Origin of the sequence: Pseudomonas sp. NPDC089396 (assembly GCF_044749545.1) — a bacterium.
In the GTDB taxonomy this organism is placed as follows: Bacteria; Pseudomonadota; Gammaproteobacteria; order Pseudomonadales; family Pseudomonadaceae; genus Aquipseudomonas.
The window spans coordinates 115,343-172,429 of the sequence record NZ_JBIVIC010000011.1 but is presented as its reverse complement, the minus strand read 5'-3'; the positions used below and the strand labels follow the sequence as shown (position 1 = coordinate 172,429).

Annotated in this window: 48 protein-coding genes and 4 tRNA genes (2 of these 52 only partly in view); 25 read left to right on the top strand and 27 right to left on the bottom strand. The window is 63.6% G+C overall.

The features are described from left to right. From ACIPZB_RS20430 to ACIPZB_RS20420, 3 genes are all read right to left on the bottom strand, one after another. Positions 1-35: the start of an OmpP1/FadL family transporter gene (locus ACIPZB_RS20430; protein ID WP_400642347.1), read on the bottom strand. Its footprint begins 1,246 nt before the window's first position; only the first 35 of its 1,281 coding nucleotides appear in the window; the start codon lies at positions 33-35; its stop codon lies off the left edge, out of view. A gap of 146 nt (positions 36-181) precedes the next feature. Continuing rightward, complete coding sequence (locus ACIPZB_RS20425) at positions 182-664, bottom strand: hypothetical protein (RefSeq protein WP_400642346.1); 483 nt, start codon at positions 662-664, stop codon at positions 182-184. Positions 665-912: 248 nt separating this feature from the next. Beyond that, positions 913-1,137 (bottom strand): hypothetical protein, encoded by a 225-nt coding sequence (locus ACIPZB_RS20420; protein WP_103449531.1) that lies wholly within the window; start codon positions 1,135-1,137, stop codon positions 913-915. A gap of 954 nt (positions 1,138-2,091) precedes the next feature. Between ACIPZB_RS20420 and ACIPZB_RS20415 the strand changes: the two genes are divergently transcribed. Then, entirely contained in the window at positions 2,092-2,511 is a 420-nt protein-coding gene (locus ACIPZB_RS20415; RefSeq protein WP_400642345.1) for a tetratricopeptide repeat protein, read from the top strand. 277 nt (positions 2,512-2,788) lie between these two features. After that, positions 2,789-4,162 (top strand): DNA recombination protein RmuC, encoded by a 1,374-nt coding sequence (gene rmuC / locus ACIPZB_RS20410; RefSeq protein WP_400642352.1) that lies wholly within the window; start codon positions 2,789-2,791, stop codon positions 4,160-4,162. Here rmuC and ACIPZB_RS20405 read toward each other — a convergent pair. The 3 genes from ACIPZB_RS20405 to bglX all read right to left on the bottom strand — a co-directional run bounded on the left by ACIPZB_RS20405 (position 4,134) and on the right by bglX (position 11,494). Beyond that, positions 4,134-7,610 (bottom strand): NahK/ErcS family hybrid sensor histidine kinase/response regulator, encoded by a 3,477-nt coding sequence (locus ACIPZB_RS20405; RefSeq protein ID WP_400642344.1) that lies wholly within the window; start codon positions 7,608-7,610, stop codon positions 4,134-4,136. The two genes, rmuC and ACIPZB_RS20405, sit on opposite strands and share 29 nt — an antisense overlap. 221 nt (positions 7,611-7,831) lie before the next feature. Beyond that, on the bottom strand, positions 7,832-9,010 hold the full coding sequence (locus ACIPZB_RS20400) for an MFS transporter (protein ID WP_400642343.1): 1,179 nt from the start codon (positions 9,008-9,010) through the stop codon (positions 7,832-7,834). Between the two features lie 156 nt (positions 9,011-9,166). Next, complete coding sequence (bglX, locus tag ACIPZB_RS20395) at positions 9,167-11,494, bottom strand: beta-glucosidase BglX (RefSeq protein ID WP_400642342.1); 2,328 nt, start codon at positions 11,492-11,494, stop codon at positions 9,167-9,169. A 161-nt stretch (positions 11,495-11,655) separates the two neighbouring features. Here bglX and ACIPZB_RS20390 point away from each other — a divergent pair, with 161 nt between their 5' ends. Further along, the gene (locus tag ACIPZB_RS20390) at positions 11,656-13,533 is read left to right on the top strand and encodes a 1-acyl-sn-glycerol-3-phosphate acyltransferase (RefSeq protein ID WP_400642341.1); all 1,878 of its coding nucleotides are present in this window, start codon (positions 11,656-11,658) and stop codon (positions 13,531-13,533) included. Positions 13,534-13,540: 7 nt separating this feature from the next. On the opposite strand, the gene sugE is transcribed toward ACIPZB_RS20390, so the two are convergent. The 3 genes from sugE to rdgC all read right to left on the bottom strand — a co-directional run bounded on the left by sugE (position 13,541) and on the right by rdgC (position 16,158). Further along, complete coding sequence (gene sugE / locus ACIPZB_RS20385; RefSeq protein WP_400642340.1) at positions 13,541-13,858, bottom strand: quaternary ammonium compound efflux SMR transporter SugE; 318 nt, start codon at positions 13,856-13,858, stop codon at positions 13,541-13,543. 229 nt (positions 13,859-14,087) lie between these two features. Further along, on the bottom strand, positions 14,088-15,053 hold the full coding sequence (locus ACIPZB_RS20380) for a bile acid:sodium symporter family protein (protein WP_400642338.1): 966 nt from the start codon (positions 15,051-15,053) through the stop codon (positions 14,088-14,090). A 184-nt stretch (positions 15,054-15,237) separates the two neighbouring features. Next, positions 15,238-16,158 (bottom strand): recombination-associated protein RdgC, encoded by a 921-nt coding sequence (gene rdgC / locus ACIPZB_RS20375; protein ID WP_008098477.1) that lies wholly within the window; start codon positions 16,156-16,158, stop codon positions 15,238-15,240. Positions 16,159-16,372: 214 nt separating this feature from the next. Here rdgC and ACIPZB_RS20370 point away from each other — a divergent pair. The 4 genes from ACIPZB_RS20370 (at position 16,373) to ACIPZB_RS20355 (ending at position 16,873) form a co-directional block, all read left to right on the top strand. Further along, a tRNA-Val gene (locus tag ACIPZB_RS20370) sits at positions 16,373-16,448 on the top strand. A 13-nt stretch (positions 16,449-16,461) separates the two neighbouring features. Further along, positions 16,462-16,538, top strand: a tRNA-Asp gene (locus tag ACIPZB_RS20365). 169 nt (positions 16,539-16,707) lie between these two features. Next, a tRNA-Val gene (locus ACIPZB_RS20360) sits at positions 16,708-16,783 on the top strand. Between the two features lie 13 nt (positions 16,784-16,796). After that, positions 16,797-16,873: transfer RNA gene (locus tag ACIPZB_RS20355), tRNA-Asp, on the top strand. Between the two features lie 194 nt (positions 16,874-17,067). On the opposite strand, the gene map is transcribed toward ACIPZB_RS20355, so the two are convergent. Further along, entirely contained in the window at positions 17,068-17,844 is a 777-nt protein-coding gene (gene map / locus ACIPZB_RS20350) for a type I methionyl aminopeptidase (RefSeq protein ID WP_400642337.1), read from the bottom strand. Between the two features lie 341 nt (positions 17,845-18,185). Between map and ACIPZB_RS20345 the strand changes: the two genes are divergently transcribed. The 8 genes from ACIPZB_RS20345 (at position 18,186) to ACIPZB_RS20310 (ending at position 28,950) form a co-directional block, all read left to right on the top strand. Beyond that, positions 18,186-22,163, top strand: a complete 3,978-nt coding sequence (locus tag ACIPZB_RS20345) for a molybdopterin-dependent oxidoreductase (protein ID WP_400642336.1) — start codon at positions 18,186-18,188, stop codon at positions 22,161-22,163. A 301-nt stretch (positions 22,164-22,464) separates the two neighbouring features. Beyond that, positions 22,465-25,017 carry a nitrite reductase large subunit NirB gene (gene nirB / locus ACIPZB_RS20340; protein ID WP_400642335.1) on the top strand — a complete coding sequence of 851 codons (2,553 nt, stop codon included), beginning with the start codon at positions 22,465-22,467 and terminating at the stop codon, positions 25,015-25,017. Then, on the top strand, positions 25,017-25,379 hold the full coding sequence (gene nirD / locus ACIPZB_RS20335) for a nitrite reductase small subunit NirD (protein ID WP_400642334.1): 363 nt from the start codon (positions 25,017-25,019) through the stop codon (positions 25,377-25,379). The genes nirB and nirD overlap by 1 nt, the downstream gene beginning before the upstream one ends. A gap of 140 nt (positions 25,380-25,519) precedes the next feature. Continuing rightward, complete coding sequence (gene pcaQ / locus ACIPZB_RS20330) at positions 25,520-26,452, top strand: pca operon transcription factor PcaQ (protein WP_008099406.1); 933 nt, start codon at positions 25,520-25,522, stop codon at positions 26,450-26,452. A 231-nt stretch (positions 26,453-26,683) separates the two neighbouring features. Beyond that, positions 26,684-27,424, top strand: coding sequence for an FKBP-type peptidyl-prolyl cis-trans isomerase (locus ACIPZB_RS20325; protein ID WP_400642332.1), 741 nt, complete (start codon positions 26,684-26,686; stop codon positions 27,422-27,424). A gap of 280 nt (positions 27,425-27,704) precedes the next feature. After that, a complete protein-coding gene (locus ACIPZB_RS20320; RefSeq protein ID WP_400642331.1) occupies positions 27,705-28,145 on the top strand; it encodes a YkvA family protein in 441 nt (146 codons plus the stop codon). 101 nt (positions 28,146-28,246) lie between these two features. Next, entirely contained in the window at positions 28,247-28,585 is a 339-nt protein-coding gene (locus ACIPZB_RS20315; RefSeq protein ID WP_400642330.1) for a multiprotein-bridging factor 1 family protein, read from the top strand. Then, positions 28,582-28,950, top strand: coding sequence for a hypothetical protein (locus ACIPZB_RS20310; RefSeq protein ID WP_008101091.1), 369 nt, complete (start codon positions 28,582-28,584; stop codon positions 28,948-28,950). The genes ACIPZB_RS20315 and ACIPZB_RS20310 overlap by 4 nt, the downstream gene beginning before the upstream one ends. Before the next feature lie 165 nt (positions 28,951-29,115). On the opposite strand, the gene ACIPZB_RS20305 is transcribed toward ACIPZB_RS20310, so the two are convergent. Then, positions 29,116-31,197: a carboxy terminal-processing peptidase gene (locus ACIPZB_RS20305; protein ID WP_400642329.1), complete on the bottom strand. Its 2,082-nt coding sequence runs from the start codon at positions 31,195-31,197 to the stop codon at positions 29,116-29,118. 140 nt (positions 31,198-31,337) lie between these two features. Here ACIPZB_RS20305 and ACIPZB_RS20300 point away from each other — a divergent pair, with 140 nt between their 5' ends. Further along, a complete protein-coding gene (locus tag ACIPZB_RS20300; RefSeq protein ID WP_400642328.1) occupies positions 31,338-32,300 on the top strand; it encodes an NAD(P)H-quinone oxidoreductase in 963 nt (320 codons plus the stop codon). A 110-nt stretch (positions 32,301-32,410) separates the two neighbouring features. Here ACIPZB_RS20300 and ACIPZB_RS20295 read toward each other — a convergent pair whose 3' ends face one another. The 6 genes from ACIPZB_RS20295 to ACIPZB_RS20270 form a co-directional block, all read right to left on the bottom strand. Further along, positions 32,411-33,064, bottom strand: a complete 654-nt coding sequence (locus ACIPZB_RS20295) for an HAD family hydrolase (RefSeq protein WP_400642327.1) — start codon at positions 33,062-33,064, stop codon at positions 32,411-32,413. A gap of 13 nt (positions 33,065-33,077) precedes the next feature. Further along, positions 33,078-34,067, bottom strand: coding sequence for an ABC transporter ATP-binding protein (locus ACIPZB_RS20290; RefSeq protein ID WP_400642326.1), 990 nt, complete (start codon positions 34,065-34,067; stop codon positions 33,078-33,080). Between the two features lies 1 nt (position 34,068). After that, positions 34,069-34,875 (bottom strand): ABC transporter permease, encoded by an 807-nt coding sequence (locus ACIPZB_RS20285; protein ID WP_008092907.1) that lies wholly within the window; start codon positions 34,873-34,875, stop codon positions 34,069-34,071. Then, positions 34,865-35,716, bottom strand: a complete 852-nt coding sequence (locus tag ACIPZB_RS20280) for an ABC transporter permease (RefSeq protein WP_400642325.1) — start codon at positions 35,714-35,716, stop codon at positions 34,865-34,867. Before ACIPZB_RS20280 ends, ACIPZB_RS20285 begins: the two co-directional genes overlap by 11 nt. Next, complete coding sequence (locus ACIPZB_RS20275; RefSeq protein ID WP_008092910.1) at positions 35,713-36,519, bottom strand: alkaline phosphatase family protein; 807 nt, start codon at positions 36,517-36,519, stop codon at positions 35,713-35,715. Before ACIPZB_RS20275 ends, ACIPZB_RS20280 begins: the two co-directional genes overlap by 4 nt. A 128-nt stretch (positions 36,520-36,647) precedes the next feature. Continuing rightward, positions 36,648-37,712 carry an ABC transporter substrate-binding protein gene (locus tag ACIPZB_RS20270; protein WP_400642323.1) on the bottom strand — a complete coding sequence of 355 codons (1,065 nt, stop codon included), beginning with the start codon at positions 37,710-37,712 and terminating at the stop codon, positions 36,648-36,650. 329 nt (positions 37,713-38,041) lie between these two features. Here ACIPZB_RS20270 and ACIPZB_RS20265 point away from each other — a divergent pair, with 329 nt between their 5' ends. Beyond that, positions 38,042-38,755: a UTRA domain-containing protein gene (locus tag ACIPZB_RS20265; protein ID WP_400642321.1), complete on the top strand. Its 714-nt coding sequence runs from the start codon at positions 38,042-38,044 to the stop codon at positions 38,753-38,755. A gap of 87 nt (positions 38,756-38,842) precedes the next feature. Here the strand turns inward: ACIPZB_RS20265 and ACIPZB_RS20260 are convergent, their stop codons facing one another. The 7 genes from ACIPZB_RS20260 to minC form a co-directional block, all read right to left on the bottom strand. Continuing rightward, the gene (locus tag ACIPZB_RS20260; protein WP_400642319.1) at positions 38,843-40,996 is read right to left on the bottom strand and encodes a mechanosensitive ion channel family protein; all 2,154 of its coding nucleotides are present in this window, start codon (positions 40,994-40,996) and stop codon (positions 38,843-38,845) included. A gap of 44 nt (positions 40,997-41,040) precedes the next feature. Continuing rightward, positions 41,041-41,208, bottom strand: a complete 168-nt coding sequence (locus ACIPZB_RS20255) for a hypothetical protein (protein ID WP_400642318.1) — start codon at positions 41,206-41,208, stop codon at positions 41,041-41,043. Positions 41,209-41,405: 197 nt separating this feature from the next. Then, complete coding sequence (locus tag ACIPZB_RS20250; RefSeq protein WP_400642317.1) at positions 41,406-42,695, bottom strand: M18 family aminopeptidase; 1,290 nt, start codon at positions 42,693-42,695, stop codon at positions 41,406-41,408. Positions 42,696-42,866: 171 nt separating this feature from the next. Continuing rightward, complete coding sequence (locus tag ACIPZB_RS20245) at positions 42,867-43,502, bottom strand: RluA family pseudouridine synthase (protein WP_400642316.1); 636 nt, start codon at positions 43,500-43,502, stop codon at positions 42,867-42,869. Between the two features lie 149 nt (positions 43,503-43,651). Next, the gene (gene minE, locus ACIPZB_RS20240) at positions 43,652-43,906 is read right to left on the bottom strand and encodes a cell division topological specificity factor MinE (RefSeq protein WP_003252572.1); all 255 of its coding nucleotides are present in this window, start codon (positions 43,904-43,906) and stop codon (positions 43,652-43,654) included. A 3-nt stretch (positions 43,907-43,909) separates the two neighbouring features. Next, entirely contained in the window at positions 43,910-44,722 is an 813-nt protein-coding gene (minD, locus tag ACIPZB_RS20235) for a septum site-determining protein MinD (RefSeq protein ID WP_008092938.1), read from the bottom strand. 101 nt (positions 44,723-44,823) lie between these two features. Then, on the bottom strand, positions 44,824-45,588 hold the full coding sequence (minC, locus tag ACIPZB_RS20230; RefSeq protein WP_008092939.1) for a septum site-determining protein MinC: 765 nt from the start codon (positions 45,586-45,588) through the stop codon (positions 44,824-44,826). A gap of 111 nt (positions 45,589-45,699) precedes the next feature. Between minC and ACIPZB_RS20225 the strand changes: the two genes are divergently transcribed. Continuing rightward, positions 45,700-46,635 (top strand): lipid A biosynthesis lauroyl acyltransferase, encoded by a 936-nt coding sequence (locus ACIPZB_RS20225; protein WP_400642315.1) that lies wholly within the window; start codon positions 45,700-45,702, stop codon positions 46,633-46,635. Between the two features lie 159 nt (positions 46,636-46,794). After that, the gene (locus ACIPZB_RS20220) at positions 46,795-47,937 is read left to right on the top strand and encodes a patatin-like phospholipase family protein (protein ID WP_400642314.1); all 1,143 of its coding nucleotides are present in this window, start codon (positions 46,795-46,797) and stop codon (positions 47,935-47,937) included. A 115-nt stretch (positions 47,938-48,052) separates the two neighbouring features. Here the strand turns inward: ACIPZB_RS20220 and ACIPZB_RS20215 are convergent, their stop codons facing one another. Continuing rightward, positions 48,053-48,877 (bottom strand): VacJ family lipoprotein, encoded by an 825-nt coding sequence (locus ACIPZB_RS20215; RefSeq protein ID WP_400642312.1) that lies wholly within the window; start codon positions 48,875-48,877, stop codon positions 48,053-48,055. After that, positions 48,870-50,168 carry a serine/threonine protein kinase gene (locus tag ACIPZB_RS20210; RefSeq protein ID WP_400642311.1) on the bottom strand — a complete coding sequence of 433 codons (1,299 nt, stop codon included), beginning with the start codon at positions 50,166-50,168 and terminating at the stop codon, positions 48,870-48,872. Before ACIPZB_RS20210 ends, ACIPZB_RS20215 begins: the two co-directional genes overlap by 8 nt. A 190-nt stretch (positions 50,169-50,358) precedes the next feature. Here ACIPZB_RS20210 and ACIPZB_RS20205 point away from each other — a divergent pair, with 190 nt between their 5' ends. Then, positions 50,359-50,727 (top strand): hypothetical protein, encoded by a 369-nt coding sequence (locus ACIPZB_RS20205; protein ID WP_400642310.1) that lies wholly within the window; start codon positions 50,359-50,361, stop codon positions 50,725-50,727. Between the two features lie 130 nt (positions 50,728-50,857). On the opposite strand, the gene ACIPZB_RS20200 is transcribed toward ACIPZB_RS20205, so the two are convergent. Further along, positions 50,858-52,423: a beta (1-6) glucans synthase gene (locus ACIPZB_RS20200; RefSeq protein WP_400642309.1), complete on the bottom strand. Its 1,566-nt coding sequence runs from the start codon at positions 52,421-52,423 to the stop codon at positions 50,858-50,860. A 197-nt stretch (positions 52,424-52,620) separates the two neighbouring features. Here ACIPZB_RS20200 and ACIPZB_RS20195 point away from each other — a divergent pair, with 197 nt between their 5' ends. The 5 genes from ACIPZB_RS20195 to ACIPZB_RS20175 all read left to right on the top strand — a co-directional run. Further along, positions 52,621-53,481 (top strand): glycine betaine ABC transporter substrate-binding protein, encoded by an 861-nt coding sequence (locus tag ACIPZB_RS20195; protein ID WP_400642308.1) that lies wholly within the window; start codon positions 52,621-52,623, stop codon positions 53,479-53,481. A 241-nt stretch (positions 53,482-53,722) separates the two neighbouring features. Further along, positions 53,723-54,034, top strand: a complete 312-nt coding sequence (locus ACIPZB_RS20190) for a DUF485 domain-containing protein (protein ID WP_008090326.1) — start codon at positions 53,723-53,725, stop codon at positions 54,032-54,034. After that, positions 54,031-55,695, top strand: coding sequence for a cation acetate symporter (locus ACIPZB_RS20185; protein ID WP_400642307.1), 1,665 nt, complete (start codon positions 54,031-54,033; stop codon positions 55,693-55,695). Before ACIPZB_RS20190 ends, ACIPZB_RS20185 begins: the two co-directional genes overlap by 4 nt. A 292-nt stretch (positions 55,696-55,987) precedes the next feature. Beyond that, positions 55,988-56,464 carry a CS1 type fimbrial major subunit gene (locus ACIPZB_RS20180; protein ID WP_317659221.1) on the top strand — a complete coding sequence of 159 codons (477 nt, stop codon included), beginning with the start codon at positions 55,988-55,990 and terminating at the stop codon, positions 56,462-56,464. Between the two features lie 99 nt (positions 56,465-56,563). Further along, positions 56,564-57,087, top strand: the beginning of a protein-coding gene (locus ACIPZB_RS20175; protein WP_400642304.1) for a TcfC E-set like domain-containing protein. The gene runs 1,966 nt beyond the window's last position; 524 of the gene's 2,490 nt are visible here — the first part of the coding sequence; its start codon is at positions 56,564-56,566; its stop codon lies off the right edge, out of view.

Here is a 57,087-nt window from a genome sequence, read left to right as displayed (position 1 = left end):
ACGCCGAGGGAGGTTTTGAGCATTACTTTTTTCATTATTAGAAACTCCTTGGGATCTCCGGGGCGAAAAGCTACCAACAAATCACGCGCTGCGCTATAGCCTGAATCACAGGAGATAGAGCGGTTTTGTAGGACAATCCGACCAAAATTCCTTTTTTTCCGGCAATACTGTAGGACAGTTCTCAAGATACCTCTGGCAATTTCTGAGCAATGCACAACTGCCAGGCTTGGGTGAAGTCGCGCAGGCGACCTTGCGGGTGAAAAATCTGACGCCAGATACGCGCCTGGCCTAACAGATCGTCAGGGGCAGGCAGCGGGGTGGACTGGGCTTCGATGAGCATCCAGGCGATGGCGGTGGAATAGCGCAAGTTGACCGTCAGTTCTAGGTGCGGGCCGCCGAGAAACGCGTGCTGGCTCGCCAGGCCGCGTACCAGGCTGGCCAGTTCCGGATCACGGGCGAGGAAGTCGTCCCACACCGCCTGGTGCCGGCTTTCGCCGATGCGGTAGAGGCCGTGGCCACGGCGGTCCTGCAAGGCAGAGCCAAGCGCCGACTGGCTGGCGGCGATACCCAGAAGCAGGGCTTCGGCACTGGCGCAATGACGATTCAGGTAGACCAGGGTTGGTCGGATCACATACTGACACAATTCATTCGCCGCGATACCCATGATGCCCTCGAGCAGTAAAGGGCCGACGGGCGCTGGAGCTTGGCAGCTGGTGAATGATCAGGCCCGCCGGAAGCGGATAGAGCCGCTCGAGTTGAAGTGTAGTGTGATAAGCGTGGTGTAAAGAGCTGTTTTTAAATCGATTGCTGCCTGACGTCGAGTGCCATATGCCCTGTGGCAATTAGGCCAAGAACGATCAGGCAGCTTGCCTGCAGTGGCATTCAGCGGCTGAATGTCCGCGCATTCGCCGCTCACGCGGTGAGCGACTGGCGGGTCCGGGCGATCACAGCCTGCAGAGGTTCCGAGCGGTTGTACTGTTCGGGGTACAGGCGTTCGGTGTGGCAGGCGACGCCGTGTTCGTCTACCAGGGTGAAACTGAAATTGCCCTTGCGTGGGGCAGTGATAAGGCACTTCAACGGCGAGAAGGCCTGGGAGAGGGTGCCAATGGCAGCCTGAATCTGATGATGAGTTTGCATATTGTTGGAGGTTCCTGCTTTAAACACGGGGGATATGATCCGTGCATGATAGAAACGTTCCAGTGACGCCTTTATTAAGGGACGAACGAACCTGACTGGAACAGGGCAGCCAGAGAGAGCGCAATCAAAAGTGGGCGCTTGGGCTGACTGGTAGGTACTTCAGAGGGCAGGCAATATCCCGGGGCCAAGGTTCTAGGCCATCCGGAATTGAATCCTGATCAATCTGTGACGTGATTCGTGCTTGAACAGCGCGAGGCTGGCGAGTGAATCATCGAAAGGGCCGGTCCTGGTGTCAGCAGTGAAGCTCTTGGGGGGAGCAGGTCTGCAAGGACGCTTCTGGCCAGAATTGACTTTCAGCTTGGTACTAACGAGGCGCACCTTACCGGAACGCTGCAGGCTTTGCAAGCGTTGTCACGTTTCTTCAGGCGAGCCGCGCAGTATGGCGTTTCTTTAGCGTTGTGGGAAGAGGGGTAATGGGCTGCCAATCGCGAGGATGCGCTGATTTCGTGCATCCGAATGCAGGTTTTCGGTGCACTTGTGCACATTCGAGGCGCGGTGTGTAACAGCGTGGCAACAGCCCCGAATCCGCTCGCCAATGCCTTGACTGGCACCTTAAGTCAATGAAAAAAAACACTAATTTTTGCTGGTGAAAAAATCGTCAGTTTGACTGTAAGCCCCATTTCATGGGGGTTTGCAGGGTACTTTAGGGGGTTGTCCACCGAGTTATCCACAGGAACTGTGGATTGTCCCGAGCGCTTGCTCTAGAACGGGCGTGCCAGCAAATCATCGAACTGTCGGACAATCATCAGGCATCTGCCGACTGCTGAGTCACCCGTTTGAAACCGTCAAGAAAAGATCAGAGAAATTTTTTTTCAATCCTCCGGAAATCGACAGGTCATGCCGTAAAAAAAAGGGTAGAGTGGCGCGCCTTTCGAGTTGCCTTCTCTGTTGCTCATGAAGTTTCGCGGTAAACATCTCGCCAGTCCTGTCATTTCGTCGTCTGCGCCTGCCCCCAAGCGTTTTTCGCTGAAAGTAGCCCTTTGGCTGCTCGACAGCCCGCGTCTGGGCGATAAGCAACAGGTCAAGCACCTGGCCGGGCGCCTACTCAAGCAACCGGCGCGCCAGGGGGTGGTGGAGGCTCAGAGCCGCCTGGGGCAGATGCTGTGCCGCGATTGTGGCAACGCCCGTGACCGACGTATCGGACATGACCTGCTGCGCCAGGCGGCGCGGGCAGGGGATCGCCTGGCGCAACTGGAGTACGCGCGGCTGTGCCAGGCCAGTGAGCCGGAGCTGGCGCGCTACTGGTTGGAACTGGCGGCGGGGCAGGGGTCGCAGGAAGCGCGGCGGTTATTGAGGCAGTTGGCCCAAGCTTGAGTCTTGCGGCGCCTGTACCGGCCCTATCGCGGGCAAGCCCGCTCCTACAGGTACAACACGATCCTTGTAGGAGCGGGCTTGCCCGCGATAGGGCCGGTACAGGCGCCAGATCAAACAGGCTGATAAGCTGCACTCAATTTGCAACAGATCGATCGGGGTAAGCATGACAGTGGATCTGACCAGCATTCTGCTGGGCTTGGTGGCCGGCGCCTTGCCGTGCCTGGGTTGGGTCATGCATGTGCAGCGTCGCCAGGGTGCCCGGCAAGGCGAGCAGGCCTTGCTCGAAGAGCGCCTCAATGCCGCCCAGCTGACCCAGGCGGGCTTGCAGGCGCAACTGGAGGCCAGCCGCGACGAAGTCAGCGACCTCAGCGAAGCCAACACCGTCAAGCAGACCCAGCTGGCCGCCCAGGGGCGCGAACTGGAGCTGCTGCAGATCGACCGCGACAATGCCCGCGACGCCGCCCACGCCTGGCATCTGGAACGGGCCAACCGTGAAGCCGAGCTGCGTCGCCTGGAAGCCCAGACTGCGCGCCTTGAGGCCGAGCTGCGCGAGCAGCAGGACAGCCACCAGCAGCGTCTGGAAGACCTGCAGGAAGCACGCGACACCCTGCGCGCGCAGTTCGCCGACCTGGCCACGAAAATCTTCGACGAGCGCGAGCAGCGCTTCGCCCAGACCAGCCAACAACACCTGGGTCAGTTGCTTGACCCGCTCAAGGAGCGCATCCAGGCCTTCGAAAAGCGCGTCGAGGAGAGCTACCAGCAGGAGGCCCGTGAGCGCTTCTCGCTGGGCAAGGAGCTGGAGCGCCTGCAGCAGCTCAACCTGCGCTTGTCCGACGAAGCCACCAACCTCACCCAGGCGCTCAAGGGCCAGAAGACCCAGGGCAACTGGGGCGAACTGATCCTCGAACGGGTGCTGGAGCACGCCGGCCTGGAAAAGGGCCGCGAATACCAGACCCAGGTCAGCCTCAAGAGCGCCGAGGGCGAGCGCTACCAACCTGACGTGTTGATCATGCTGCCCGGCGACAAGCAGGTGGTGGTCGATGCCAAGGTCAGCCTGACCGCCTACCAGCAGTACGTCAGCAGCAACGATGAGAACGCGCTGAAACAGCACGTACAGTCGCTGCGCAACCATGTCAAAGGCTTGTCCAGCAAGGACTACAACCGCCTCGAAGGCTTGCACAGCCTGGATTTCGTATTGCTGTTCGTGCCCATCGAGGCGGCGTTCTCGGCGGCCCTGCAAGCCGAGCCCAACCTGTTCCAGGAAGCCTTCGACCGGCAGATTGTGATCGTCAGTCCGACCACCTTGCTCGCCACCCTGCGGGTGATCGACAGCTTGTGGAAGCAGGAGCGTCAGGGCCAGAACGCGCGCGAGATCGCCGAGCGCGCCGGTTGGCTGTATGACAAGTTCGTGTTGTTCATCCAGGACCTGGACGAACTGGGTACGCGCTTGCAGCAGGTCGACAAGGCCTATGCCGCAGCGCGTAACAAATTGTGCGAGGGGCGCGGCAACCTGGTCAGCCGCAGCGAACAGCTCAAGCTGCTGGGCGCCCGGGCCAGCAAGAGCCTGCCGGCCGAGCTGCTGGAGCGGGCGTTGTCCGATGAGGCGATGGCGGACGCTGCGCTTACTGCACCAGGCTCAGATGGCGATTGAGCAGGGCGCGCAGGGCCGCCGGCTTGACCGGCTTGGCCAGGTAATCCAGGCCTGCGGCATGCACCGTGGCCAGGGTTTCCTTGCTGCCATCGGCACTGATCACCACGCCCGGCACGGGCTCGCCCAGGCGAGCCCGTAGCCAGCCCATCAGCCCGGTGCCGGTTTCACCGTCATCCAGGTGGTAGTCCACCAGCGCCAGGTGCGGGCGCATACCCTTCTCCAGCAGTGCTTCGCACTCGGTGCGATTGCGCGCCGTCCACACCTGGCAGCCCCAGCGGCTGAGCAGGCTGTTCATGCCGATCAGGATGCTGTCTTCGTTGTCGATGCACAGCACCTGCAGACCGGCCAGCGGCTGGCTGGCCTGTTCCAGCGGCGCGCTTGGCGCTGCCGCTGGCTGGCGAGCGATCGGCACCTTGACGCGGAACACCGTGCCCTTGCCCGGCCAGGAGCGCACCTCGAGGGGGTGGCCCAACACCCGGCACAAGCCATCGGCGATCGCCAGCCCCAGCCCCAGGCCTTTTTCGGCGCGGGTCTGGTGGCTGTCCAGGCGCTTGAACTCCTGGAATATCACTTGCAGCTTGTCGTCGGCGATGCCTGGGCCACGGTCCCAGACTTCCAGCCACAAGTGCTCGCCCTGACGGCGAACACCCAGCAGGAGCGGGCTCTTGCCGTAACGCAGGGCATTGGTCAGGAAGTTCTGCAGCACCCGGCGCAGCAGTTTCATGTCGCTGTCGACGCGCAAGCGGCTGCCGTGCAGGCGGAACTCCAGGCCCTTCTCGGCGGCCAGCAGCTTGAACTCGGCGCCGAGGGTGTCAAACAGCTCGTTGAGGGCGAACGGCTTGGCGTCCGGGGTGATCTTGCCGTTCTCCAGGCGCGAAATATCCAGCAGGTCGCTGATCAGCTCTTCGGCCGAGCGCAGCGAACTGTCCATGTGCTGGACCAGTTGCTGGGCTTCCTCGTTCAGGCCTTCGGCCTGTTGCGACAGGGCGGCGGAGAACAGCCGCGCGGCGTTGAGCGGTTGCATCAGGTCGTGGCTGACTGCCGCCAGGAAGCGGGTTTTCGACTTGCTGACCGCTTCGGCCTGGCTCTTGGCCTCCGACAGTGCCTGGTTCAGTTGCGACAGCTCGTGAGTCCGTTCGGCCACGCGCTGCTCCAGCCCCTCGTTGGAATCGCGCAATGCCTGCTCGGCCTCGCGGAACGGGGTGATGTCGGTGAAACTCATGACGAAGCCGCCACCGGGCATCGGGTTGCCGATCAACTCGATCACCCGGCCGTTGGGGAACAGCCGCTCGGAGGAGTGCGCACGGCCCTGGCGCATCCAGTGCAGGCGCCGCGCCACATGCACTTGCGCCTCGCCCGGGCCGCACAGACCGCGCTCGGCGTTGTAGCGGATGATGTCGGCGATTGGCCGGCCGACGCTGATCAGCCCGTCGGGGTAGTTGAACAGCTCCAGGTAACGGCGATTCCAGGCCACCAGGTGCAGGTTCTGGTCGACCACGCTGATGCCCTGGTTGATGTTTTCGATGGCCCCTTGCAGCAGCGCGCGGTTGAACTGCAGCACCTCGCTGGCTTCGTCGGCGATGCGCACCACGTCTTCGAGCTGCATGTCGCGGCCTTCGATGGCCGCCTTGACCACGGCGCGGGTCGAGGAGGTGCCGAGTACGCCAGCGAGCAGCCGTTCGGTGTGTTCGATCCAGTCGCCGTCGGCATTCTGGTTGGGGTTGAAGCCTTTGCCCTGGCGGTAGGCGAAGCGGATGAAGCTCTGCCGCGCGCGCTCTTCACCGACGAAGCGCGAGGCCAATGTCAGCAGGTCGTCTATCTGAACCGCCAGCAGCGGCTTGCTGTTGGGCCGGGCACTGGTCTGCTGGCCAATGAAGCGCCCGGCCTGCCAGTGCTCCGACACGCGGGTGCGTGACAGCATCGAGACCCAGACGAACAGGGTGAAGTTGCCGGCCAGCGAAAGCACCACACCTTGGGTGAGCGGTGTGATGGGAAGATTCAGTGGGTTGCCGTGCAGCCATGCAAGGCCGGGGAACAGCTCCAGCGACCAGCCCAGGCTGTGGGCGGTGATGGGCAGCACCAGGGTGTAGAACCACAGGAAAATGCCCGCCGCCAGGCCTGCGAACACGCCGCGGCGGTTGGCCTGCTTCCAGTACAGCGCGCCGAGCATGGCGGGGGTGAGCTGGGTCACGGCGGCAAAGGCGATCTGGCCGATGGTCGCGAGGCTTGCGGTGGAGCCGAGCAGGCGATAGCTGACGTAGGCCAGCAACAGGATGGCCACGATGGTCACCCGGCGTACCGACAGCATCCAGTGGCGGAAGGCCTCGAACGGCCGTTCGGCATTGTTGCGGCGCAGCAGCCATGGCAGCAGCATGTCGTTGGAGACCATGGTCGACAGCGCCACGGCCTCGACGATGACCATGCCGGTGGCGGCCGAGGCGCCACCGATGAAGGCCAGCAGCGCCAGGCTCGGATGTGCCTCGGCCAACGGCAGGCTGATCACGAAGGAGTCGGATATCACCGTGCCGGGCAGCAGCATCTGGCCGGCCAGGGCAATGGGCACCACGAACAGCGCGGCCAGCGCCAGGTACATCGGGAATACCCAGCGCGCCAGGCGCATGTCCTGCGGTTCGATGTTCTCCACCACGGTCACGTGGAACTGCCGTGGCAGGCAGATGATTGCCATCATCGCCACGGCCGTCTGCACCACCATCGACGGCCAGTTGATGGTTTCATGCCAGTAGCTGTCGAGCTGCACCGACTGGCGTGCCTGGGTCAGCAGATCGTCGAAGCCGTCGTACAGGTTGAACACCACGAACACGCCGACGGCGAGGAAGGCCAGCAACTTGATCATCGATTCGAAAGCAATCGCCAGGACCATGCCCCGGTGGTGTTCGGTCACGTCCAGGCTGCGTGTGCCGAAGACGATGGCGAACAGCGCCAGCACCAGCGACACCACCAGCGCGGTGTCCTGCACGCGGGTGCCGGTGGCATCGGCATTGGCGCCGATCAGCAGGTTGACGCCAAGCACGATGCCCTTGAGCTGCAAGGCGATGTACGGCAGCACGCCGACCAGGCAGATCAGCGCCACCACCACGGCTAATGTCTGGGACTTGCCGTAGCGCGCGGCGATGAAGTCGGCGATGGAGGTGATGTTCTGCTGCTTGCTGATCAGCACCATCTTCTGCAGCACCCAGGGCGCGAAGATCAGCAGCAGGATCGGCCCGAGGTAGATTGGCAGGAACGCCCACAACTGTTCGGCGGCCTGGCCGACCGCGCCGAAGAAGGTCCAGCTGGTGCAGTACACCGCCAACGACAGGCTATACACCCAGGCACGCAGCCGCGGCGGCAACGGTGTGCTGCGGCGGTCGCCGTAGAAGGCGATGGCGAACATGATGGCCATATAGGCCAGGGCGACCACGGCGATCAGCCCGCTGGACAACGACATGAAAACTCCGGAGCAAAAAAAGGTAACGCGGTCCCGATCAGTCAGTCTGGCACGCGAGCGCCGGTTCGTCAGCGCCGACGATGGTAGCAGTGGCGAGTCGTCGCAGGCGCTTCTGGCCCTATCCCCGGCAAGCCGGCTCCCACAGGGATATCACAGGCCTTGAGGGCAGTGGATTACCGGTGGGAGCCGGCTTGCCGGCGATAGGGCCGGTACAGCCAACATCACTGCTTGCGCGTACCCAGCCAATAAAACACCCCCGCCAGTATCACCGACATCACCAGCAGGTAGAAAATCGCACCCGGCCACCACTGCGTCAGGGCAAACCCCACCATCACCGGCCCCAGCGCCGCCCCCAGGTTGGACAGGTTCTGCGCCCCGTAATACACCCCGCGCAGAGGCTCCGGTGCAATAAGGTCGATGAACATGTACTCGGCCGGAATCACGATGATCTCGCCCAGGGTGAATACCAGCATGGCCAGGCACCAGGCCAGCACCGACCCGGCCAGCGCGAAGCCCAGTAGCCCGGCGATGAACAAGGCCATGCCGGCCAGCAGCCAGGGCATCAGGCGCTGGCGGCTGATGCGCCTGCCGATCAGGTACTGCAAGGCGATAACCGTGACAGCGTTGGTCGTCACCAGATAGCCCACCAGACGCGCCGCTTCGCTGGCGCTGGTGGTCACCACCAGGTACTGCGACAGGTAGGCGGTGAACTGGCCGAACACCACGGCACTGAGCACGCCACCCAGGGTAAAGCACACCAGCCGCCGGTCGCCCGCAAGGCCCAGTGCTACCTGGCCGAACCCGGCGCCCGGCTGCGCCTGCAGGCTGGCCTGCAGCCCGCGATCGCCCAGGCGCCAGTAGGCCATGCACATGCCCAGGCCGATCAGCGCCGAGGCAATGAAAGGCAGGTGGTCGTTCAGCTCCAGCATGGCAACGCCCAGCAGAGGGCCGAGGGCATAACCGACATTGCTCAAGGTGTACTTGATGGCGAACACCTCGGCCCGTTGTTCCACCGCAAGCAGGGCGCAGAAGCCGGCCTTGGCGGCGATGTCGACCACCGCCAAAGTCAGGTTGATCAGCACCAGGCACAAGAAGAACGCCAATGCCGAGCGACTGGCGATGGCGGCGGCGAAGGCCAGGGCGAACAGTAGCGTGCTGGCGCTGATCAGGGTGTGGTTGGGCAGGGTATCGACCAGGTGCCCGCCATACAGGCTCAGCAACGAGGCGACGATCAGTGCGCCGCCGATCAGCAGGCCGATATGGCTGACCGAGAGCTGAAAGTTGTCGGCCAGGTAGACCACCAGGTAGGGCAGGGTGAGGGCGCGAGCCAGGGTCAAGGTGAAGGTGGTTGCCAACAACAGGCGTACCGCTGCGGGGTAGTGCTTCAGGGCGGCGAGCATTGCCACGTCCTTGTCGAGGGAGAGTGCCGATGCTGAGCATATGACATCGTGGGGGCTGCTGCGCAGCCTATCGCCGCCAAGCCGGCTCCCCCAGAGGGGGTGTGCAGTACCTTGTGGGAGCCGGCTTGCCGGCGATTGGGGCCCCAGATGCGATGTTCAATGGGAGGCGTCAATCAATTCGAAGCGGGCAGTCTGCAGGTGCTCGGAATCAAGCCCCACCATCACATCGAATTCACCAGGTTCAGCGCCCCACTGCAATTGCGGATTAAAGAAAGCCAGCGAGGACTCATCGATGTCGAACGTGATTGATCGACTGGCGCCCGCCTCCAGCATGACCTTCTGAAATCCCTTCAGCTCCTTGAGTGGCCTGCTGACGGATGCACTGCGATCACGCAGATAAAGCTGCACTACGGTCTCGCCGTTTCGCTGCCCGGTATTGTTCACTTGTACCGTGACCTTGAGTGCGCCCCCGGCCAGCAGATGCGTGGTGGATAGCTGCACGGGTGACAGGCTGAAGTGGGTGTAGCTCAGGCCATGGCCGAAGGGATAGAGCGGCGTGTCGTCAATGTCGAAGTAGCGTGATCGGTACGCCGCGGGGCGCATGGGGTCATAGGGGCGACCGGTGTTCAGGCGATTGTAGTAGAGCGGGATCTGGCCAACGCTGCGGGCAAAGGTGACCGGCAGCTTGCCGGAGGGGTTGTATTCGCCCAGCAATACGTCGGCAATGGCATTACCGCCTTCGGTGCCGCTGAACCAGGTCAGCAGCACTGCATCAGCCAGCTGGCTTTCCTCGACGATGGTCAATGGGCGGCCGGTCATGAGCACCAGTACCAACGGCTTGCCCGTGCGTTTGAGCGCTCGCAACAGTTCGCGCTGCTGAGCGGGAAGCGCCAGGCTGGTTTTGCTGGCACCTTCATGGGACATGCCACGGGCTTCACCCAGGGCCGCCACGATGACATCGGCCTGGCGGGCTACGCTGACTGCTTCTGCTATCAGTGCGGATGGCGGCCGAGGGTCGAAGTTGACGGTGTTGTCGTCCAGCAAGGCGAACACCTGCGGGTCGTCTGTGATGTTGGCGCCCAGTGCGTACAACACGCTGGCGTTGTCGCCCATTGCCGATACCAGGCCCTGGCGCAGGCTGACGGCCTGCGAGGCCTGGCCGCTGGCGGGCCAGCTGCCGAGGATGTCTTGCCGGTTGTCCGCCAGAGGGCCGACAAGCGCAAGGGTGCCGTGCTTTGCCAGGGGGAGTAGCTGCTGGCGGTTTTTCAGCAGCACCAGTGAGCGGCGGGCGACGTCCCTGGCCTCGGCGCGGTGCAGGCGCTGCTCGGCATTTGGCTCGGGCGGGTCGTCTTGAGCGTTACCCAGACGGCGATAGGGATCTTCGAACAGGCCAAGGTCATACTTGGTTGCCAGCACCCGTCTGACTGCATCGTTCAGCATCCTCGGCGGTATCTCCCCACGCTCGATGAGTGCCTTGAGCGTTTCGCCAAAATAGCGATCGCTCATGCTCATCTGAGTGCCGGCTGCCAGCGCAGCTCGCGCGGCCTCGCTGCCGGTTGCGGCGATACCGTGTGCAAGCAGTTCTTCGACTGCACCGTGGTCACTGATCACCAGGCCAGGGTAGTACCACTGCTCGCGCAGGATATCCCGCAGCAGCCAGCGGTTGGCGCTGGCAGGGACGCCATTGAGGGTGGTCAGGGCGGTCATGACAGCACCCGCGCCGGCATCCAAAGCGGCGCGGTAAGGGGGCAGGTAGTCCTGGAGCAGCCGCTGGCGGCTCAGATCGACGGCATTGTAGTCGCGCCCACCTTCGACCGCGCCATAGGCGGCAAAATGCTTGACGCAGGCCATCAGGCTGTCGCGGGCACCTGGCTTTGGCCCCTGCAAGGCTGACGTCACCGTCGCGGCCGCGCGCGATGCTAGAAAGGTATCTTCACCGAACCCTTCGGAAATACGCCCCCAGCGAGGGTCCCGGCCGATATCCACCATCGGTGCAAAGGTCATGTCCAGGCCATCGGCGCTGGCTTCGATGGCGGCGATACGCGCGCTGGTGGCAATGGCCTGCAGGTCCCAGGTGGATGCCAGACCCAAGCCGATCGGGAAAAGGGTGCGCTGGCCATGCACCACATCCGCGGCGAAGAACAGCGGGATACCCAGGCGACTCTGGCGGATCGCCGTGTCCTGCAGCGTGCGCATTTGTGCGCGGGTGATGCCGGGCGCTGTGAACATGGCGCCCACCTCGCCCCGGGCCACGCTGGACAGTGCAGCCGGCGATGCGGGTACATTGCCCGCATAATTCATGCGCAACTGGCCGATCTTTTCAGGCAGGCTCATCCGCGCAAGCAGCCGATTGAGGAACTGCGCCTTGTCAACACGCTGGGTACTGCTCGAACCTGTGACCGAAGCATAGGCAAGCAGAATGGCCAACACCGCGACAGATGCCCTGGCATGGCGAACCCTGCTTGCAGCATTGCGGGTTTTCATCCTTGAACGTCCGGCACTGTGGATGTATCTAGCCTGAGGGTCGCGCTCGCGGCGGGCAACTGATAAAAATGCCAGTTGACTGCAGTGATGTGGCTTCGAAAGCGTTGCGCACAGTCTAAAAAGGCAACTGCCATCCTCGGTTCAACTCAGGTGCATGGACGATGAGTCACCCCTCGCAATTCACTTTGCTCGGCAAGCGGCGTTTCTTGCCGTTCTTCATCACCCAACTGCTGGGTGCCTTCAACGACAACCTGTTCAAGCAGTCGCTGATCCTGGCGATCCTGTTCAAGCTCAGCCTCGGCGACGGCGACCGCTCGATTTGGGTCAACCTTTGCGCGCTGCTGTTCATCCTGCCGTTTTTCCTGTTCTCGGCGCTGGGCGGGCAGTTTGGCGAGAAGTTCGCCAAGGACGCGCTGATCCGTGCGATCAAGCTGGCCGAAATCGCCATCATGGCGGTTGGCGCGCTCGGCTTCGTCACCGACCACCTGGCGCTGATGTTGCTGGCGCTGTTCGGCATGGGCACCCACTCGGCGCTGTTCGGTCCGGTGAAGTACTCGATACTGCCCCAGGCCTTACGTGAAGAAGAGCTGGTTGGTGGCAATGGCCTGGTGGAAATGGGCACCTTCCTCGCCATTCTGGCCGGCACCATTGGCGCCGGGGTAATGATGGCCAGTAGCAGCTACGCCACGATGGTGGCCGGCGGCGTGGTCGGCACCGCAGTGCTGGGCTACCTGGCCAGCCGCTGGATCCCCCGCGCCGCCGCGGCGTCGCCGCAGATGCGGCTGGACTGGAACATCTTCACGCAATCCTGGGCGATTCTGCGCATGGGGCTTGGGCAGACGCCGGCGGTGTCACGCTCGATCGTCGGCAACTCGTGGTTCTGGTTCGTCGGCGCTATCTACCTCACCCAGATCCCGGCCTACGCCAAGGACTGGCTGCATGGCGACAGCAGCGTGGTGACGCTGGTACTGACCCTGTTCTCGGTAGGCATCGCGCTGGGCTCTCTGTTGTGCGAACGCCTCAGTGGACGCAAGGTGGAAATCGGCCTGGTGCCGTTCGGCTCGTTCGGGCTGACCCTGTTCGGCTTGCTCTGGTGGTGGCATTCCGGCGATGTACCGGTGGCTGCGGCCCCTCACGATTGGCTGACGCTGCTGGGCATGAGCCAGGCCTGGTGGATTCTGCTGTCGATCATTGGCCTGGGGGTGTTCGGTGGCTTCTATATCGTGCCGCTGTATGCCCTGATCCAGGCACGCACCGCCGAGGACCAGCGGGCCCGGGTGATTGCCGCCAACAACATCCTCAACGCCTTGTTCATGGTGGTGTCGGCGCTCCTTACCATCGTCCTGCTGGGCCTGGCCGACCTGACCATCCCGCAGCTGTTCCTGGTGGTGTCGCTGCTCAATGTACTGGTCAACGCCTACATCTTCAGGATCGTGCCCGAGTTCACCATGCGCTTCCTGATCTGGCTGCTCAGCCATTCGATGTACCGCGTGGAGCATCGCGACCTCGAGCGCATCCCCGACGAAGGCGCGGCGCTGCTGGTGTGCAACCATGTTTCGTTCGTCGATGCGCTGCTGCTCGGTGGGGCGATTCGCCGGCCGATCCGTTTCGTCATGTACTACAAGATCTACAACCTGCCGGTGCTCAACTTCGTGTTCCGCACCGCTGGCGCCATCCCGATCGCCGGGCGCAGTGAAGACCCGGCCACCTACGAGCGCGCGTTCGCCCGCATCGCCGAGTACCTGGCGGCGGGGGAGGTGGTGTGCATCTTCCCGGAAGGCAAACTGACGGGCGACGGCGAGATCGATGTGTTCAAGGGCGGCGTCAACCGCATCCTCGAAGAAACCCCGGTGCCGGTGATTCCGCTGGCGCTGCAGGGGCTGTGGGGCAGCTTCTTCAGCCGTGACCCCGGCAAGGGCTTTTTCAAGCGGCTGTGGTCGCGGGTGACCATCGTGGCGGGCGCCGCCATTCCGGTGGAGGCGGCGCAGCCAGAGCTGTTGCGCGAGCAGGTCAGCCGCTTGCGCGGCGACTTGCGTTAGAGGGGGGTCAGCTGGCGCTGACTTTCAGGCCGATCAGGCCGGTGACGATCAGCGCCACACTGACCAGCCGCACCAGGGCCATGGACTCGCCGAACAGGATGATACCGGCGATCACCGTGCCGACGGCGCCGACCCCGGTCCAGATGGCGTAGGCGGTGCCCAGCGGCAGCTCTTTCATGGCCAGGCCCAGCAGGCCCAGGCTGATGACCATGGCGCCGACGGTGAGGATGGTCGGGAGCGGGCGGGTGAAGCCGTCGGTGTACTTGAGGCCGACCGCCCAGCCGACCTCGAACAGGCCGGCGAAGAACAGGATGATCCAGGACATATGAGTCTCCATCGTTTGAAAGATGGGGCCGTCCCCGGAAATGGTCACGCAGTGCGTCGTGAGGCCGTCCTCACAGTGGGCAATATAGTGCACATTTGCCGAATATTCGGCAAGTCTGTACCGGCCCTATCGCCGGCAAGCCGGCTCCCACAGGTACAGCACAAGCCTCAAGGGCAGTGATATTCCTGTGGGAGCCGGCTTGCCGGCGATAGGGCCAGAGCTGACAACATCAATGACGAGCTGGCTCGCCACTTTCAGCTTCAGGCGAAGGCGCTTCCATCCGCCGGAAACAGGTCGAAAGCAGCGCCCCGGAAATATTGTGCCAAACGCTGAACAGCGCACTGGGCACCGCCGCCAGCGGCGAAAAATGCGCCGCCGCCAAGGCCGCCCCCAACCCCGAATTCTGCATCCCCACCTCCAGCGCCAGCGATTTGCGCTGGGCCAGCGGCAACTTGCAGAGCTTCCCGGTGAGATAACCCAGCAGGTAGCCAAAGCTGTTGTGCAGCATCACCACCGCCATGATCAGCAGCCCCGATTCGGCGATCTTCGCCTGGCTGGCCGCCACCACCGCGCAGACGATCATGACGATGCTCACCACCGACACCAGAGGCAGCACCAGCACCGCCATCTGCACCCGCGTACCCAGCAGACGCTGGGCCAATACCCCGAGGATGATCGGCAGCATCACCAACTGCAGGATCGACCAGAACATGTCCATGAAGGACACTGGCAGCCAGGCCGAGGCCAGGAACCAGATCAGCGCCGGGGTCAGCAGCGGGGCCAGCAGGGTGGTGACCGCGGCGATCGCCACCGCCAGCGCCAGGTCGCCCTTGGACAGCCAGACCATCACGTTCGATGCCGTGCCGCTCGGGCAGCAGCCGACCAGGATCACGCCCACGGCGATTTCCGCCGGCAGGTGGAACAGTTGGCACAGCAGCCAAGCCACGCCCGGCATGATCACGAAGTGCGCCACCACCCCCAGTGCCACACGCCAGGGCTGGCGGGCGAGGGCGGCGAAGTCGTCGAGCTTGAGGGTCAGGCCCATGCCGAACATCACCAGGCCCAGCAATGGCACGATGGCTACCTTGAGGGCGATGAACCATTGCGGCTGCAGGAAGGCCAGGCAGGCGAACACCAGTACCCAGAGGGCGAAGGTGTTGCCGACGAAGCGGCTGAGGGCGGCGAGGGCGCGCATGGTAGAGATCCTTTTATAGTTGTTCCTCTGTGATTTTCACTGGCCCTATCGCCGGCAAGCCGGCTCCCACAGGGACAACACAGTCCGTTAACCCTGTGGCGTCCCTGTGGGAGCCGGCTTGCCGGCGATAGGGCCAGTGCTGACTCAGGATAACTTCCCGATCAGCACCGGTAGATCAGCAGATTCAGACCCCTTGCGGAATTTCTTCGCCACCCAGTGCCTCGAACAGCACCGGCAGGAACTCGCTGAAGGTCATCATCATCAGCAGGAAGCTGGCATCGAACTGCTGCGCGGCCTCATCGCCACCATCCTGTTCGGCCTGCTCCTGCAGCAGCTCTTCGAACTTCAGGCGCTTGATCACCATCTTGTCGTCGAGCACGAACGACAACTTGTCTTGCCAGGCCAAGGCCAGCTGGGTCACTACCTTGCCGGTGCTCAGGTGCAGCTGGATTTCCTCGCCGGTCAGGTCCTGGCGCTTGCAACGCACGATGCCGCCATCTTCGGCGGTGTCGCGCAGTTCGCATTCGTCCAGCACATAGAAGCCTTCGGCGGCTTGTTGCGACTTGACCCAGTCGGTCATGGTCGCGGTCGGGGCGATCTTCACCGTGGCCGGGCGCACGGGCAGCGAGCCCATCACTTCACGCAGGGTCGACAGCAGGTCTTCGGCGCGCTTGGCGCTGGCCGAGTTGACCAGGATCATCCCCAGGCGCGGGGCGATGGCGGCGAAGATCATCGAGCGGCGGATGAACGCACGCGGCAGGAAGGCCTGGATGATCTCGTCCTTGATCTGGTCGCGTTCCTTCTTGTAGACCTTGCGCATCTGCTCGGTCTCGATCTCTTCGACCTTCTCCTTCACCGCATCGTTGACCACGCTGCTGGGCAGGATGCGTTCTTCCTTGCGCGCGGCAATCAGCAGGAACTCGCCGCTGACGTGCACCAGGGGAGCGTCCTCGCCCTTGCCGAACGGTGCGACGAAGCCGTAGGTGGTCAGCTCCTGGCTGGCGCATGGGCGGGCCGGCTTGCTGGCCAGGGCAGCTTCCAGAGCTTCAGCCTCGAAGGGGACATCCTGGGTCAGGCGGTAGGTCAGCAGGTTCTTGAACCACATGGGGGGCAATCTCTCCTTAAGGCATAAGGCGGGCATTATTCTCCGTGCAGCCGCTGCAGGCCAGCCCTGTCATTGGGCCAGCAGCTGTATAGAGAGAAAGAAATGGGCGTCGAAGCTAGGTTGTTGAAAGGCCTGATAATTTTTTGAAAAACTTGAAAAAAGTGCTTGCCAGGCTAGCAGGCCCTCCGTAGAATGCGCGCCACACCGAGACGAAGGGTGATTAGCTCAGCCGGGAGAGCATCTGCCTTACAAGCAGAGGGTCGGCGGTTCGATCCCGTCATCACCCACCACTCGATGTATAGCGCAGCGGTAGTTCAGTCGGTTAGAATACCGGCCTGTCACGCCGGGGGTCGCGGGTTCGAGTCCCGTCCGCTGCGCCATATTCCACTTCCAGGGCCCACTGAACACCCGGAAGTAACAAAGAAAGCGACCTTAGGGTCGCTTTTTTTGTGTCTGAAATTCCAGTTTTTCGTAATTGGAAAAATAAGTTGTTCAATGACTTGCGGGGATGCTCATTCCTCCGTAGAATGCGCGCCTCACCGAGACGAAGGGTGATTAGCTCAGCCGGGAGAGCATCTGCCTTACAAGCAGAGGGTCGGCGGTTCGATCCCGTCATCACCCACCACTCGTTGATTAGCGCAGCGGTAGTTCAGTCGGTTAGAATACCGGCCTGTCACGCCGGGGGTCGCGGGTTCGAGTCCCGTCCGCTGCGCCATATTCCACTTCCAGGGCCCACTGAACACCCGGAAGTAACAAAAAAAGCGACCTTAGGGTCGCTTTTTTTGTTTCTGCGCTGGCCTCATCGCTGGCAAGCCAGCTCCCACAAGTACCCCACTGCTCTCAAGCACTGTGGTTTACCTGTGGGAGCCGGCTTGCCGGCGATTGGGCTGCAAAGCAGCCCCGCCAATCTCAGCGGCTACGCTCTTCTTCCCGCAACGTCAGCACCTCGACCCCATCCTCGGTCACCGCCACCGTATGCTCCCACTGCGCCGACAAGCAGTGGTCGCGGGTAATCACCGTCCAACCGTCGCGCAACGTCCGTGTCCCGCGGCCACCCTGGTTGATCATCGGCTCGATGGTAAACACCATCCCAGGCTTGAGCTTCATGCCCATGCCGCGCTGGCCGAAATGCAGCACCTCAGGGCCTTCGTGCATCTGCTGGCCAATGCCATGCCCGCAATACTCGCGCACCACGCTGTAGCCGGCCGCTTCGGCATGGGCCTGGATGGCATGACCAATGTCGCCCAGCGTCGCACCAGGGCGCACCTGGGCAATGCCTTTCCACAGTGCGTCGTAGGTGGTGTCGACCAGCCGCCGGGCCTCGTCACTGATTGGCCCGATCGCGTACATCTTCGACGAATCGGCGATGTAACCACCTTGTTCCAGGGTGATGTCGACATTGATGATGGAGCCTTCCTGCAACACTTCATCGACCTTGGGCATGCCGTGGCAAACCACATGGTCCACCGAGGTATTGAGCGAGTAGGGGAAGCCGTACTGGCCCTTGCTCGCCGGGCGGGCCTTGAGCGTGTCGACGATGAACGCCTCGGCGCGGTCATTGATCTGCATCGTGGTCACGCCGGGGCGGATGAAGCTGTCGAGGTCGGCGAATACGCGGGCCAATAGCTGCCCGGCGTTACGCATCAGGGCGAGTTGGGCGGGGGTCTTGAGGATCACTTGGGACATGGAATGCGGGTAGAAGCTCTTGCTGGAAATTGCCCCAGCATAGCGCCATGCGTCTTTGGCCTGCCACTGGATGGTGCGCGGGTAGTGCCGGCCCTATCGCCGGCAAGCCGGCTCCCACAGGTACAGCACCGCCCCTGAGGCATGTGCCATCCCTGTGGGAGCCGGCTTGCCGGCGATAGGGCCGCAACAGCTGGCCCACTAATTGCTGACACCCCCCCATCCCGGGCCCATCAACGTCGATAGCCCGCACACCTCACGACAAAGGCGCCGTGTTGCCCTGCTTGCCCTCTGCAAGCCAGGTCAGCCGGCGCCTTTTTGCGTTCCTGAAGGAGAGACCGCCCATGGCCAGCACTGAAGTACGCAGCGTCTGCCCCTATTGCGGCGTCGGTTGCGGCATCGTCATGAGCGTCGCCGAAGGCAAGGTCAGCAAGATCAGCGGTGACAAGCAGCACCCGAGCAACTTGGGTCGCTTATGTACCAAGGGCCTTACCGCCCACGTGCCGTTGACTGCCGCCGGCCGTATGGAAACCGCCTTCGTCCGCCAGCAGCGTGACCATGAGCCGGCGCGCAGCAACCTCGACCAGGCCATCAGCCAGGCCGCCGAGCGCCTGTGCGGCATCATCGACCAGCACGGCCCGGACGCCGTGGCGCTGTACGTTTCCGGGCAAATGTCGCTGGAGGCACAGTATCTGGCCAACAAGTTGGCCAAAGGGTTCATCCGCACTCGCCACATCGAGTCCAACTCGCGCTTGTGCATGGCCAGCGCCGGCACAGGCTACAAGCTGTCGCTAGGTGCCGACGGCCCGCCGGGCAGCTACCAGGATTTCGACCGCGCCGAGGTCTTCCTGGTGATCGGCGCAAACATGGCCGACTGCCATCCGATCCTGTTCCTGCGCCTGCTCGACCGGGTAAAGGCCGGCGCGAAACTGATCGTCGTCGACCCACGACGTACTGCCACCGCCGACAAGGCCGACCTGTTCCTGCAAGTGCGCCCTGGCAGCGACCTGGCGTTACTCAACGGCCTGCTGCACCTCTTGCACCGCAATGGCCACACCCACCCCGAGTTCATCGCCAACCACACCGAAGGCTGGGATGAACTGCCGGCCTTTCTCGACGATTACCCCCCTGAACGCGTGGCCGCGATCACCGGGTTGAGCGAAGCCGAAATCCGCCAGGCCGCCGAGTGGCTCGGTACGGCCGGTGAGTGGATGAGTTGCTGGACCATGGGTCTGAACCAGAGCGTCCACGGCACCTGGCACAGCAATGCGCTGTGCAACCTGCACCTGGCCACCGGGGCCATCTGCCGCCCCGGCAGCGGCCCGTTCTCGCTGACCGGTCAGCCCAATGCCATGGGCGGTCGCGAAATGGGTTACATGGGGCCGGGCCTGCCGGGCCAGCGTTCGGCCCTGGTGGCGGCAGACCGTCGCTTCGTCGAGGCGCAGTGGGGCCTGGCCCCCGGCAGCCTGCGGGCTGAAGGCGGAGAAGGCACGGTGGCATTGTTCGAGCAGATGAAGGCCGGGGAGGTGAAAGCCTGCTGGATCATCTGCAGCAACCCGGTGGCCAGTGTCGCTAACCGCCAGCAGGTGATCGACGGCCTGCGCCAGGCTGAGCTGGTGATTACCCAGGACGCCTTCCTCGACACCGAGACCAATCGCTTCGCCGATATCCTCCTGCCTGCCGCGCTGTGGGCCGAAGGCGAGGGCGTGATGATCAACAGCGAGCGCAACCTGACGCTGATGCCGCGCGCCGTCGAGGCGCCGGGGCAAAGCCTGCCCGACTGGCAGATCATCGCCAGGGTGGCGCGTGCCATGGGCTTTGCCGATGCCTTCGATTACCCCGACGCCGAGGCCGTGTTCGATGAGATCCGCCGTTTCAACAATCCGCAGACCGGCTATGACTTGCGCGGCATCAGCTACGCCCAGTTGCGCGACAAGCCTCACCAGTGGCCCAGCGAACCGGGCCGCAGCAACGACCGCAGCCCGGTGCGCTACTGCGCCGAGGGTGCCCTGTCGACGTTGACGTTCCCAACGCCCAGTGGCAAGGCGCGCTTCTTCGCCCGACCCTGGCTGCCTGCCCCCGAACTGCCCGACGCCGACTACCCGCTGGTGCTCAACACCGGCCGCGTGCAACACCAATGGCACACCCTGACCAAGACCGGCAAGGTGCCGGCGCTGAACAAGCTGGAGCCCGGCCCTTTTGTCGAATTGCATCCCGAGGATGCCGAACGCCTGGGCATCCACGACAAGGACCAGGTGGCCATCCGTTCGCGACGTGGCCAGGCGGTGCTGCCGGCGCGGGTCAGTGACCGGGTCATGCCCGGCAATTGCTTTGCCCCGTTCCACTGGAACGATGTGATCGGCGAGCAGCTGGCGATCAATGCCGTGACCTGTGATGCAGTCGACCCGCTGTCGCTGCAGCCGGCTTTCAAACACTGCGCCGTGGCCCTGGAGCGGGTCGCCGGCGAACGCATCGACGCCCTTGAGCTGGGCGCCGCCACACACGCTTCGGAGCCTGCCCGCATGCCGACCGCGACCCTGTCCCGCCTGCTTGGCCTGGATGCCTTGCCAGCCCCGGTGCTGGCCGAAGATGAACGCCACTACCTGCAGGGCTTTCTACTTGGTCTTGAGCAGACGCGCGCCGAAGGTGTACCGAGCTTGCCGGCCAGTGCGCCGTTGGCCGCTGCCCGACGCTTGTTCGTCGACGGGCTGCTGGCCGGGCTGTTCGCACAACCGGGCGGGGCACCGGCCCTGCTCGCCGAGGCGCCGCGTCACCAGGTGCTGTGGGCCTCGCAGACCGGCAATGGCGAGGCGCTGGCCGAGCGCTGTGCCGAGCGTTTGCGTGGCGCGGGTCTGGAGGTTCAGCTCCGTTGCCTGGAGGCGGTCAGTCCTCAGCAGTTGCAAGGTGCGGCGAGCATCGTGGTGATTGCCAGCACCTTTGGTGATGGCGACGCGCCGGACAGCGGCGCAGCGTTCTGGCAGGCGCTGCAGGGCGAGGCGGGCGTCGTTTGCGGGGCGTTGCCCTATGCCGTGCTGGCCCTGGGCGACTCCAGCTACGACCAGTTCTGCGGCTTCGGCCGCAAGCTCGACCAGCGCCTGGCCGAGTTGGGAGGGCGGCGCCTGTTGCCGCGTGTCGATTGCGAGCCGGATTATGATGCGGCTTTCGCCACCTGGCTCGATGCCTTGCTGCCCGCGCTGGGCGCGGCCGCCGCCACGGCACCTGCCGGCGAGCCTGCCGTCCGCTACAGCAGGCAACGTCCCTTCACCGCCCGTCTGCTGGAAAACCGCGTGCTCAATGGGCCAGGCGCCAGCAAGGAGACCCGTCAACTGGTATTCGACTTGTCCGGCAGCGGGTTCAGCTATGCAGCCGGTGACGCCCTTGGCGTGTGGCCGCGCAACTGCCCGGCGTTGGTCGAAGAGCTGCTGACCCTGATGCAGCTCGACGGCCAGACCATTGTCGAACTCAAGGGCGAGCCTGCAATGCCGCTGGCCATCGCCCTGCAAACGCACCTGGAAATCGCCAAGGTGACCCCGCAGCAATTGCAGGCCTTCAGCGCGCAGGCCGGCGATCTGCAACGCCTGTTGCAACCGGAGTGCAAGGCACAGTTGCAGGCGTGGTTGTGGGGCCGGCAACTGGTCGATGTACTGCGCGCGTTCCCCCAGCAGCTGCCGCTGGCCGCCTGGCTTGCCCTGCTCAAGCCCTTGCAGCCGCGTCTGTATTCGATCAGTTCCAGCCCGCGGGCTCACCCGCAGCAAGTGCACCTGACCGTTTCCACTGTGCGCTATGGCGAGCGCAAAGGGGTGTGTTCGAGCTTTCTTGCGGATCGTGCGCTTGAGGTGGCGATCTTCCCGCAAGTGTCGAAGCATTTTCGCCTGCCCGAAGACGACAGCGCGCCGGTGATCATGGTGGGGCCTGGCACCGGCATCGCGCCGTTCCGGGCCTTCCTCGAAGAGCGTGAGGCGCGGGGGGCGACAGGGGGCAACTGGCTGTTCTTCGGCGAGCAGTACGCGGCCACTGATTTCTATTATCGGGAGCAGTTGCAGGCCTGGCAGGCGTCGGGGCATTTGCGGCTGGACACGGCATTTTCCCGTGACCAGGCCGAGAAGATCTACGTGCAGCAGCGCCTGCGTGAGCAGGGCGCAGAGGTGTGGCAGTGGTTGGAGGCGGGGGCCTGCTTCTATGTGTGTGGCGATGCCCAGCGCATGGCCAAGGATGTGGATGCGGCGCTGCGCGAGATCATTGCCGAGCACGGGGGCGTGGATGCCGATGCCTACATGGATACGCTGAGCAAGGCCAAGCGTTATCGGCGCGATGTGTACTGAAGTGCCCCAGGATGGGGAGCCCTGCACCTTGAATGTGCGTTGTCTGGGCTGGCCCCATCGCTGGCAAGCCAGCTCCTACCGTTACAGCACTGCCCTTGAGTACTGCGCGATCCCCTGTGGGAGCCGGCTTGCCGGCGATAGGGCCGGCCCCCACAACACAACTGGCACAGTCCCTGCTACATCCCCCTACAACCAGCCCCCTTGGTCAACGGCGATCAACCCGGGCACACCGTGATGAATACAGGCAAAGGCGCCTGGAGCTTCGGCTCCAGGCGCTTTTTTTTTGATCGAGGATCGGCATATGAAGGCAACAGCGAGCAGCGGGCAACGAGAGCGACTGATCATCGTCGGCAACGGCATGGTCGGCCACCATTGCGTCGAGCAACTGGTCGAACGCGGCGCGCTGGCGCGCTTCGAGGTGCGGGTATTCGGCGAAGAACGCCAGCGCGCCTATGACCGCGTGCACCTGTCGGAGTACTTCGGCGGCAGCTGTGCCGAAACCCTGGCCCTGTGCAAGCAGGGCTTCTACGGGGCCAATGGCGTGCACCTGCACCTCGCTGAAGCGGTGCTGGAAATCGACCGCGAGCATTGCCAGGTGGTCAGCCCCCAGGGCCGCTACGACTACGACCACTTGATCCTGGCCACCGGCTCGTACCCGTTCGTGCCACCGATCGAAGGCTCCAGCGGCAATGCCCGCCTGGTCTACCGCACCCTCGACGACCTCGATGGGATTCGCGCCGCGGCCAGCGAGGCTCGCCGTGGCGTGGTGGTCGGTGGCGGCCTGTTGGGCCTGGAGGCGGCCAATGCCCTCAAGTCGCTTGGCCTGGAAGCACACGTGGTGGAGTTCGCCCCACGGCTGATGCCGGTGCAACTGGACGGCGAGGGTGGCGCGGCGCTCAAGGCACAGATCGAAGCCCTCGGCGTAGGCGTGCACCTGTCGCGGGCCACCCAGTCAATCAGTGCCGGCGAAGACTACCGCTACCGCATGAACTTCGACGGCGGCGAACACCTGGAAACCGATCTGATCGTGTTCTCTGCCGGCATCCGCCCGCAGGACGCCCTGGGCCGAGCCTGTGGCCTGGAAATCGCCGCACGCGGTGGCGTGGTCATCGACAACCATTGCCGCACCAGCGACCCACGCATCTTCGCCATCGGCGAGTGCGCCTCGTGGAATGGCAGTGTGTTCGGCCTGGTGGCTCCCGGTTACAGCATGGCGCGCAACCTGGCGGCGCTGCTGTCAGGCGAGGCGGCCGAGCCATTCACCGGGGCCGACATGTCGACCAAGCTCAAACTGTTGGGCGTGGATGTCGGCTCCATTGGCGACGCCCACGGTGCCACGCCCGGCTCGCGCAGCTACCGCTTCATCGACGAAGCCAATGCCGCTTATCGCCGTCTGGTGGTGGATGCCAGCGGCAAGCACGTACTGGGCGCCGTGCTGGTCGGCGACAACAGCTATTACGACACGCTGCTGCAGTACGCCCAGAACGGCATCGCCCTGCCAGCCGATCCGGCCGCCCTGATCCTGCCGCAAAGCGGCGGTGCGCCGACCCTGGGCGCCGATGCGCTGCCGGACAGCGCGACCATCTGCTCGTGCCACAACGTCAGCAAAGGGGCGGTGTGCGCTGCCATCGACGGTGGCTGTGGCGACTTGGCCGCAGTCAAGGGCTGCACCAAGGCGGCCACCGGTTGCGGCGGTTGCGCGGCGTTGCTCAAGCAGGTCTTCGAGCATGAACTGACGGCCCGGGGCGTGACCGTGGACAAAAGCCTCTGCGAGCACTTCGCCTACACCCGCCAGGCGCTTTACGGCCTGGTGCGGGTCGAGGGCATTCGTACCTTCAACGAGCTGCTCGAACGCCACGGCAAGGGCCATGTCGGCTGCGACATCTGCAAGCCGGCGGTGGGCTCGATCCTCGCGTCGTGCTGGAACCAGCCGATCATGGACCCGGCGCTGGTGCCGCTGCAGGACACCAACGACACCTTCATGGCCAACATGCAGAAGAACGGCACCTACTCGGTGGTGCCGCGCATCCCCGGTGGCGAAATCACCCCCGACAAGCTGATCGTGATCGGCCAGGTGGCCAAGAAATACGACCTCTACACCAAGATCACCGGCGGCCAGCGCATCGACCTGTTCGGCGCCCAGTTGCACGAGCTGCCGCTGATCTGGGGCGAGCTGATCGAAGCCGGTTTCGAGACGGGCCACGCCTATGGCAAGTCGACCCGCACGGTGAAGTCGTGCGTGGGCAGCACCTGGTGCCGCTACGGCGTGCAGGACAGCGTCGGCATGGCCCTGCGCCTGGAGGACCGCTACAAGGGCCTGCGCAGTCCGCACAAGCTCAAGTTCGCGGTTTCCGGCTGTACCCGCGAGTGCGCCGAGGCGCAAAGCAAGGACATTGGCGTGATCGCCACCGACAAGGGCTGGAACCTGTACATCTGCGGTAACGGCGGCATGCGCCCGCGCCACGCCGAGCTGTTCGCCACTGACCTTGACGATGAAACCCTGGTGCGCCTGATCGACCGTGTGCTGATGTTCTACATCCGTACCGCTGACAAGCTGCAGCGCACTTCGGTGTGGCGCGAAAGCCTGGAGGGCGGTCTGGATTACCTCAAGCAGGTGATCCTCGACGACAGCCTGGGCCTGGCGGCCGAGCTGGAAACGCAGATGCAGCATGTGGTCGACCAGTATGAATGCGAGTGGGCCAATGCCCTCAACGACCCTGAGAAGCTCAAGCGCTTTCGTACCTTCGTCAACGACCGGCGCGCCGACCCGGATGTGCATTTTGTTCGTGAGCGCGAACAGCGCCGGCCTGCTGTACCCCTGCACCTGATCCCCACTGTCGAGGAGGCTGTGTGATGAACATTTCCAATGCTGCTGTGAAAACCCACGCGAACTGGCAAGCGGTGTGCCAGGCAAATGACCTGGTGGCCGACTCGGGTGTGGTGGTGTGGCTCAAGGGTGCCCAGGTGGCACTGTTCTACCTGCCGGGGCTGGAGCAGAGCCTGTATGCGGTGGACAACCGCGATCCGCGTTCAGGGGCCAACATCATTGGCCGTGGGTTGGTCGGCAGCGTGCAGGGTGAGTTGGTGGTGGCGGCGCCGCTGTACAAGCAGCACTTCAGTCTGCAGAGCGGGAAGTGTCTGGAAGATGCCGGGCAGCAGCTGCGGGTTTGGCCGGTGCGGATGAACGGGGAGGCTGTGGAGCTGGCGGTGGCCTGATGCAACTGCGCAGGCCCCATCGCCGGCAAGCCGGCTCCCACAGGTACTCCACTGTTCTCAAGGCAGTGATGTCCCTGTGGGAGCCGGCTTGCCGGCGATGAGGCCGGTACAGACAACATCAATGGGTTAAGCTTGCCGGCATGAACCTCGACACCCGCATCAAGTACCGCCACCTGTTGTGTTTCCTGGAGATTGCCCGGCAGGGCAGCCTGGCCAGGGCGGCCGACATCCTGTCCATCAGCCAGCCAGCCATCTCCAAGACCCTCAAAGAGCTTGAAGACCTGCTCGAGGCGCGCTTGTTCGAACGCAGTCGCCAGGGTGTGGTGCTGACATCCGCCGGTAGCCGCTTCATGCGCTATGCCGGGCCCAGCGTGCAGGCCCTGCGCGATGGCGTGAGCAGCTTGCGTGGCGAAGCGCGGGCGCCGTCGCAGGTACGCATTGGCGTGTTGTCCACGGTCGAGGGCCTGCTGATGCCGGAAGTCCTGTGCCGCCTGCACCAACGCCATGAAGCGCTGGTGATCAGCGTGGTCACCGGTGTCAGTGCACAGCTGCTCGGGCAACTGCACCTGGGAGAGCTGGAGCTGGTGGTCGGGCGCATGACCGACAGCCCGCAGATCCAGGGCTTGTCGTTCGAGCACCTGTACAGCGAGTCGATGGCCCTGGTGGTTCGCCCCGGGCACCCCCTACTGGCGAAGGTGCCGGTGGAGCGGGCGCAGGTGAGCCGCTATCCCCTGGTGCTGCCACCGTCGGGCACCACCATACGCCAGCACGCCGACAGCCTGTTCGTGCAGTGCGGCATCCAGATGCCGGCGCAGCGCCTGGAGACCTTGTCGCTGGCGTTGAGCCGGCGCTATCTGCTGGGCAGTGATGGGGTGTGGGTAGCACCGCGCGATGCCGTGTTGCTCGATTTGCGCCGTGGCGAGTTGGCCGAGCTTGACCTGGGTGTACGCGAACCGGGCGGTTCGGTGGGTATCTGCCGCAATGCCGCCTTGCCGCAAAGCCTGCCGGGGCAGTGGGTATGCGAGGTGCTGCGCGAGGTCGCGGAGCAGTATCGCAACGATGTCTATCCCTGATCAGCTGCCCGCGCTCAGAACTTCCCGACATTAATCGCCATAATTTTCGAGCGAAACCGCGATGAAGGGTCAATACTGGCCAATGGCTGTGTTTTGTGGATGAATTACCTTTTAAGCACTGAACTTCCTTACCAGAACCCGCTCTTATGCCGGTAGCCATTGGTAATGGCCGCCTGATAAGCTCGCGGCTTTACCCTGATTGCCCACATGGCGCATGAACAAGGAAATAGCATGAAACAGCATCGTTTGGCGGCTGCGGTTGCCCTGGTAGGCCTGGTACTGGCTGGCTGTGATCAACAAGCCAGCAGCCCCGAGCTGAAGACTCCGGCACAGAAAGCCTCCTACGGTATCGGCCTGAACATGGGCAAGAGCCTGGCTCAGGAAGGCATGGAAGACCTTGATTCCAAAGCCGTCGCTCTCGGTATCGAAGACGCCGTTGGCAAGAAAGAACAACGCATCAAGGACGAAGAGCTGGTAGAGGCCTTCACCTCGCTGCAGAAGCGCGCCGAGGAGCGCCTGGCCAAGGCCAGCGAAGAAGCGGCCAGCGCCGGTAAGAAATTCCTCGAAGAAAACGCCAAGAAGGCAGGCGTGGTCACCACCGCCTCGGGCTTGCAGTATGAAGTGGTCAAGAAAGCCGACGGCCCACAGCCCAAGCCGACCGATGTGGTCACTGTCCACTACGAAGGCAAGCTCATCGACGGCAAGGTGTTCGACAGCTCGGTCGAGCGCGGCAGCCCGATCGACCTGCCAGTCAGCGGCGTGATCCCGGGTTGGGTCGAAGGCCTGCAACTGATGCACGTCGGCGAGAAGTACAAGCTGTTCATCCCGGCTGAACTGGCCTACGGCGCACAGAGCCCGAGCCCGCTGATTCCGGCGAACTCGGTCCTGGTGTTCGACCTGGAACTGATCGCCATCAAGGACCCGAGCCAGCTGCAAGGCGAGGCGCCTGAAGCCGAAGCCCCTGCCAACTAAGCAACACAGGTAGGTGATAACGCCCCGTTTCGACGGGGCGTTTTCGTTTGTGCCGCCGGCTTCGAGCGAACCCCTGGACAGCGCCACTGTCCGAGCAAGGACGGTGTGAAGAAAGGGGACGCTTGAGACGCAAATCGTTTGCGTAACTGTAACGACTGTGTAAAAAACGCCCGATCTGACCGGGGCCCTTGCCTTGTGGGCGCCTGCCGTCAGAAACTTCGCCCTGTTCACAAGGTTATCCACAATAAATGTGGATAACCTTTTCCCCGCTGGAGGCCCTATGAGCGCACCCTGGAATTTCGCCCGCTTCCTGCCCTTGGCCGAGCGCTTGCTCAGTCGTGGCCGGCTGCCGGCCTTGCTGTTCGCGGTGGCCCGCAAGGGGCCGCGCCTCGGTCAACTGCGTGAAGACGTCAAGTTGTTGCAGGCGTTGTGCCTGGCCTGGTGGCGCGGTGAGTACCGGTCGATCAGCCCCAAGGCGCTGGTGACCATCGTCGCCGGCCTGCTGTATTTCGTCAGCCCCATCGATGCCATTCCTGACTGGTTGCTGGGCGTGGGTTTTCTCGATGACATCGCCGTGCTCGGCTGGGTACTGAAGACCGTGTCCGATGAGCTGGCGCGCTTCAAGGCCTGGCGCGACAGCCAGGCGCCAGAGCGTCTGCGTGTGGTCGAGCGCCTGCCCGACACCCCCGAAGCGCTGCGCCTGGAGCGCAAAAGCCACTGAAAGCGCGCCGATCCCCACACACTCCCACACTTGGTAATATAATTGGCATAAGGGTTATGCCTACGGATTACATGCTGTAATCCAAAGTAAGGGGGTTTGTAATGGGTATTCAGGTTATTAGCCGGGACGGTCAGCCCGAGTACGCCGTCGTTCCCTGGGAGCAGTACCAGGCGCTGCTCAAGGCCGCCGGCCAGGCACCTGCCGAAGCGGTTATCGCGGCAGACGAGCAGCCGGCACCAAGCGTCAGTTTGCCCGCATTCAGTGAGGTGGCGCAGTTGCGTCAAGCCAAGGGCATTGCTGCCGAGCAGCTGGCGCGCAATGTCGGCGTCAGCCCGGCCTACCTGGCCATGATCGAATCCGGCGAACGCCAGCCGGATGCGGCGATCCGCCGGGCCCTGGCCTGGCACCTGGGCGTCACCGGCTGGAGCGAACCGTCATGAGCCAGGTCAGGATCAGCCGCCAGCACTGGCAAAGCCTGCTGGACGAGCTTGACCTGGCCCGCCGTCAACGTCATTTGCTGACGTACCGTGCGCTGATCGAGCGCCTGCAATTGCCCAGCCCCGCCATGCAGACGCTGACCGCCGCGCTTGAATACCTGGCCGTGCTCGATGCCCGTGCCGAGCAGCCGCTGCGCAGCTCGCTGGTGATCAGCCAGGGCGCCAGCCGCCTGCCGCGCACGGGTTTCTTCGAGTGCGTGGAGCGCCTTGGGCGCTTTTCCGGGCCGGTGGATGGCATGGAGGCGGCGTCCTGGCATGCCTCTGAAGTGGTCAGGGTGTTCGAGTACAGTTATCCCGAGATTGCCTGAGCCCTTGGGGGCCTGGCTTTAATTTTCTAGCAATCATGAGATCGAGCGCCGCCCGCGCGGCGCTCGATATCCGCGGCGTTAAAAGACTCAAGTCATGCATTTGCAAGCCCAAAAAAAAAGGGGCCAGACATCCACATGTCTGGCCCCTTTGTTAACGCTTGAACCTTACTTCTTGGCCACCTTGGTGCTAGCACTCAGGTAATCGATAAGGATGCGACCGGTCTCCGCCAGATAGGCGTCGTCTTCCGGTTTGGTGTTCTCATCCTCGGTCGGCAAGGCGTCTTCGTCCTCTTTCTTCAGCTCCTTGAGCGGTTCCTCACCCTTGGCCTTGCGGCGGGTGTTCTCCAGCGCCAGTTGCTTGGCCTCGATCTGGTCGTGACGCGCACGGCGTTCCTGCTCATTGAGGCTGACGGTCTTCTCGTTCATCAGCTTTTGGGTCAACGCCAGACGGTCACGGATGTAGGTGAACTCCGCATCCTTGTCGCTGCGCGCTTCATGCTGTGCCTTGAGCTGCGCCAGGAACGGCCTGAACGGGTCAGCGGCTGGCTTGACCACCGGGCGGATGGTGTCCCATGGCATGGCTTCGGGCAGGGCGCTTTCGCCGATTTCCTTGGTGTCGATGATCGACGGATAGTCGATATCCGGCAGCACGCCCTGGTGCTGGGTGCTCTGCCCGGAAACCCGGTAGAACTTGGCCAGGGTCAGCTTCAGTTCGCCATGGTTGAGTGGCTGGATGGTCTGCACGGTGCCTTTGCCGAAGGTCTGGCCACCGATGATCAGTGCGCGGTGGTAGTCCTGCATGGCACCGGCGAAGATCTCCGAAGCCGAGGCCGAGAGGCGGTTGACCAGCAACGCCAGCGGGCCTTTGTAGAAGGCGCCGGGGTTTTCGTCTTCGAGCACGTCGACGCGGCCGTCGCTGTTGCGTACCAGCACGGTCGGGCCCTTGTCGATGAACAGGCTGGTCAGCTCGGTGGCTTCCTGCAGGGAACCGCCGCCGTTGTTGCGCAGGTCGATGACCACGCCGTCGACTTTTTCCTTCTGCAGTTCGGTGAGCAGCTTCTTCACGTCGCGCGTGGTGCTCTTGTACTCAGGATCGCCGGCACGGTAGGCCTTGAAGTCCAGGTAGAAGGCCGGAATCTCGATGATGCCCAGCTTGTAGTCGCGGCCATCCTGCTTGAGCTTGAGCACCGACTTCTTCGCCGCCTGCTCTTCGAGCTTGACCGCTTCGCGGGTGATCGAAACGATCTTGCTGGTCTGGTCGCTTGGCGCATTGCTCGCCGGGATGATCTCCAGGCGCACCACCGAGCCTTTCGGGCCACGGATCAGCTTGACCACTTCGTCCAGGCGCCAGCCGACCACGTCGACCATTTCCTTGTTGCCCTGGGCCACGCCGATGATCTTGTCGGCCGGGGCCACCTGCTTGGTCTTGGCCGCCGGGCCTGCCGGCACCAGGCGCACGATCTTGACCTGGTCGTTGTCGCTCTGCAGCACCGCGCCGATGCCTTCGAGCGACAGGCTCATGTTGATGTCGAAGTTCTCGGCGTTATCCGGCGACAGGTAGTTGGTGTGCGGGTCGTAGGACTGCGCGAAGGTATTGATGTAGGCTTGGAAGATATCCTCGGCACGGGTCTGGTCCAGGCGCGCAAGCTGGTTCTTGTAGCGCTTGGTCAGGGTTTCCTGGATCTGCTTGGGCTCTTTGCCCGCGATCTTCTGGCGCAGCACTTCGTCTTTCACGCGCTTGCGCCACAGGTCGTCGAGTTCGGCCTGGTTCTTCATCCACGGCGCGTTCTCGCGATCGATCAACAAGGTTTCCTGGGTGGTGAAGTCGATCTTGTCGACGCCCTTGTTCAGCTCGGCCAGGGCGAAGTCCAGGCGTTGCTTGACGCGGTCCAGGTAGCGCTTGTAGATGGTGAAGCCAGGGTCGAGATTGCCGCTCTTGAGGAAGTCGTCGAACTGCGTCTTCCACTTGTCGAACTCGGCGATGTCGGCCGCGGTGAAGTAGCTGCGCGCGGGGTCGAGCAGCTTGATGTAGCTGTCGTAGATGATCACCGAGCGGGCGTCATCGAGCGGCGGCTTGCTGTAATGGTGGCGCTTGAGCAGCTCCACCACGTTGAGGCTGGCGACGATCTCGTCACGGTCCGGCTGCAGGCTGTCCCACTTGTTGGCGGCCGCCGCATTGCCGCCGAGCGTAAGGCTGCCCAGGCCGATCATCAGGGCCAGGGCGGTGCTTGGGAGGAAATGCTTCATGCTGATTCGACGTGTAGGCAATTGATCACGCATAGTAGGCCGTCTTTTCCGTTGCCGGTTCCATGGAGCCGGACAAATACTGCAAAAAGCCTGGGGCACGCGTTCCCCAGGCTCAGTCATGATTCAACTATGGAGGCACTGTGAAAGCATTGCAAGGCGAAGACGGACATGTGGCCTGGGTCGAGGCCGAACGCCCGGGCTGTGACGCCGGCCAGGTACGCATTCGGGTGGCCGCTGCGGGGCTGAACCGCGCCGATCTGCTGCAGATGAAGGGCCTTTACCCGCCACCCCCCGGCGCCAGCCCGTTCATGGGCCTGGAGTGTGCCGGGGTGATCGAGGAAGTGGGACCGGGCGCCGACTGGCGCGTGGGTGACCGGGTGTGTGCGTTGCTGGCCAGCGGCGCCATGGCCGAGGAAGTGATGGTGGACGCCCGCCATGTGCTGCCGGTGCCCGAGGGCCTGACCCTGCAGGAAGCGGCCGCGTTGCCCGAGGTATATGCCACGGCGTGGTTGAACATTTTCCAACTGGGCGCGGTGAAAGCGGGCGAGAAGGTGCTGGTGCACGCCGGTGCCAGTGGCGTGGGCTCGGCGGCGATCCAGCTGTGCAAGGCCTTTGGCAACCCGGTGTATGTCAGCGTGGGCTCTCAGGACCGCCTGGCCTACTGTCAGGACCTGGGCGCGGCCGGTGGCGTGGTGCGTAACGAGAATCTCGACGCGCTCGAAGGTTTTGGCCCGTTCGATGTGATTCTCGACCCGGTGGGTGCCAGCTATGGCCAGCTCAACCTCAAGCTGCTGGCCCGTGATGGCCGCTGGGTCATCATCGGCCTGATGGGCGGGCGCAAGGTCGAGCTGGACCTGGCGCAGGTGCTGGGCAAGCGCCTGGAAATCACAGGGTCGACGTTGCGCAACCGTGACGACGGGTTCAAGGCCGAGTTGCTGCGCGAGCTGCAACAGCAGGTGTGGCCACTGTTCAGCGAAGGGCGTTTGTCGCCGCAGCTGGTCGATACCTACCCGGTCGAGTTTGCCCAGGCGGCGTATGCCGAGCTTGAGAGCAACCAGGTGTCGGGCAAGCTGGTGATGGTGATCGACCCGAGCTTGATGTAAGCCAGGCGGGCCCTATCGCCGGCAAGCCGGCTCCCACATTGTCCGCGGCGCTGCGGTACCTGTGGGCGCCGGCTTGCCGGCGATAGGGCCAGACCTGCCAGCGCAATACTTCAGGACCAGCTCAAAATCGGCCACCCATTGATCTCGGCATGCTCGCGCAGCACTGCATCGGGATTCACCACATGCGGGTATTCCACCTTCAGCAACAACGGTAGATCATTGCGTGAATCGGAATAGAAACTGGCCCCTTCCAGGTTCTCCTGCTCCTGATCCAGCCACTCCAGCAACCGAGTGACCTTGCCTTCGCGGTAGGTCAGCACCCCATGGGTCTTGCCGGTATACACCCCGTTCACCGCCTCCAGCTCGATCGCCAGGTATTCGTCCACCCCCAGGCGCGCCGCGATTGGCCCGACCAGGTGCGTACCCGAGGCCGAAATGATCAGGACACGGTCACCACGCTTGCGGTGCTCGGCGATGCAGCGGCAGGCATCGCCGTAGATGATCGGCTCGATCACCTCTTCGACCCACGGCTGGACCAGATGCTCGACCTCTTCCAGGGTACGCCCGGCAATCGGTTCCAGGCTGAAGGCCATGTAGTCCTCCATCTGCAGGTGCCCCTTGCCGTAGGCCTCCATCAGCGCACGGTCGCGGTGCAGGAACTCCTTGCCGTCGACCCAGCCCAGCCGCGCCATCTGCTCGCTCCACAGCGACGCGCAGTCACCGTGGATGAGGGTTTCGTCCAGATCGAAAATTGCCAGTGCCATGTGTTGAATCTCCTTAGGCCACTTCCCGTAGCGCGGTAGGGTCGATCGACAAGGATACCCGCTGGCCGTCCGCGTGCAGGTCGGCCGATGAGCGATTGAGCACATCGACCACCAGCTCCACGTCGCGCACCCGTACCCGGTAGCGGATCACGTTACCGAGCAGACTGTGGCTGCGGACTTCGCCGTCGAGTTCGCCATTGCGGCCCAGTGTGATCGATTCCGGGCGGATCGCCAGGCGGCTGGCCACCGGGCGCTGCAACAGGCGGCTGGCGCTGTCCGGGTCGAGCAGGTTGTAGTTGCCGATGAAGCCCGCGGCGAACAGGTCGACGGGGGCGGTGTAGAGGGTTTCGGCATCTCCGCTCTGGACGATGCGGCCCTGGTTCATCAGGAAGATGCGGTCAGACAGGATCAGCGCTTCTTCCTGGTCGTGGGTGACGAAAATGGTCGTCAGCCCCAGCTCGCGCTGGATGGCGCGGATCTGCTCGCGCAGGTGCTTGCGGATACGTGCATCCAGCGCCGACAGCGGCTCGTCGAGCAGCAGCAGGCGGGGCCGGGTGACCAGCGAGCGGGCCAGGGCCACGCGCTGGCACTGGCCGCCAGACAGCTGATGCGGGTAGCGACCGGCGAAACTGCCCAGCTCCACCAGCTCAAGGGCCTCGCGCACGCGCACCTGGCTCTCCTCGGCTTTTACCTTCTGCATGCGCAGGCCGAAGGCGACATTCTGTTCAACGGTCATGTTGGGGAACAGCGCATAGCTCTGGAACACCATGCCGATGCCACGCTTCTGCGGGCTCAGCGGCACGATGTTCTGGCCATCGAGGAGGATCTGCCCGCCGTCCACCGGCGTCAGCCCTGCGATGCAGCGCAGCAGGGTGGATTTGCCGCAACCGGACGGGCCGAGCAGGGTGACGAACTCGCCGCGTTCGATCTGGCAGTCGATGTTCTCGAATACTGGAATGCCGGCATAGCCTTTGTGCAGTTTCTGTACGCTGACGAAGCTCATGTCAGGTCTTGTCCTTGTTCAGGCGGTTGGCGACCCAGGTCAGCACCAGCACGAAGGCGAAGTACGAGATCACCAGGGCGCTGTTGAAGTGGCCGCTGCTGTTGCGCATGTTGTTCAGGTACACCTGCAGGGTCTCGTAGCGGGTGCCCACCAGCAGGTTGGCGAACACGAACTCGCCGAACAGGAACGAGAACGACAGCAGCAGGGCCACCATCAAGCCCTTGCGCAGGTTCGGCAGCACCACCAGGAACGCGGCCTGCCAGGTGCTGGCACCGAGCAACTGGGCCGCGTCCATCAGGTCGCGCAGGTTGATCGCCTGCAGGTTGTTGGTGATGGCCCGGTACATGAAGGGCAGGGCGATGGTGAAGTAGCAGCCAATGAGGATCCACGGCGTGCCGACCATGGCCATCGGCCCGCTGCCATAGAGCTGCAGCAGGCCAACCGACGACACCACCGGCGGCACCGCGAAGGGCAGCAGGATGAGGATGTTCATCAGTGCGTCGAGCCGAGGGAAGTGGTAGTGCACCACGAACAACAGCGGCAGGATCAGCACCACCGACAGCACCAGGGCGCCGACGCACACCAGCAGCGACTGGCCAAACGCCGCGAGAAAACGCGGCTCGCTCCACAGTGCCAGGTACCATTTCAGGGTCAGGCCGCTGGGCAGCAGGCTGGCCGACCAGCTGGTCGCCAGCGAGTAGAGCAGGGTGCCAGCCAGCGGCAGCAGCAGGATCAGGAACAGCAGGTAAACCACCAGCCGGTGGTACAGGGCAGCGGAGCGTGGCTTGTAGGAGGACTCAGCGCGCATGGTAGCTTCTCTTCAGCAGCCATTGGTGCACCACGGTAACCAGCGTCATCAACCCCACCAGTACCATGGCCAGCGCGCTGGCCAGGTTCGGGTCGAGGGTGATGTCACCGGCCACCAGGCCGGCGATGCGGATGGGCAGCACGTTGAAATTGCCGGTAGTCAGCGCATACACCGTGGCGTAGGCGCCCAGGGCGTTGGCCAGCAGGATGACGAAGGTGCCCAGCAGTGCCGGAGTGAGCACCGGCAGGCCGATATGCCGCCAGTATTGCCAGTGGCTGGCGCCAAGCAGTGCGGCCGACTCGCGCCAGTCTTCGCGCAGGGCGTCGAAGGCCGGATAGAGCAGCAGCACGCCGAGCGGGATCTGGAAATAGGTGTACACCAGGATCAACCCGCTCTTGGAATAGATGCTGAAGTCTTCCAGCAGGCCGGCCTGCTTGAGCAGCAGGGTCAGCGCGCCGTTGAAGCCGAGCAGGATGATGAAGGCGAAGGCCAGCGGCACGCCGGCGAAGTTGCTGGTCATGTTGGCGAAGGCGCTGACGAAGTCGCGCAGGCGCGAATCCACCTGGCGCAGCGAGTAGGCGCCGAGGGTGGCGATGACGATGCCGAACAGGCTCGACCAGAAGCTGATCTCCAGGCTGCGTTGCAGGGCCTGCAGGTAGAACTTCGAGGCAAACACTTTGGTGAAGTTTTCCAGGCCCCAACCGGCGTCCGACTGCACGCTGTTGATCGCCACCCAGGCCAGTGGGGCGATCTGGAAAATGACGAAGAACACGGCGAAAGGCAGCAGGCAGAGCAGGGCCAGGTAACGGCCGCGGGTGCTGCTGCTCTTGGGTGCAGTCACTTGAGCAGCTCCCGGCACACGGTCTTGTCGTGGGCCGCGCCGAGCAGTTCGCAGATCGTGCCGCACAACTCGGTCTGCAGCGGCTTGGCCACAGGGTCGAGGCTGAAGGCATCGCCGAACACGAACAGCGGCACTTCGCGTTCCTCGGCCAGCAGGCCGTTGTGCGAGCGGTCGTTGTTCATGCCGTGGTCGGCGGTGACCAGCACCTGGTAGCCCTCTTCGAGCCAGCGCGGCAGGTAGTCGGCCAGGAGAATGTCGGCGGTGCGCGCGGCGTTGCGGTACTGGCTGCTGTCCAGGCCGTGGCGATGGCCGGCGTCGTCGATGTTCATCGGGTGCACCAGCAGGAAGTTCGGCGCGTGGCGACGGCGCAGGTATTCGGCGTCGGCCAGCAGGTGCGAGTCGGGGTAGTGGTCGGCCCAGTAGAACAGGCCGTGCTGGATCGGCATTTTCGGCGCGTGGGTGTGGCGGTCGCGCAACGGGTCGAAGGGCGAGCGGTTGTACAGCTCGCTCATCCAGTGATAGGCCGCCGCTGCCGTGCCCAGGTTGGCCTCGCGGGCATAGTGGAACACGCTGCGCTGGTTGGACAGGCGGTTGACGTTGTTGTGCACGATGCCGCTGTCGATCGGCGGCACGCCGGTGAGGATGCACTCGTACAGCGGGCGCGACAGTGAGGGCAGTTCGCATTCCACACGGTACAGCGCGGCACGGTCGGCTTCGACATAGGCATGCAGGTGGCCCATGGCGTGGTGGGCTACCTGATGGTTGAGGCCGTCGAGCAGGACAAGAATGACGTTGTGTTGCATGTTGGCTCCAGTCAATTACCGCGTTGCCTTCATCGCCGGCAAGCCGGCTCCCACAGCGCTTTGTGGTGACCCTGTGGGAGCCGGCTTGCCGGCGATGAGGCCGCTCCAGGCGCTAGAGAACGCGCGCCTTACTCCATCTCGATGATCACTTGCTCCTGCCACATCTGCGGAAGCTTCTTGGAAGTCGCTTCCCACACCTCGGCATTCTTGATCGGCTGCGCGGCCTTGTACTGCTCGTTGGGCAGCAGCTTGGCCTGCACATCGGCCGGCAACGTCAGGTGCTCGGCGCGAATCGGGCGGGCATGACCCTTGGCCAGGTTGATCTGCCCGGCATCGCTGAAGATGTACTCACGCGCAAGCTTGGCCGCGTTGGGGTTCTTGGCGTACTTGTTGATGATGGTGGTATAGCCGGAAATCACCGAACCGTCGGACGGGATCAGCACATCGAAGCGCTTGGGGTCGATCTGCTCACGGTAGCTCAGGCCGTTGAAGTCCCACACCACGCCGACTTCCACTTCGCCTTTCTCCAGCGTCTGGATGGTCGGGTTGGCCATGGACAGGCGCTTCTGCTGGGCCAGCTTGGTGAACAACTGCAGCCCGGGCGCGATATTGGTCTCGTCGCCTTTGTAGGCAATGGCGGCGGCGAGCACGCCGTTGGCCGCCTGGGCGGCAGTGCTGACGTCACCTATGGCGACCTTGTACTTGCCCTTTTCCAGGTCGTGCCAGGATTTCGGCCGCTCTTCTTCCTTGACCAGATCCTTGTTGATGATGAACGCGATGGTGCCGGTATAGGCCAGCGCCCAGTGGCCGTCCTTGTCCTTGGCCCAGGTGGGCACCTGGTCCCAGGTGCTGGGCTTGTACGGCTGGCTCACGTTCTTGGTCACGGCAATCGGGCCGAAGGCTGCGCCGACGTCGCCGATGTCGGCACTGGCGTTGTCCTTCTCGGCGTCGAACTTGGCGATCTCCTGGGCCGAGCTCATGTCGGTGTCGGTGTGCTTGAGGCCGTACTTGCTGGCCAGGTCTTCCCAGGTGCCTTTCCAGTTGGCCCAGGCATCGGGCATGCCCACGCTGTTGACTACGCCTTCCTTGCGGGCGGCGTCTTCCAGGGCCTTGAGGTCGGTGCCTGCGGCCATGGCCGAGGTACACAGGGCGATAGCCGAGCCGAGCAGTGACGCCATGAAGAACTTTTTCATCCGAAGCTCCTTGGGTGGGTGCCTTTAGCGATCGTGGTGATGCATGAAACCGTTGCTTGGGAACCGTTGGTCTAGGTCAGCAAACCTTGCGCCAAGGTAGGCCGCTTGCGTGACAGTTTGATGTAGGGGGAGACCTCGAGCGCTGGCCACGGTTACCTGAAAATACAGCGTAGACCAGTTCGTACCCTTGAATTTGCGGGCTTGGCGCGCTTCAGGCAGCGGCTTGGCCAAAGCCTCTGTCACAGGATGTTCATCAGCCCTGCCTAGGCTTGCACTATTCTCCAGAGGCCCTGTCGTGGGGCTGGACTAGTCCAGATAGGTAACCCTTGATGCAGTCGACGCCACCGCGTGCGGTAACAGCCATCTGCCATGCCTTGCAGGAGCAGATCGAGCACGGCTTGCTTGCGCCGGGCGGCAAACTACCCGCCGAGCGCAAGCTCAGCGAGGTGTTCGACACCACGCGCATCACCCTGCGCGAGGCATTGGTGCAGCTGGAGGCCCAGGGCCTGATCTACCGTGAGGAGCGGCGCGGCTGGTTCGTCGCACCGCAACGGCTGACCTACGACCTGATCGAGCGTAGCCACTTTCATGCAATGGTGCGGGCCCAAGGCCGGCAACCTACCACCGAGCTGTTGTCGGCCCGCCTGCAGCCGGCCCCGGCGACCATCTGCGCACGCCTGCACCTGCCAGCGTTGTCCAGCGTGGTGCGTATATGCCGATTGCGGCGGATCGATGGTCGGGCGGTGCTGTATGCCGAGCATTACCTCGACCCGCAGTATTTCCCGGGCATTCTCGAACAGGAGCTGGCGCAGTCGCTGACCGAGATCTATGGGCGGGTGTATGGCATCGAATATGGGCAGGTGCGCTTCGAGATCTTGCCCACCGCCTTGCCGGTGGACGCGGCGGCGGCGCTGAAGGTGTCTGCGGGCAGCCCGGGGCTGCATATCACCCGGGTCAACAGCGACCAGCACGGGCACCTGATCGACTGTGACCTGGAGTATTGGCGGCATGATGCGATTTGCATCCGCGCGCAGGCTGGATAGGGGCTGCTTTGCAGCCCATCGCCGGCAAGCCGGCTCCCACAAGGAATGTGGGGTGCCTGTGGGAGCCGGCTTGCCGGCGATGAGGCCCTAACTGGAGGAACCGGTCTCTGTCATCCCCCCACCCCCAGCCGTCACTACCTGCACCGACAGCCGCGGCGTCGCCAAATCGAGCCCCGCTTCGTCGAGCTGGCGCTTGAGCGCCAGGTTGAACGCCCGCGACACTTCCCACTGCTTGATCGGCGCCGTCTTGAAGCGCGCCCGCAGGATGGCCGACCCCGACTCGAAGCTCTCCACCCCCTGCAACTCCAGCGGCGACCAGATGTTGCGGCGCATCAGCGGGTCGTTGCGCAGTTTCTGCCCCACTTCCCGTATCAGCGTGATGGCCTGGTCGATGTTCATGCTGTGCGGGATCGCCACGCGGAAGATCGCATAGCCGAACTCGCGCGAGTAGTTCTTGATGCTCTTGATCTCGCTGAACGGAATGGTGTGCACGATGCCGTCGATGTCGCGCAGCCGCACGGTGCGGATGGTCAGGCCTTCGACCGTGCCCAGATGGCCGCCGACATCGACGTAGTCATCGATGGCCAGCGAGTCCTCGATGATGATGAACAGCCCTGTGATCAGGTCGGCCACCAGGGACTGCGCACCAAAACCGATGGCCAGGCCGATCACACCGGCACCGGCCAGCAACGGCGTGACGTTCATGCCCATGTTGGCCAGGGCGACGATCACCGCGATGATGAAAATGGCCACGAACATCACGTTGCGAATCAGCGGCATCATGGTTTGCGCGCGGGCGTTGGCAAGGCCCCGGCGTGAACGCACCAGGGCGTGATGCACCGCCGTGTCGGCCAGGATCCACACCAGCCAGGCGGCGATCAACGTCCCGGCAAGCCCCGCCAGGCGCATGCTGACTTCATGGCCTTCGCCCTCGGCGAAGCTGACCATCGACAGCCCCCACACCCGCAGCCCCAGTTCGATGAACACCAGCCAGATGCCCAGGTGCAGCAAGGCGTAGGCGAAGTTGCGCAAGCGTTCGGTGTAGACCGCCTGGCGCTTGTTGGCGCGTTTCGGGTTGGCGGCGTGGCGGCGGACCAGGCCGTTGAGCACCATGCTCACCACTACCAGCACCGTGCACATCAGCGACTGTCGCAAGGCGGTGCTGGTGTCGCCGGCGGAAACGAACGTGGCGATCAGCGAAATCGCCACCAGGATCAGCGGCGGCACGAACCAGAAACTGCCCAGCAGTTCGATGGTGTCGCTCAGGGTGCGGCGGGTCAGGCGACGGTCCAGAGGCTGGTTGCGGATCAGGTGAGCGATCGGCCTTCTGAAGCGCAGGATGAACAGGCCCGTGCACAGCGCGGCGATGATGTTGGCAAGGGTGGCCAGGGAATGCGCCAGGTGCGTGCCGAGGGCGACGGTCAGGCGTGGGTCGCTCATGGCTTCGCCAAAGGCGGCGAAGCTGCCGATCAGCCACAGCGGGCGGAAGGCCTGGTGACGCAGGATATGCAGGGCACGGTGACGATGCGGGCCGTCGAGCAAGGAGAAGGCGATCACGCAGATGGCCGAGAAGCAGGTGCCTACCACCAGTGCATAGGCCAGCACCATGGCCATCGATTTGCCGAGCGAGGAGGGCAGGGCAAAGCTCAGGTACACCGTGAACACCAGCGCCACCAGCCATGGCCCGAGCTTGCGCAGGGCGAAGCGCACCAGGTCCCAGGTGCGTGGGTGCTGGGGCAGTTCCTCGGTCAAGCCGAAGCGCACTCGCACCCGGTGGCCGATCCAGTTGAAGGCATAGGCCAGCAGGCTCCAGACGGCGATGATCGCGGCAAAGCCGAACAGGATCGCCGGCCACTCGCGCACCGGCACCATCAGTTCGGTCAGTTCTGTCTGTGCCTGGTCGATTTCCAGCGCCCATCGGTTGAACGGGCTGGCCTCGCCGCTGAACTGCTTCTCCAGGTCGTGCAAGGCGCCGCCGATCAGGCCCAGTACGCCCTGTTCGGCGGCGGGTTGCGATTGCTTGGTGGCATCACGCAGTTTCTTCAGGTCGGCCAGCAGCTTGGCGCGTTGCTGGTCGTTCTCCAGGTTCTTGATCACCTCGTCCAGCGACTTGCCCAGCGGCTCGGTCGCCTCGGGCTGGGCTGGCGCTTTCGAGCCGAGCAGGCCGGGCAGGCCCGCCGCCTGGGCCGGGGAAACGAAGAGAAACAGCAGCAGGGCAAGGCAACGCAGGAGGGCAGGCACCGGGAAATCAACCTCAGGTCAAACGATTGACCGAGTGTAGAGGTTTATGTGGGGAGTTTCTCCAGGATCTTCCAGCAGGTCAGGCCGAAGATGCCCAGTGTGCCGATCCACATCATGAAGACGCCGACATTGCGCTCGCGCATGCTGAAACCGATGGTCAGCAGCATCAGGAACAGGAACACCGGTACGAACAGGGACAAGAACGGGGACATGGACAGCAAACCTTATGGCATGGGGGCATGCGTTAAGCATAGCGGGTTGAAGGGGGGCGGGGATTGATCCTGGGCAGGTGTTTCGACATTGCCGGCCCTATCGCCGGCAAGCCGGCTCCCACAGGAATATCACTGCCCTTGAGGCTTGTGGAGTCCCTGTGGGAGCCGGCTTGCCGGCGATAAGGCCGCTACAAGACTCAGGGCAAGTCGCGGCTGCGATAGAACGCCGTCAACACCTTCACCAGGTGCGCCAGGTCCTGGCTGCCACACAACTCGCGAATCGAGTGCATGGCAAAGGTCGGCAGGCCAATATCCACGGTACGCACGCCAAGGTGGCTGGCGGTGATCGGGCCGATGGTCGAACCGCAACCCATGTCGCTGCGCACCACGAAGCTCTGCACCGGCACTTCTTCGGCCATGCACAGGTGGCGGAAGAAGCCCGCTGTTTCGCTGTTGGTGGCGTAACGCTGGTTGTTGTTGACCTTGATCACCGGCCCTGCATTGAGCTTGGGCCCGTGGTTGCCATCATGCTTGTCGGCGTAGTTGGGGTGTACGCCGTGGGCGTTGTCGGCCGAGACCATCAGCGAGCGCTGGATAGTGCGCACATAGGCATCGCCGTCCGGCAGCAGGCGCTGCAGGGTCTGTTCCAGCATCGGGCCGTCGGCGCCACAGGCCGAACAGCTGCCCACTTCCTCGTGGTCGTTGCACACCAGCACACAGGTTTCGTCACTGTCGGCCGCCAGCAGCGCCTGCAGGCCGGCATAGCACGACAGCAGGTTGTCCAGGCGGGCACCGGCGATGAAGTCGCCGTTCAGGCCGATCAGCGCGGCATCCTGGGTGTCGTAGAAGCTCAGTTCGTAGTCCAGCACCACATCGGCGTTGAGGTCGTGCTCGCGGGCCAACTGCTCGGTGAGCAGGGCGCGGAAGTCGATGCGCTCATCGCCGGCCACCTGGGCAAGGATCGGCGGCAGTTCGGTCTGCGGATTGATCTGCCAGCCTTCGTTGGCGGTGCGGTTGAGGTGGATGGCCAGGTTGGGAATGACCGCGATCGGCAGCTTGAAGTCGATCAGTTGGCTTTCCACCTTGCCGTCACGGCGGAAGGTGACACGCCCGGCCAGCGACAGGTCGCGGTCGAACCACGGCGCCAGCAGGGCGCCGCCGTAGACTTCCACGCCCAGTTGCAGGAAGCCCTGGCGCTGCAGCTCAGGCTGCGGCTTGACCCGCAGGCACGGGCTGTCGGTGTGCGCGCCGACCATGCGGATGCCGTTCAGCAGGGGCGCTTGCTTGCCCAGCTTGATGGCGATGATCGAGGAATCGTTGCGGGTAACGTAGTAGCGACCGCCAGGCACCGTGGCCCAGCTGTCACGCTCGTCCAGGCGCTGGTAGCCGGCAGCCTCGAGGCGCTGGGCCAGGCTGGCGGTGGCATGGAAGGGCGTCGGGGAGGCCTTCAGAAAATCAATCAGGCCGGTATTCAGTGCTTCGCGCATAGCTCACTCCAGACAGCAGTGGCGCGAGTTTAACGCAGATAGATCACAAATTGTGTCGGGCCCATCGCCGGCAAGCCGGCGCCCACAGCTATTCCACTGTTCTCAAGGGCAGTGATGCACCTGTGGGAGCCGGCTTGCCGGCGATGAGGCCAGTACAGCCAGCACACAGACTCAGAACGGTGCCGCGCACTCGAACTTCAACCGCTCGCCGCTAACCGGGTGGGTAAAGCTCAGCATCGAAGCATGCAGGCACAGCCGTTCATGCGCCGCCAACGCCTCAGGGTTGGCATACAGCCGGTCGCCCAGCAGCGGATGCCCGATCGACAGCATATGCACGCGCAGCTGGTGCGAGCGCCCGGTGATGGGCGTCAGTTCGACGCGGCAGTGGTCGCCACAGCGCTCGACGATGCGCCAGAAGGTCAAGGCATGCTTGCCCAGCTCATGGTCCACCACATGGCGTGGCTTGGTGGGCGGGTCGTAGCGCAGCGGCAGGTCGATACTGCCGCTGTCCAGCGCCGGCTGGCCCCAGCACAGGGCGGTGTAGGCCTTCTCGGTCTCGCGATCGTGGAACTGGCGCGACAGCTCGCGGTGGCTGTCGGCATCACGGGCCAGCAGGATGATGCCGGAGGTTTCCCAGTCCAGGCGATGAACGATCAGCGCGTCCGGGTAGCCGTTTTCCTGCAGGCGGGTGATCAGGCAGTCCTTGTTGTCGTCGGCACGGCCTGGCACCGACAGCAGCAGGGTCGGCTTGTTGACCACCAGGATGGCGGCGTCTTCATGGAGGATCTGCACGTTCGACAGCGGCATTGCGGGTTCTCTGTGAGAGCGGTGTAAATCATTTGGGGCCGCTTTGCGGCCCTTTCGCGACACAAGGCCGCTCCTACAGAGATCACTAACCCCTGTAGGAGCGGCCTTGTGTCGCGAAAGGGCTGCGAAGCAGCCCCGGATCAGCCAGATCAGCGATCCGGCAAGGTGATGTTCAGTTCCAGAATCGAGCAGCTACCCTGGTTTTCCAGCTCGATGTGCACATCATCGTTGCCGATGTTCACATACTTGCGGATCACTTCGAGCAGTTCTTTCTGCAGGGCCGGCAGGTAGTCCGGCTCGCTGCGCTGGCCGCGCTCATGCGCCACGATGATCTGTAGACGCTCTTTCGCCACCGACGCGCTGGTCTGTTTCTGTCTGCCACGAAAGAAGTCAAAAAGGTTCATGGTTTACTTGCCTCCAAACAGGCGCGCGAAGAATCCTTGCTTCGGCACTTCGATGAAACGCAGGGGTTTCTCTTTGCCCAGGAGGCGGTCGACGGTGTCGCTGTACGCCTGGCCAGCATCGCTCTGGTCGTCGAGGATGACCGGAATGCCCTGGTTGGAAGCCTTGAGAACCGCCTGAGACTCGGGAATCACACCCTTGAGCTTGATCGCCAGGATCTCTTCGACGTCGGCGATGCTGAGCATTTCGCCCTTTTCGACGCGCTCGGGGTGGTAACGGGTGATCAGCAGGTGTTCCTTGATCGGCTCCTCGCCGTTCTCGGAGCGGCGCGACTTGCTCGAGAGGATGCCCAGCATGCGGTCGGAGTCACGTACCGACGATACTTCCGGGTTGGTCACGACAATGGCTTCGTCGGCGAAGTACATCGCCAGGTGCGCGCCCTTCTCGATACCGGCCGGCGAGTCGCAAATGACGTATTCGAAGGTTTCCTTCAGCTCCATCAGTACTTTTTCGACGCCTTCCTGGGTCAGCGCATCCTTGTCGCGGGTCTGGCTGGCGGCCAGCACGAACAGGTTCTCGAGGCGCTTGTCCTTGATCAGGGCCTGTTGCAGATTGGCTTCGCCGTTGACCACGTTGACGAAGTCGTACACCACGCGACGTTCGCAACCCATGATCAGGTCGAGGTTACGCAGGCCCACGTCGAAGTCGACGATGACTGTCTTGTGGCCGCGCAGTGCGAGGCCGGTGCCGATGGCGGCGCTGGTGGTGGTCTTGCCCACACCCCCCTTGCCGGAAGTAACGACGAGAATCTTGGCCAAGGTGTTTCACCCCTAAATTAAGTCGGGACGCGTGTCCCAGCAAAAATGCAAAAAACGGCAACGAGTAAAAAAGTTGCTCTAAAAATGACGGCAAGTATCCGTTAAAGACGGGTGATGTTCAACACGTCACCAGACAGGCTGACTTGCACGCCGGAACCCCACAGCGGGTCGCGGCGCAGGTCTTCGCAGACCTTGTACTGGCCAGCGATGGAGACCATTTCGGCGGTCATCTGCTGACAGAAGATGCGTGCCTTGGTATTGCCTTTGATGCCGGCCAGGGCGCGGCCGCGCATGGCGCCGTACACATGGATGTTGCCATCGGCGAGAAGTTCCGCGCCTGGGCTGACGGAGCCTGTGACCACCAGGTCGCCGCCCTGGGCGTAGATCTGCTGGCCGCCGCGCACCGGCGAGGTGATGATCCGGGTAGGACGGATTTCAGGCTCGGCAGCGGGGGGCGGCGCAGGGGCAGGGGCCGGTTCGGGCTTCTTCACCTCGGGCTCCGGCTCCAGCGGCCGCTCGCGGGCACCGGAGGGCGGCAGCACGGGCAGGTCGATGGCGATCGCCGCGGCGATGTCCTCGATGCGGTTGGCGCGGATGGCCAGGGTGCGCAGGCCGTGGTGGCGGCAGATGCGCATCAGTCCAGGCAGGTCGATGGCGCCTTCGTCGGCCGGCAACTTGTCCAGGGCCAGCACCAGTGGCGTGTTGCTGAAGAAGTTCGGTGCCTGGGCCACTTTCGCCGCCAGTTGGCGGTCGAGGGCTTGCAGGTCGTTGCGCCCCAGTTCCAGCACAGTGATGGCGAGCATGCTGCCCTTGAGCTGGAACACGGAGGCGGTGTCGGGTGTGTGGTTTGGGCTCATGGTCTGCATAGACGGCAAGTTGCGAAAAAAGTGCCCTGACTTATAACGATAAGACCGGTTGGCCGCAACCGGCGCGGATCCGATGTAGAATGCTCAGCCTTTGTCCTACCGGAAGCTTCAATGGAACGCCCGCGTTTTCGTCCCTATTTCCTTCACCCACGGTTCTGGGGCCTGTGGCTTGGCCTGGGCCTGCTGTGGCTGGTGGTGCAGCTGCCGTACCGGGCCCTGCTGTGGCTCGGCAGTGCCCTGGGCGCGCTGATGTACCGCGTGGCTGGTGAGCGTCGGCGCATTGCCGCGCGCAACCTGGAGCTGTGCTTCCCGGAACTGTCCGTCGACGAACGGCGCCGTTTGTTGAAGGCGAATTTCGCCTCCACCGGCATTGCCTTCTTCGAAATGGCCATGAGCTGGTGGTGGCCCAAGGCCAGGTTGGCGCGCCTGGCGCACATCGAAGGCCTCGAACACCTGCAGGCGGCGCAACAGGCCGGGCAGGGCGCGATTCTCATGGCGGTGCACTTCACCACCCTGGAGATCGGTGCCGCACTGCTGGGGCAGGTCCATACCATCGACGGCATGTACCGCGAGCACGGCAACCCGCTGTTCGACTTCATCCAGCGCAACGGCCGCGAGCGGCATAACCTCGACTCGCTGGCGGTGGAGCGTGAAGACGTGCGCGGCATGCTCAAGCTGCTGCGCTCTGGCCGTGCCATCTGGTATGCGCCGGACCAGGACTACGGTGCCAAGCAGAGCCTGTTCGTGCCGCTGTTCGGTATCCCGGCGGCGACGGTCACCGCCACCACCAAGTTTGCGCGGTTGGGCAAGGCGCAGGTCATTCCCTTCACCCAGAAGCGCCTGGAGGATGGCAGCGGCTATCGTCTGGTGATCCATCCGCCGCTGGAGGACTTCCCCGGTGAAAGCGAAGAGGCCGACTGCCTGCGCATCAATCAGTGGATCGAAGGCGTGTTGCGCGAGTGTCCCGAGCAATATCTGTGGGCGCACCGTCGCTTCAAGTCGCGGCCCGAGGGCGAGCCGCGGCTGTATGACAAGAAAAAGCGATGATAGCGTTTTTGCAGGCCCGGCCTCATCGCCGGCAAGCCGGCTCCCACAGGTGTTTCACCGTTCTGAAGTTCAGTGGGGTCCTTGTGGGAGCCGGCTTGTCGTGGCGACGAACCGAGGCGATAAGGCCGGTGCTGACACCCTGACGCCAGGAAGGATTCGATGACCCCAACCACCGGCCTGATCCTCTCCGGCGGCGGCGCCCGCGCCGCCTACCAGGTCGGCGTGTTGGCCGGCATCGCCGAGCTGCTGCCCCCTGGCGCGCCCAACCCGTTCCCGGTCATCGTCGGCACCTCGGCCGGCGCCATCAACGCCGTGGCCCTGGCCAGCGGCGCCAGCCGCTTCAGTGAATCGGTGCAAGCGCTCACCCGTTTCTGGCAGGGCTTTCGCAGCCACCTGGTGCTGCGCAGCGACTGGCCAGGGGTGATTCGCCAGGCCAGCCGCTTCGTCAGCCAGAACCTGCTGGGCCTGGGTGGTAACGCGCCGGTGGCCTTGCTCGACAGCAGCCCCTTGCGCCAGCTGCTGCAGTCGCACCTTGACCTTGGCGGTATCGACGAGGCCCTGGCCGCCGAGCACCTGCGTGCGGTGGCAGTGACTGCGTTCGGCTACGACGCCGGCCAGGCGGTGACCTTCTACCAGGGCCGCGGCACCATCGACGCCTGGTTGCGCCACCGCCGCATCGGCGTGCCTACGCCGCTGACCATCGACCACCTGCTCGCCAGCGCGGCGATTCCGCTGCTGTTCGCGCCGGTGCGACTGGGCGATGAGTATTACGGTGACGGCGCGGTGCGCCAGTCGGCGCCGATCAGCCCGGCGTTGCACCTTGGCGCCAGCCGCGTGCTGGTGGTCGGGGTCAGCGGCAACCCGCAACGGCCGGCGCCGCCTTTACCGACCCAGCGTGTGTTCAGCGGCCAGCAGCCGAGCCTGGCGCAGATTGGCGGGCATATGCTCAACAGCACCTTCATCGACAGCCTGGAAGATGACATCGAGCTGCTGCAGCGGCTCAACCACCTCAGCCACCTGCTGCCTGCGCACCTGGATGCCCGGCGCCTGGGCCTGGCGCCGATCGAGGTACTGGTGGTGGCGCCCAGCCAGCCCCTGGACGAGATCGCCGCGCGGCACCGGCGCGAGCTGCCGGCGGCGTTGCGGCTGTTCCTGCGCGGGCCGGGGGCGACCCGGACCAGTGGGGCGGGGGTGTTGAGTTACTTGCTGTTCGAGGCCAGCTACTGCAGCGAGCTGATCGAGCTGGGCCGGCGGGATGCGTTGGCCAAAAGGCGGGAGCTGGAGCAGTTTCTGGGGATATGAGGGTGTTGGCGCTGGCCCTATCGCTGGCAAGCCAGCTCCCACAGGTACACCACTGTTCTTCAGTGCAGCGCTGTACCTGTGGGAGCCGGCTTGCCGGCGATAGGGCCGTCAGCCATCACTCAGCTATCTGCAACTTGCGCGCCTGGGTGTACACATACCGCACTTTCTCGTACTCGAACGGCGAGTTGAGCTGGCCATAGCGGAAGCGCGTGGTATAGCGCTTGTCCACTACCTGCAACAGCAAGATCTCCGGATGATCGGTGCTGGTTTCCGGCACATTGAGGAAGTTCACTGCCTGTTCCCCGGCATAGTCCACCACCACCCCGGTGGTGTCGCGCAGGTTCGACGGGCCCAGCACCGGCAGCATGATGTACGGCCCTTCCGGCACGCCATAGAAGCCCAAGGTCTGGCCAAAGTCTTCGTTCTGGCGCGGCAGGCCCATCTTGGTCGCCGGGTCCCACAGCCCGCCAACGCCGATGATGGTGTTGAACATCAGGCGGGCGGTGATTTCTGCCGAACGCTTGGGCTTGAGTTGCAGCACGCTATTGAACAGGTTGGGTATGTCACCCAGGTTGTTGAAGAAGTTGCTCACGCCGGTGCGCACGAAACTTGGGGTGACGTACTGGTAGCCGCTCACCAGCGGCAGCAGCACCCATTGGTCCACGCGGTAGTTGAAGTGGTAGATGCGCCGGTTCATCGACTCCAGCGGGTCGTACACGTTCAAGGCTGCCAGGGTCGAGCGTTCGAACTCGCGCTGGTCGAGCCCGGGGTTGAATTTCAGTTCACGCAGCGGGTCGATGAAGCCATCGGACTCCGGTTCCAGCGGTTGTGTTGTCACCTGCGGGTCGGCTTCGATCACACTGGCGCGTGGCGCGGTTTCCGCGGCCAGGGCATTGCCGGCAACCAGCAGGGCGGTGGCGAGGAGGCATTTGTTAACCACGGAAGAACTCCAGCATGGCGTCGCTGTTGACGCGGTAGTTGAGGTTGCCGCAATGGCCGCCATGGGGGTAAAGGGTCAGGCGATCGCCAAACACCTTGCGCAGGAAACCGATATCGCCCGGGCCGAGGATCACGTCGTCGGCGTTGTGCATCACGGCGATCTTCGGGCTGTCGCGCAAGTAGTCCTCCAGCGCGTACAGGCTCACCTGGTCGACCAGTTGCAGGATGCTGCCGCCATCGGTGCGGGCACGCCACATGGGAATCACCTGCTCGGTCATGTAGCAGTCGAAATCACACTGCAGGGCGCGCTTGAAGAACGGCGTCAGGCTGCTGCCTTCGGTGATCGGAAACTTCGGCGGAATGATCAGGCCGCGGCGGTTGATCAGGTCGGAAGTGAAGGCGATATCGGCCGCCGAGAAGCGGAACGAGGTGCCGATGAGCATGGCCATCTGTTCGTTGGACAGGTGCTGGCGCGATTGCTGGAAGTCGTACAGCAAGGCGTCGTTGAGGTCGATGTAGCCCTTGTCCTGGAAGTAGCGGGTGAGCTTTTCCAGCATCAGTTCATAGAAGGTGGTGCTGCGGTCGATGCCTTTGACCTGGGTCTGCACCAGCTTGTCCAGGTTGTTGATCGAGGTGTACAGGTTGACCGGCGGGTTGAGCAGCAGCACGCGCTTGAAGTTGAAGCTGCGGCGAGTTTCGTCCAGGTGGCTGACGAACGCCGCATCCAGCGCACCCAGGCTATAGCCGGTGAGGTAGAACTCGCTGATCGGCAGGCGCGGGTGCTGGGCACGCACGGCCTGCATCACCCGGTACATGTCTTCGGCGTCCTCCTTGCTCACCCCAGGGGTGGCGAAGCGCGAGGCGGCGCTCATGAAGTCCCAGCTGGTCGGTGACGACAGCTGCACCACGTGGAAGCCGGCCTGGTAGAACAGCTTTTTCAGGTACTCGTTGATACTGCTGGAGTAGGGCGCGCCGGTGCCGGCGATGAGGAAGATCAGCGGTGCTTCATGGTCCTGCTTGGCCAGGCGGTACTTGAGTTTTTTCACCGACCAGAAGTTGTCGGGCAGGGTGAACTCACGCTCCGGGCGCAGGTTGAGGCTGTAGTCGGCCTGGTCGATTTCATCGTCGCTGGGCAGTGTCGGTCGCTGTTCGGGCGGTGTGGTGGCGATGGTCGCCTCGAACGGGTTGGTCAAGGGGAAACCGTAGCTCGCGGCGTCGATATCCCGTGCCGACGCGGCTGCAGCCATAAGCAGGCCGCCAAGAAGGGCGGCTAGGCGCCAAGATCGAAGCATGTAATCCCCCAGAAGGTACAAGGTCGTGCAATACGCAGGCTAGGACCACGTGTGTGCCAGCAAAGTTGCCAGGTGCAGTGGCCTTTGGTGTGCTTGTTAACTGCAACATAGCTGCAAGGCCATGATTTTGCCTTGTGACAGAGATTGGGCGATCATCGATGTTATTCCAATACCGCTGTAGGAAAAGTAGATGTCTCGTTCGCTACCGGTCGCTTTTCTTTTGCTGTTTCTGGCGCTTTGGCTTGCGGCCAGCTACGGCGTGCGTTATGGGTTGATGGAGGATACCCAGTGGGTTGGGCTGTGTACCGTACCGGACGAGTACTGGCAGTGCCAGGTCCGCTCGTTGCTGGGACTGGGGATTCACTTCCAGGTGCTGGCCTGGGCCGGGTTGGGGCTGGCGTTGCTGGCGCAGGTGGTTTCCGGTCGCGGCGGATGGTGGCTGGCGGGGCTGGCGCTGGTGTTCGGGGTGCCTGCCTTGATCTTGTATACCGCTAGCATCGCGGTATTCGCAGTGGTGCTGGCGGGGTTGCGTCTGGTTCGGCAACCGCGTCGCGTATGACAGGGGCTGCGTTGCAGCCCATTCGCCGGCAAGCCGGCTCCCACAGGTACTGCACACCTTTCCAGAACTGTGGGGTGCCTGTGGGAGCCGGCTTGCCGGCGATCGAGGACGCAGTCCTCGCCTGCGATAATTAAGCCCTGCGCAACCTCAAGCTGCGCCACAACGCTGCAGTCATCAGCACACTGACCACCGCCCAGCCCCAGGCCTGCTGGTTCTCCAGCCCTTCCCGGTAAAGCTGCGGCAACACCCCAGCCCCGACAATGAAGGCCAGCAATGCCACCTCCGCCCGCGCCGCCGCCACGGGCCGCAACAGGTACACCACCGCCGGCAAGGCCAGCGCCGCAGTAGGAAAGCTGCGGTACCGCGGGTCGAACACCATCGCCAGCATGCTCACCGCTGCCGCGAACCCCGCCGCCAGTAACAGCCAACCGGCCCGTGCTTCGAGCCAGGCGAACAGGCGTTGCCGCCAGCCTTCACGGCGCGCCAGGGCCAGGGCGCCATGCAGCAGCACCAGCAGATTCAGCCCCGCCAGCAACACCGCCCACAGCCACTCCCCGGCAAACCGCGCATGACTGCGCATCAACTCGCCCCACAGCCCCAGGCACCCCGCGCCAAACGCCACCAGCAGCGGCAGCAGCAGCGCACCGGCAGTGCTGGCAGGGCACCCGGCGAGCACCAGCATGACCGCCATCAGCACCCCGCTGGCCAGCAACCATTGCGGCCAGTAATGCAGGTTGCTGACAGGCCCTTCGAGCACGCCCTTGTCTTGCCGGTCGGCATCGTACAGCCCCCAGTAGCCGCCTACCGCGCCCTCATTGGCGCGTTTCCAGGGCTGGTCGAAGGCTTCGATCAGGTTGTAGTGCCAGCCATTGGTCTCGGCCATGGCGACAAAACCGCGGATGAAGCGCGCCTCATTGGCCCGGCTGGGCACGGCGGTCTCGCGCTGACGGCCTTCGCTGGGCCAGCCGGTTTCACCGATGAAGATGTCCTTGGGCGCGAAGCGGTTGGCGAACACCTGGTGTACCTCGGCAACGTGGGCCAGGGCGTCATCGATGCCACTGGGGTCGTCTTCCCAGTAAGGCAGCAGGTGGATGGTCAAAAAGTCCACCGCCGGTGCCACCTGCGGATGCTGCAACCAGAACTCCCAGACATCGGCGTAGGTCACCGGCACCTTGACCTGGCGCTTGACCTCACCGATCAACGCCGCCAGGCGCTCGCCGGTGACTTCCTTGCGCAACAGCGCCTCATTGCCGACGATCACCGCGCTGACCACGTCCGGGTTGGCGTTGGCGGCGGCGATCAGCAACTGCACTTCCTTGTCGGTATCGATCGGGTTGGCATTCACCCAGGCCCCGAGCATCACCTTCAAACCGTGCTTGCGTGCCAGCGCCGGGATCGCTTCAAGCCCGGTCATGGAATAGGTCCGGATGCACTGAAATCGCTCGGCCAGCAGCGCCAGGTCGGCGTCCATGCGTGCCGGGCGCAGACGGAAGGGCTGATCGAAGGGCGACTGGTCTTTGTCGAATGGCGTGTACGACGCGCACTGCAGCTTGTGCGTGGGGCTGGCGGCGTCTGGCAGTTGCAGCGGCTTGCCCAGCCCGTACCAGAGCGCCCCCAAGCCGAGCAGGGCCAGCAGGCAGGCAAGCAGGTAGAGCGGCAACAGCAGGCGGGCAGGGTTGGGCATCGTGCGGTCCATCGTCAGGCGCAAAACGTTAGATAGTAGCCCGGCGCCAATCCTTTGGCATGCAAGGATCGCGCAGAACCGCGCGGGCCGTTGCCGCTAATGGCACAGTGCTGTCGCAATGGGATTGGCTACAGGTCGCAGATGGAGCAGGTCGGCTATGGTTGCAGGCACATGATGCAATTTCCAAGACCTGACGAGGGGATGCTTTGATGGCAACTTTGAACACAATGCGACGTTTCCTGGGGGTGGGCACTGCCCTGGTATTGGCCATGAGCACTGCACAGGCAATGGCCAAAGAGGTAAGCATCGGTTACGTGGATGGTTGGGCCGACAGTGTGGCGACCACCAACGTGGCCGCCGAAGTGATCAAGCAGAAGCTCGGCTACGACGTGAAGCTGCAGGCAGTGGCCGCCGGGATCATGTGGCAGGGGGTGGCCACCGGCAAGCTCGACGCCATGCTCTCGGCCTGGTTGCCGGTAACCCATGGCGAATACTGGGCCAAGAACAAGGACAAGGTGGTCGACTACGGCGCCAACTTCAAGGATGCCAAGATCGGCCTGATCGTCCCCGAATACGTCAAGGCAACCAGCATTGAAGATCTCAAGACCGACGAGAGCTTCAAGCAGAAGATCGTGGGCATCGACGCAGGCTCCGGCGTGATGATCAAGACCGAGCAGGCGATCAAGGATTACAACCTCACCGGCTACAAGCTGCAGGCCAGCTCCGGGGCGGGCATGACGGCGGAACTGGGGCGCGCCTATCCCAAGCAACAGTCGATTGCCGTGACCGGCTGGGTGCCGCACTGGATGTTCGCCAAGTGGAAGCTCAAGTTCCTGGATGACCCCAAAGGGGTATATGGCGCGGCGGAAACGGTCAACAGCATCGGCAGCAAGGAGCTGGACAAGAAGGCGCCGGAAGTTGCCGAATTCCTCAAGAAGTTCCAGTGGCAGTCCAAGGATGAGATCGGCGAGGTGATGCTGGCGATTCAGGATGGGGCCAAGCCTGAAGCGGCTGCGAAGGACTGGGTGGCCAAGCATCCGGAGCGGGTCAAGGAGTGGACCGGTAAGTAATGGTGGATGCGGGGGCTGCTTTGCAGCCCTTTCGCGACACAAGGCCGCTCCTACAAAGGGCTCGCGGTCCCTTGTAGGAGCGGCCTTGTGTCGCGAAAGGGGCGCAAAGCGCCCCCGCTTTCTTACAGATCCTGCAAAACACTCTTGCATCTAAGACTAAGGTCGTCTGGTTGGCGTCCAACGGCAGCATAAAGTGACGGTGTGGGTTCCATCCCCTACCTGTGCTGCTAGGACAAAAACAATGAACGACAGCATTTACCTCTCGATACAAAACAGCCCCCGCTTCAAGGAGCTGGTCAGCAAACGCGAGCGCTTCGCCTGGATACTCTCGGCGATCATGCTCGGCCTCTACTGCGCCTTCATCCTCCTGATCGCCTACGGTCCTCACCTGCTGGGCGCCAAGCTCAGCCCCGAGTCGTCGATTACCTGGGGCATTCCCCTGGGCGTCGGCCTGATCGTTTCGGCATTCGTCCTGACCGCCATCTACGTGCGCCGCGCCAACGGCGAATTCGATGAGCTGAACAAGGCCATCCTGAAGGAGGCGCAACAATGATTCGCCACGCCAAAGCCCTGGCCGTCCTGGCCTGCGGCGTTTTCGCACCCGCCGTGTGGGCCGCCGATGCCATCACCGGCGAGGTGCAGAAACAGCCGCTGAACGTCTCGGCGATCGCCATGTTCGTGGCCTTCGTCGCCTTCACCCTCGGCATCACCTACTGGGCCTCCAAACGCAACAAGTCGGCCGCCGACTACTACGCGGCCGGCGGCAAGATCACCGGTTTCCAGAACGGCCTGGCGATTGCCGGCGACTACATGTCGGCGGCCTCGTTCCTGGGTATTTCCGCGCTGGTGTTCACCTCGGGCTATGACGGCCTGATCTATTCGATCGGCTTCCTGGTCGGCTGGCCGATCATCCTCTTCCTGATCGCCGAACGCCTGCGCAACCTGGGCAAGTACACCTTCGCCGACGTCGCCTCGTACCGCCTCGGGCAAAAGGAAATCCGCACCCTGTCGGCCTCCGGCTCGCTGGTGGTGGTGGCGTTCTACCTGATCGCCCAGATGGTCGGTGCCGGCAAGCTGATCGAGCTGCTGTTCGGCCTGGACTACCACGTCGCGGTGATCCTGGTGGGCATCCTGATGTGCCTGTACGTGCTGTTCGGCGGCATGCTGGCCACCACCTGGGTGCAGATCATCAAGGCGGTGCTGCTGCTCTCCGGTGCCAGCTTCATGGCGCTGATGGTGATGAAGCACGTGGGCTTCGACTTCAACACCCTGTTCTCCGAAGCGATCAAGGTGCACGCCAAGGGCGAGGCGATCATGAGCCCGGGCGGCCTGGTCAAGGACCCGATCTCGGCGTTCTCCCTGGGCCTGGCGCTGATGTTCGGTACCGCTGGCCTGCCGCACATCCTGATGCGCTTCTTCACCGTCAGTGACGCCAAGGAAGCGCGCAAGAGCGTGCTGTACGCCACCGGCTTCATCGGCTACTTCTACATCCTGACCTTCATCATCGGCTTCGGCGCGATCCTGCTGGTCAGCACCAACCCAGAGTTCAAGGACGCCGCCGGCGCCCTGCTGGGCGGCAACAACATGGCGGCGGTGCACCTGGCCGATGCCGTGGGTGGCAGCATCTTCCTCGGCTTCATCTCGGCGGTAGCGTTCGCCACCATCCTGGCGGTGGTCGCCGGCCTGACCCTGGCCGGTGCCTCGGCGGTGTCCCATGACCTGTACGCCAGCGTATGGCGCAAGGGCAAGGCCAACGACAAGGACGAGATCCGCGTGTCGAAGATCACCACTGTCGCACTGGGCGTGCTGGCGATCGGCCTGGGGATTCTGTTCGAGAAGCAGAACATCGCCTTCATGGTCGGCCTGGCGTTCTCCATCGCCGCCAGCTGCAACTTCCCGGTGCTGCTGCTTTCGATGTACTGGAAGAAGCTGACCACCCGCGGCGCCATGATCGGCGGCTGGCTGGGCCTGATCAGTGCGGTGACGCTGATGATCCTCGGCCCGACCATCTGGGTGCAGATCCTGGGCCATGAGAAAGCCATCTACCCGTACGAGTACCCGGCACTGTTCTCGATGCTGATTGCCTTCGTCGGTATCTGGTTCTTCTCGGTCACCGACAAGTCCAAGGCGGCCGATGACGAGCGTGCGCTGTTCTACCCGCAGTTCGTCCGTTCGCAGACTGGCCTGGGTGCCAGCGGGGCGGTGTCGCACTAACGCCACCCTGGTAGCTTGAACACAACGCCCCGCCTGTCGGGGCGTTGTCGTTTCCCCGGGCCCATCGCCGGCAAGCCGGCTCCCACAGGTACGCCCTTGAACCTGAGAGCAATGGGGACCTCTGTGGGAGTCGGCTTGCCGGCGATGGGGCTTTCGGAAATTTCAACAAATCGCTCGGAGCGATCCCGTATTTCCCCTGCAGACAAATCCGAATAATCCACCTGCCAACGGCGCTTTGCCTGATTGGCAATCATTCGAAGATGTTAACTACAGGTTTCAAGGAGATACACTCGTGAAAGCATTGCTTCTGGCGCTCCCCTTCGCAGTTCTGGCCGCGGGCCCGGCCATGGCCGAGGACCCGATCGAGAAACAGGTGCTGATCACCGCCACCGTGCCGACTGCCAACTTCTACGTCGAGCCGGTCGGCGGCAACTGGATGAACGACCCGCAGGACATGGCCTGGAACTCGTTTCAAGGCACCCTGACCCCGGTTCGCAAGCAACTGCAGGCCAAGAGCACCATCGGCCCGATCACTGCCCATCTGCTGTCGCCGGCGGTGGTCAGCAGCGGGCTGAATGCCATCGATCTGAATGTCAAGATCGGCGACACCGTGCTCACCACCAGCGCGAGCGAAATCCTCACCGAAGCCCAGGCTGCACCGGGCGCTATCGTCGACTTCGAAGTCGCGCCGCAGGTACCGGCCGGTGGCTACCAGCCAGGCAACTACCAAGGCCTGGTCAGCATGATGTTCGAAACTGCCGCACCGTGATCTGACCTGCTCGCACATTTCCCCTTCATCCGTTGTTGCTCTCCTTCGCCCCCTGGTTCGCGCCGGGGGTGAGGGCGACGTTTGCTCGCAGACAGGGTCATGGCCTTTTCCTTAACTACAAAGACTTTGCTGCTCACGGCATGCCTTGCCGTGCTTCCAGCCACTGCAACTGCCACAGGCAACGCCTTGGGCGTGGTCAGCCAGGCACAAGGCCTGCCACGGGAATTCGAGGAGCACTTCTTCGATGTGCCGTTGGCGGTTCGGGTCGACCTGGATGGCCGCTACCTGGGCGATGCCATGGTCGTGCTCAGTCGCGACGAGCGGGTGCAGTTGCTGGAATTCACCGACCACCTGGAAAGCCGCGAGCCGGAAAGCCTGCGCCGCCGCTGGCAGGAGCGCCTGGCCAGCGGCCGGCCGCTCGGTGACTGCCAGAAGGACTGCCCGGACGGCCTGCGCGCGATCCACTACAGCCTGGTCAACTCGCAGCTATCGCTGCTCACCCACGCTGCCGAACTGGCCGGCGATGCCCCGCGTTTTCACACGCTGCCCGAACACGGCAGCGGTCTGCTGCTGCGCAACCAGCTCAACCTGGTCAGTGACGGGCGCGAGACCAGCGGTCTGTA

Excerpts from the sequence above, each read along its gene's own strand:
- ACIPZB_RS20315 (WP_400642330.1), top strand. The coding sequence starts at position 28,247 with ATGGGTATTCAGGTTATTAGCCGGGACGGTCAGCCCGAGTACGCCGTC.
- ACIPZB_RS20185 (WP_400642307.1), top strand. The coding sequence starts at position 54,031 with ATGATTCGCCACGCCAAAGCCCTGGCCGTCCTGGCCTGCGGCGTTTTC.
- ACIPZB_RS20205 (WP_400642310.1), top strand. The coding sequence starts at position 50,359 with ATGTCTCGTTCGCTACCGGTCGCTTTTCTTTTGCTGTTTCTGGCGCTT.
- ACIPZB_RS20425 (WP_400642346.1), bottom strand. The coding sequence starts at position 664 with ATGGGTATCGCGGCGAATGAATTGTGTCAGTATGTGATCCGACCAACC.
- bglX (WP_400642342.1), bottom strand. The coding sequence starts at position 11,494 with ATGAAAACCCGCAATGCTGCAAGCAGGGTTCGCCATGCCAGGGCATCT.
- ACIPZB_RS20210 (WP_400642311.1), bottom strand. The coding sequence starts at position 50,168 with ATGCTTCGATCTTGGCGCCTAGCCGCCCTTCTTGGCGGCCTGCTTATG.
- ACIPZB_RS20250 (WP_400642317.1), bottom strand. The coding sequence starts at position 42,695 with ATGCGCGAAGCACTGAATACCGGCCTGATTGATTTTCTGAAGGCCTCC.
- ACIPZB_RS20345 (WP_400642336.1), top strand. The coding sequence starts at position 18,186 with ATGGCCAGCACTGAAGTACGCAGCGTCTGCCCCTATTGCGGCGTCGGT.
- ACIPZB_RS20305 (WP_400642329.1), bottom strand. The coding sequence starts at position 31,197 with ATGAAGCATTTCCTCCCAAGCACCGCCCTGGCCCTGATGATCGGCCTG.
- ACIPZB_RS20275 (WP_008092910.1), bottom strand. The coding sequence starts at position 36,519 with ATGCAACACAACGTCATTCTTGTCCTGCTCGACGGCCTCAACCATCAG.
- ACIPZB_RS20225 (WP_400642315.1), top strand. The coding sequence starts at position 45,700 with ATGGAACGCCCGCGTTTTCGTCCCTATTTCCTTCACCCACGGTTCTGG.
- minC (WP_008092939.1), bottom strand. The coding sequence starts at position 45,588 with ATGCAGACCATGAGCCCAAACCACACACCCGACACCGCCTCCGTGTTC.
- ACIPZB_RS20285 (WP_008092907.1), bottom strand. The coding sequence starts at position 34,875 with ATGCGCGCTGAGTCCTCCTACAAGCCACGCTCCGCTGCCCTGTACCAC.
- pcaQ (WP_008099406.1), top strand. The coding sequence starts at position 25,520 with ATGAACCTCGACACCCGCATCAAGTACCGCCACCTGTTGTGTTTCCTG.
- ACIPZB_RS20380 (WP_400642338.1), bottom strand. The coding sequence starts at position 15,053 with ATGCGCGCCCTCGCCGCCCTCAGCCGCTTCGTCGGCAACACCTTCGCC.
- ACIPZB_RS20390 (WP_400642341.1), top strand. The coding sequence starts at position 11,656 with ATGAGTCACCCCTCGCAATTCACTTTGCTCGGCAAGCGGCGTTTCTTG.
- sugE (WP_400642340.1), bottom strand. The coding sequence starts at position 13,858 with ATGTCCTGGATCATCCTGTTCTTCGCCGGCCTGTTCGAGGTCGGCTGG.
- ACIPZB_RS20415 (WP_400642345.1), top strand. The coding sequence starts at position 2,092 with ATGAAGTTTCGCGGTAAACATCTCGCCAGTCCTGTCATTTCGTCGTCT.
- ACIPZB_RS20270 (WP_400642323.1), bottom strand. The coding sequence starts at position 37,712 with ATGAAAAAGTTCTTCATGGCGTCACTGCTCGGCTCGGCTATCGCCCTG.
- ACIPZB_RS20295 (WP_400642327.1), bottom strand. The coding sequence starts at position 33,064 with ATGGCACTGGCAATTTTCGATCTGGACGAAACCCTCATCCACGGTGAC.
- ACIPZB_RS20220 (WP_400642314.1), top strand. The coding sequence starts at position 46,795 with ATGACCCCAACCACCGGCCTGATCCTCTCCGGCGGCGGCGCCCGCGCC.
- ACIPZB_RS20255 (WP_400642318.1), bottom strand. The coding sequence starts at position 41,208 with ATGTCCCCGTTCTTGTCCCTGTTCGTACCGGTGTTCCTGTTCCTGATG.
- ACIPZB_RS20195 (WP_400642308.1), top strand. The coding sequence starts at position 52,621 with ATGGCAACTTTGAACACAATGCGACGTTTCCTGGGGGTGGGCACTGCC.
- rdgC (WP_008098477.1), bottom strand. The coding sequence starts at position 16,158 with ATGTGGTTCAAGAACCTGCTGACCTACCGCCTGACCCAGGATGTCCCC.
- ACIPZB_RS20310 (WP_008101091.1), top strand. The coding sequence starts at position 28,582 with ATGAGCCAGGTCAGGATCAGCCGCCAGCACTGGCAAAGCCTGCTGGAC.
- ACIPZB_RS20405 (WP_400642344.1), bottom strand. The coding sequence starts at position 7,610 with ATGTCGTTGTCCAGCGGGCTGATCGCCGTGGTCGCCCTGGCCTATATG.
- ACIPZB_RS20190 (WP_008090326.1), top strand. The coding sequence starts at position 53,723 with ATGAACGACAGCATTTACCTCTCGATACAAAACAGCCCCCGCTTCAAG.
- ACIPZB_RS20420 (WP_103449531.1), bottom strand. The coding sequence starts at position 1,137 with ATGCAAACTCATCATCAGATTCAGGCTGCCATTGGCACCCTCTCCCAG.
- nirD (WP_400642334.1), top strand. The coding sequence starts at position 25,017 with ATGAACATTTCCAATGCTGCTGTGAAAACCCACGCGAACTGGCAAGCG.
- ACIPZB_RS20290 (WP_400642326.1), bottom strand. The coding sequence starts at position 34,067 with ATGAGCTTCGTCAGCGTACAGAAACTGCACAAAGGCTATGCCGGCATT.
- ACIPZB_RS20265 (WP_400642321.1), top strand. The coding sequence starts at position 38,042 with ATGCAGTCGACGCCACCGCGTGCGGTAACAGCCATCTGCCATGCCTTG.
- ACIPZB_RS20325 (WP_400642332.1), top strand. The coding sequence starts at position 26,684 with ATGAAACAGCATCGTTTGGCGGCTGCGGTTGCCCTGGTAGGCCTGGTA.
- nirB (WP_400642335.1), top strand. The coding sequence starts at position 22,465 with ATGAAGGCAACAGCGAGCAGCGGGCAACGAGAGCGACTGATCATCGTC.
- map (WP_400642337.1), bottom strand. The coding sequence starts at position 17,844 with ATGTCCCAAGTGATCCTCAAGACCCCCGCCCAACTCGCCCTGATGCGT.
- ACIPZB_RS20320 (WP_400642331.1), top strand. The coding sequence starts at position 27,705 with ATGAGCGCACCCTGGAATTTCGCCCGCTTCCTGCCCTTGGCCGAGCGC.
- ACIPZB_RS20400 (WP_400642343.1), bottom strand. The coding sequence starts at position 9,010 with ATGCTCGCCGCCCTGAAGCACTACCCCGCAGCGGTACGCCTGTTGTTG.
- ACIPZB_RS20245 (WP_400642316.1), bottom strand. The coding sequence starts at position 43,502 with ATGCCGCTGTCGAACGTGCAGATCCTCCATGAAGACGCCGCCATCCTG.
- minE (WP_003252572.1), bottom strand. The coding sequence starts at position 43,906 with ATGAACCTTTTTGACTTCTTTCGTGGCAGACAGAAACAGACCAGCGCG.
- ACIPZB_RS20200 (WP_400642309.1), bottom strand. The coding sequence starts at position 52,423 with ATGGACCGCACGATGCCCAACCCTGCCCGCCTGCTGTTGCCGCTCTAC.